The organism is Corynebacterium marambiense, assembly GCF_016342275.1.
GTDB lineage: Bacteria > Actinomycetota > Actinomycetes > Mycobacteriales > Mycobacteriaceae > Corynebacterium > Corynebacterium marambiense.
Genome location: NZ_JAEIOT010000004.1, coordinates 460690 through 518360 on the forward strand (window position 1 = coordinate 460690; position 57671 = coordinate 518360).

Consider the following 57671-nt stretch of genomic DNA (forward strand, 5'->3'; position numbering starts at 1 on the left):
CTGCCGTACAGATCCTGTGAGTGGGCGGGGCTGGTCGGAGCGAATGCCGCAAAACAACCCGCGATGCCCATCGCGAAGATCCGAAGCTCGACTACCGCTTCCTCGCCAACGAGCTCCATACCAAAAGCCTGAACGCTGCCGGCACGCTGACTCGTTCACGTGCGCTGCCGCCATTGGATACGCCGCGGGTCGGGCAGGCGTTTCGGCCAGCAAGCCCGTGACGACCTGGTGCACCAGGAGTTCCCAACCGAAGCACCGAACTCGGGTGTGGTTGAACGACACGAGCGAACATCCAACCAGCGTGGATGGCAAGCTCTAACTGCGTGTGGCCAAGGATGTGCTCACCAACTGGATCGTCGGTTACTAGATCGCCTGCAGGATGACCTCAAGCTCTCCGTCGAGGCGCTCCAAATCACGCCCGCCCGGAGAGGCGGACATGCGAACGTGGCCGACTGTCGAGTGCATGTGGACCGAGGGGCGCAATTCGGTGCCCGGCACTATGTCGAAGCCTTGCGCGCACACTGGCTAGTCGGGTCGACGGGACCGAGTCGGGGCCGCGGGAGGACAACGCAACGATAGAGTCCTCCTGTGGCCTGCCGCGGAAGAATCTGCTCGACCGGCGTCGATGGAGGTCGTTCGAGCAGCTCCGGTTGGCGATCGTGATCTGGATTGAGCGGACTTCCCACCGGGGCCGCCGATAGGACCGTCTCAAGATGCTCACCTCTGTCGAGTTCGAACTGGTCCACTCAACACAAGGGGCTGTCGCCGCCTGAAAACCCGTCTCAATCGAACTCGCGGCAGACTCCAGTTGCTGCAGCGACGAAATCTACAGGCCAACCCTGGCCCATCTCGATCTCCTTGAGATGGCTTCACCCAGATGGTTTGAGAGCCGAGCTTGAAGCTCACCGGGATTCGCCTCACCCCTCCGACTGAGCACTCGCACAGATTGCAGTGAAGGTACAGCACAGATCTTCCGCCGCCGGAATCAGAGTAAAGTGGACTCATAAGTAACAGCGGGCCGAACGGCGTGCATAGCCTCCCTCGGCCCCTTCGCGTGCAAATTTGCCCCATCGCACGATTGGGTCAGCTCCTCACCAGGACGCACTTCCGTCAGGCCTAGCTGGAGTCACAGGGAGATGAAGTAAGACTTCTCGAAAGAACACCGCGATGGGCTGCATTGGACTTCCGTTCCGTTCGCCTACAGTCGCGGCATTCACCCACCAATCTCTATCTCCAGCCGACCGATCCTGGGTGGCCTCCTAACCCTGGAATCCGGGTGGGCTGGTGGTCTAAGCACGGGTGGCGGACGCGACAACATCGAGTCATTCGTTTTAGGCAAACGTCTTGACATGGGTCTTGCGCTCTCAGACGTTGCCTTCGATTCGAGTTCGTACCAGACAGCAAAGTCCTACAAAACCTCGGTTACGCAGACTCTGGCCTAATATTTAGCGCGCCAGAGTCGTCACTGATTTTTTCATGCTGCACCTCTACAGAAGGCTGCAGAGCATAGGTACAGCTCTCGCAGTCGATATTCCGGCGTACGAGACGGCGCTCAATCGCTCGTAAATCCCAGGAGTCTAAGACCCGACCAGCGCATCCGCTCTCTGCTACAGGTCCGGCCACTCAATCACCTGAGGCATTGGCACCCAAACCAGAACTCTCCCCCGCGAGTAGCCACCCACGTAATCCGGCACCGTCTACCCCGGAAAAAACACAAAACGGAGGTCACAAACTGTTTTAAGTCTGTGACCTCCGTTTGTCGCAGTTCAATAACTGCTCATTGTGGGCGAAGGGGGACTTGAACCCCCACGTCCCTAAGGACACTGGCACCTGAAGCCAGCGCGTCTGCCATTCCGCCACTCGCCCGAGTGTTGGTCGCTGCGCAACTTCATGAAATATAGCACGCGCGCAATCCTAGTTGGCAAATTCCCTGTTCACGATCCGCTTTCCGCCGCCCGAACCGGGACAGTATCTGTTCACCGTCAACCGGGCGGCCTACTGTCCCACCCCACTCGGCACCTATACTGGGCCAAAGCACTGCGCAGACAGATCCTCCGGGCGTGGCACACAGCTCGGGAAGTATCCGGTGAATGTCACCTCGCTTCCTTCCGCGGATCTGTCGCCCAGCACCCGCTGTCCTGGCAACCGGTCAACCACCGGTTGGGGACAGTCGTCATACGGAAGAAGGTGGAAACGATGTCTGTCATGGACCGGATAGCGAAGCTGGACAGCTCGCTCCAGCGAGGTCTGGACAACGGCTTCGCTTTCGTTTTCGGCGGGAAGGTCGTTCCCGGAGAAGTGGATGATCTGCTCACCCAGCAAGCCGAGGACAATCTCACCCGGGGCGACGGTGATTGGATCGAGGCACCGAACGTCTACCTTGTTTCAGTCGGCCAGAAAGATTTCGACAATCTCAGCACTAACCACCCCGACCTCCCACAGGACGCAGCCGGGCGGATGAGCCGATGGTGCCGGAACCAGGGCTTCGTCACCGTCGGGCCGGTCACCGTCCAGGTAAGACAGGATCCGGCACTCCGGACGGGGCAGTTGGGTAGTAGCAGCCGGATCGACCCGAGTCCTCGGGAGGAAACGGGTTATGTCGGGGACACCGAAAGCTCAGATAGATCGGATCAGCACTCATCGGATGCACTTCCGGCAGACACCGAGGATCCCGGTGTTCGGACTGGGGCGGACTCCCCCGGAGCAGCCATCCCGGGCCCGATTCGCCCGGCTGCTGACCCCCACTATCCCCCTGTCCCACCGGTGCCCGCAGCGCCACAACCCCGCGCCGCAGAACCGACTGAACACATCTCCACCGGAGCACCCGTTCAGCATGCCCCGCTCGTATCGCTCCTCCTACAGGACGGCTCGTCCCGAACCTATCTCGTTCAGGAAGGGTCCAACATCGTCGGGCGCGGTGCAGATGTCGATTTCCGGCTCCCCGACATGGGAGTATCCCGTCGGCACGCGGAAATCATGTGGGATGGTCGGGACGCAGTCCTCGTCGATCTGCATTCCACCAACGGAACCACGGTCAACGACACGGACATCGATAACTGGCTCCTCGCCGACGGGGACGTGATTAAAGTGGGGCACTCCTACATTGAGGTCCGGATCACCGGCGGCTGACCGAACGGCACTGCCATCGCTCCACCACCCATCACCCACCGACGCAACACCCGCCAGGAGAAGAAGATATGGAATCAGTTGTGCTGCTCACCCTGCGGATGGGGCTGCTCGTACTCCTGTGGTTCTTCGTGTTCATGGCGCTCCGTGCGCTGCGCGGCGACGTCCGCGTCGCTGCGGGCGGCCGGGGCGGGCGCGCCGCCGTCAGCGGACGGCCTCTCACCCGTTCCGCTCCTCCTACTCGTCTGATGGCCGTCGGTGGACCGTCGGAAGGTACGTGGATCGAACTCACGGGTCTCACCGAGATCCTCATCGGCCGGGACCCCCACTGCACGTTCGTTGTCGGCGACGATTCGACGACACGACAGCACGCACGGCTGTTCCGGCATTCGGACGAGTGGTTCATCGAGGACCTCGCGTCCCGCAACGGGACCTTTGTCGGTGGAGTGCCCATCGAACAGCCTGAACGCGTCGACACCGACACAAACATCGACCTGGGAACCACCACCGTGAGGCTCATACCGTGACCTGGAGACTGAACTACGCCACCGCATCTGATCGTGGTCTCGTGCGCGGAAATAACGAAGATTCCGCCTACGCCGGCCCCCACCTGCTGGCGCTCGCGGACGGCATGGGGGGTCATGCCGCGGGTGAGATCGCCTCACAGCTGATGATCGATCACCTCCGGCCCCTGGATGCCGATCCGGGCGACAACGACATGCTCGCCCTGCTCGGGTCACTCGCGGACGACGGAAACCGCTCCATCGCGGATGAGGTCAAACGTAACCCGAACACCGAGGGCATGGGCACCACGCTGACTGCCCTCCTGTTCGCTGGTCGGCAGACGGCCCTGTGCCATGTCGGGGATTCCCGGGGCTACCAGCTCCGCGACGGTGAGCTGACCCAAATAACCACCGATGACACCTTCGTCCAGTCACTCGTCGAAGAGGGCAAGCTAGATCCCGAGGACATCTCGACTCATCCCCAGCGGTCACTGATCCTGAAGGCCTACACCGGACGCCCGGTGGAGCCCCACCTGCGGTTGATCGACACTCGCCCCGGAGACCGATTCCTGCTGTGCTCGGACGGTCTGTCCGACCCGGTCACCCACTCCACCATCGAGGAGACGCTCCGCACCGGAACCCCGACGGAGGCCGCCCGGCGACTGGTGGACCTCGCGCTCCGTTCGGGTGGTCCGGACAATGTGACGGTGATCGTCGCCGACATCGTCGACACGGAACAACTCGCCTCAGCGGAGGAAGCAAATAATCTACCGACCACGCCGGTCGTCGTCGGTGCCCTGAACACTATCGACCCGGAAAGCCCCCGGCCTGACACCGCGGCCGGCAGGGCAGCGGTGATGAGTGCCCGACAGCCGCAGGAGATCTCCCCCTCCGGACACGCCTCACCGCAACCCATGGGCGCCGTACGGGAAGAACCGTCTGACTCCACAGGCAATGGATCATGGCCGCGGCGACTGCGTTGGGTTATCCCCACTCTGGTGATCATCCTGCTGGTGGCAGGCGGCGGTTGGTGGGGATGGGGCCAGCTGAATTCCACCTACTACGTCGCTGTCGTCCCGGCCGACTCCGGCTCCGGGAACACCGGTGGGGACATCATGATCGAGCGGGGTATCGAGCTCTCCGTTCTCGGGCGACCCCTGCACCGCCCATACCAGGTGGTGTGCCTCGACGCCGGTGCCAACGTCACCGTCGTCGGCACCGGCACCACTGACGGCTGCAACGCATTCCGGCTGGATGATCTTCCCGAGTCGCGGCGGGATTCCGTGAGCTCACTGCCCGCGGGGTCCTATGATGAGGTCTTGCAACAGCTCCGGAGGCTCGCGGATGACGCACTCCCGTTGTGTGTGACGCGGGAGTCCGAGGAGACCGCCGAAGCCGGGAACACGACAACCAGCGAGGGTTCCGCTGTCCCAGGTGACTCATCCGATGCCGACACGGAAGATGAATTTACGGCCACACAGAAAACCACGGAATCGGAATCCCCGAACCCGACGGCCGCACCCCGGCACAGCCCCGGGGATCTCAGTTCACCGGGGGTCAACTGCCGGAAGGTGAATTCCTAGATGGGCATACTCGAGAAACTCAAGATGCGGCGGGCCGAGCGGTGGCTCATCCTGCTCGCCGCCCTGGTGATTCTGGTAGCACGGGCATCCCTGGCGCTCACCCAGGGGGATGACCCCGCAACCGCTCTGATCCCCGTCGCCCAGTTCGCGGTGGTGTTCCTCGTCGTGCACCTGGTGCTGTGCTGGCTCATCCCCTACGCCGACTGCGTGATGCTACCGGTGGTGGCGCTGCTGAACGGACTCGGGATCCTGATGATTTACCGACTCGATCCACTCCGGATCCCGCAGCAGGACGGTGGTGTCACGGAAGTGAACCTCGCTCCCGGTCAACTCCAGTGGACGATGGTCGCTCTCGTAATGATGATTGCGGTCCTCCTGATCGTCCGAAATCACCGCGTGTTCACCCGCTACTCGTACCTGCTGGGAGTTTTCGGACTGATCCTCCTGGCCCTGCCGATGGTGTGGCCGGGGTCCGCCGGGAGCGACGCCAAAATCTGGATTTCCCTGGGCCCCTTCTCCGTGCAACCCGGCGAATTTTCGAAGATCCTGCTCCTGCTGTTCTTTGCGCAGCTCCTGGTGAATAAGCGGGCGCGGCTGAACGTGGCCGGTGCCCGGATTCTCGGGCTGGATTTCCCCCGTCTCCGGGACCTGGGACCGATTCTGCTCGTGTGGGCCATCGCGCTCGTCATCATGGCCGGGGAAAACGACTTCGGTCCCGCGCTGCTGCTGTTCAGCACGGTTCTCGGCATGCTTTACCTCGCGACGGGGCGGACCTCCTGGCTGCTGATCGGTGGCCTGCTGGTCGCGGTCGGCGGGTACGGGGTGTACACCATCTCCGCGAAGATCCAGTCCCGCGTGCATAACTTCATTGATCCGCTGGCGAACTACGACGGTACCGGCTACCAGCTTTCCCAGGCCCTGTTCGGGATGAGCTGGGGCGGGATCATGGGAACCGGGCTCGGCCAGGGCTACCCGGACGAGGTTCCGGTCGCCCACACCGACTTCATCCTCGCCGCCATCGGTGAGGAGCTCGGGCTGGTGGGTCTCACGGCGGTCCTCATTCTCTTCGCCATCCTGGTCATCCGTGGGATGCGAACCGCCCTTCTCGTCCGGGACTCCTACGGCAAACTCGTCGCCGCGGGGCTCTCGCTAACCCTCGCCATTCAGGTCTTCGTCGTCACGGCGGGTATCTCCGCCCTCATGCCGATGACCGGACTCACCACCCCGTTCATCTCCCACGGTGGTTCCTCACTGGTGGCCAACTACATTCTCGTGGCGCTGCTGCTCCGTATCTCCGACACCGCCCGACGCCCGACGCCCCGGGCCACCGCTCCAGCGGCGACACCTGCGCCGGGACTCCGCCAGGAGGTGCAAAGCTAGATGATCAACCGGTCGATCCGCACAACCGCCATCTTCACGATGCTCCTCATCGTGATCTTGGTGGCGAACCTCACCAGGGTGCAGGTATTCAGTGAGGAGCTCTACGCGCACAACGCACTGAACAAACGCCAATACCACAAGATGCAGTCGATTCCCCGTGGCCAGATCTCCACCGGCGGACTCGTCCTTGCCCGTTCCATCAAGGATGAGCAGGGATATTACCACCGGGAGTACGTCACGGATCCCGTCGTCTATGGTCCGGTCGAGGGTTACCTCTCGGACATTTACGGAGCCGCCGGCCTCGAGCTCGGCTACAACGACATTCTCAACGGGACGGATAGCTCGCTGTTCGTGTCCCGGTGGATGGACACCCTGCTCGGTCGGACACAGGCGGGCGCGAGCCTGGAGCTCACCCTGAATCCCGAGGCACAGCAGGCTGCCTACTCGGGCCTCGCGGACCGGGGCTACGAGGGTGCGGTGGTCGCCATCCGTCCGAGTACGGGTGAGATCCTCGCCATGGCCTCCACCCCGAGCTTCAACCCGGCGACGCTGACGGATTCCTCGACCGCGGACTCCGCGTGGTCGAAGCTGACTTCCGATCCCGGCGCGCCCCTCCTCAACCACGCGACCCAGGACGCCCTTCCTCCGGGATCAACATTCAAGGTGATCACTACGGCAGCTGGTCTCGCAGGTGATGCGACCCCTGAGACACAGCTCACGGCGGCATCGCGGACAACACTGCCCGGTACTGAAACCACCCTGGAGAACTATGGTGGTCAGACGTGCGGGCAGGGGGAGACCGCCTCCCTCGCGACCGCCTTCGCCCTGTCGTGCAACACTGCCTTCGTTGAGCTCGGCGTGAAGGTCGGTGCTGACGCGCTCCGCGAGCAGGCGGAGAAATTCGGTGTCACCGACACCTATGATCTCGGCCTGCCAGCCGTTCCGGGCAAGGTCGGCGATCTGCCGGATCCGGCCGCCGTCGGCCAGTCCTCGATCGGTCAGCGCGATGTGGCCATGACTGTCCTTGAGAACGCCGTCGTCGCCGCGACCGTCGCGAACGGCGGTAAGCGGATGAACCCGTATGTGGTCTCCCGGATCCTCGGTTCGGACCTCCGGACGCTGCGCAGCACCGACGCCCGCGAGCTCAACCAGGCGATCAGCCCAGGCGTGGCGGCGCAACTCACGGAAATGATGCGGGCCAGCGAACGCAATACCGCTGGCTACACCGGCGCGGACATCGCGTCGAAGACGGGTACGGCCGAGCACGGTGAGGACTCCAGGAATTCGAATCCGCATGCCTGGTACATCGCCTTCGGCCCCTCCGGGAACGCCGATGTCGCCGTGGCCGTGCTAGTCAAGAACGGCGGCGACCGCGGTCAGGCCGCGACCGGCGGGTCCGTGGCTGCGCCGATCGGAAGGGCCGTCATAGACGCAGTTCTCCGGTCGGGACGCTAGGAAAGGAAACGGTGAGCCCCATGTCGAGCACCAATGACCCCCGGCGATCGCCCGGGGACAACCAGGGAGTCGAACGTCTCCAACAACTGATCGGTGGAGACTACCGCCTGCAGTGGATCATCGGGCACGGCGGCATGTCCACCGTGTGGCTCGCGACCGACGTCCGGAACAACCGCGATGTCGCCGTGAAAATCCTGCGTCCCGAGTTCTCGGACAACCGCGAGTTTCTCGATCGCTTCCGCAATGAGGCGGCGTCCGCCGAACGCATCAATTCCGTGAACGTCGTCCGCACCTTCGACTACCGGGAGGTGCCTGACCCCGCCGGCCACACCTTCTGTTTCATCGTCATGGAGTACGTCCGTGGAGAATCCCTGGCGGACCTCATCTCCCGCAGGGGCCATCTCGACGAGGAACTCGCACTCGACGTTCTGGAGCAGGCCGCCCACGGGTTGTCCGTGATCCACCAGATGAACCTCGTCCACCGGGACATCAAACCGGGCAACATCCTCATCACCGAGGAGGGACGCGTCAAGATCACCGATTTCGGCATAGCCAAAGCCGCTGCCGCGGTGCCGTTGACCCGCACGGGGATGGTCGTCGGTACCGCCCAGTACGTCTCCCCGGAGCAGGCCCAGGGCAAGACGGTCACGAGTGCGTCGGACATCTACTCCCTCGGCGTCGTCGGATACGAGATGCTCTCCGGTAGGCGACCGTTCTCCGGTGACTCCTCCGTGTCCGTCGCCATCGCGCACATCAACCAGGCGCCCCCGCAGATCGGGACCTTCGTGTCCGCGCGAACCCGTGAACTCATCGGTATCTCGCTTCGCAAGGACCCGGAGCGGCGGTTCGCCGACGGCAACGAGATGGCGCTGGCCGTGCACACGGTCCGGATGGGTGAGCGTCCACCACAGCCCCGTTCCGCCGCGATGGACCGGAGAGCACCGGCACCGACCCCGACGGAGTCGACCCGCATACTCGGCCAGGTCACGAACCCGACGACCGTGCAACCGGCCACCGGAGTCACGCCGCCGCCCGTACCGGTCCGGCCCGTGGTTAATCACCGTGCGCCCACCAGACAGGCGGCCACCCCGGCCGCATCACCGCGTCGCGGAGGGGGCGGACTGATCGCGTTCCTCGTGATCCTGCTCCTCGGTGCACTGGCCGCGGTAGTCTGGCTGCTGTTCTCCACGGGGACATTGACCCTCGACGGTGTCAACGGTCGGACCCCGCCGTCCAGCCCCACGGTCACCCGGTCACCCAAGCCTGAGTCTGAACCGACCGTGGTCACCGAGATCGTGACCACCGTGGTTCCGGCCCCCGAACCGGCCCCCGATCCGTCCACCGCGAAGCCAACCACCTCGAAAGCGACTCCGCCGCCGTCCGCGCAGACAACCACCCGGGAAACGGTTCCACCGGCGTCCGACGCCGCTGACGCCCCGGCACCTGCTGCGGAGAATGTAGGCGCCCGCGCGGCGACCGTCCCCAACGGGACCCCGGGTACCGTATCCGGGGTAGCTGCACAGAACAGATCCGCTACAGATACCGGAAGACCCGGAGAGGAGACCCCGTGAGTGAGCACGTGCTCGGCGAGCGCTACGAACTCGGCGAGGTCATAGGTACCGGCGGTATGTCCGACGTCTACGCCGCGAAGGACACTCTCCTCGGCCGTGAGGTGGCGGTGAAGATGATGCGCGCGGAACTGGCGCGGGACGTCAACTTCCGAGAACGTTTCCGGCGGGAGGCCCAGAACGCGGGACGCCTGAACCATCCGTCGATCGTCTCTGTGCTCGACACGGGCGAGACGGAGATGAACGGGATCAAGATCCCGTACATCGTGATGGAACGGGTACACGGGAGGACCCTGCGCGAGATCGTGCAGAACGACGGACCCCTGCGTCCAGCAGAGGCAGCACGGACACTGCTCCCCGTCTGTGAGGCGCTCCAGTTCTCCCATGACGCCGGTATCGTCCACCGAGACATCAAACCGGCGAACATCATGATCACCAACACCGGATCGGTGAAGGTGATGGATTTCGGTATCGCCCGCGCCGTTGACGACGCGACGTCGGCGATGACACAGACCTCCGCGGTCATCGGTACAGCCCAGTACCTTTCCCCGGAGCAAGCCCGGGGTAAGTCCGCCGACGCCCGCAGTGACGTCTACGCGCTGGGCTGCGTTCTCTACGAGACGGTGACCGGGCGTCCCCCGTTCGAGGGCGACTCTCCCTTCGCCGTCGCCTTCAACCATGTCCATGAGGACCCGGAACCGCCGTCGTCATACATCCCGGACCTGACCCCGACTGCGGCACTCAACGTTGACGCCGTCGTACTACTCACGATGGCGAAGCACCCAGCGGACCGGTACCAGTCGGCGGCGGAGCTCGCCGAGGACCTGACCCGGTTGGGACGTAACGCCGTGTCCAACGCAGCCCGAAGCCACATGCGGCCGATGCACACGGAGGAACCGGATGCCCGGACGCGGGTGACCCGGATGACCGACGACGCCGCGACACGTCTGACCGCCGCCGGGTCAGGTTCGACCCCGCCCCCGGTCGCACCCGTCGTCAACGGATCCCGTTTGCCGGAACCGGGGAACCACCGACGTCGCAGCGGGAAAGGCCACCGGTACGCGGACAACCGCCCGGGAAACCGTGGCGTGTGGATCGGTGCAGTGCTGGGCCTGGTGTTCGTTGCCGGGGCATTGGTCTTCGCGTACAACGTCTTCACCGGGGACAACAGCCCGGGCCGCGGTACCGGGGCACCGATCAGTGTCAACGCCGACGGTACCGTCACGATTCCCGATGTCGAGGGGAAAACCCTGGCTGCGGCGCGTAAGTCCCTCGAGCAGCTCGATCTCAGGGTCACCGTGACGATGCAGCCCTCCCCTGATGTCTCCGAGGGTATCGCCATCTCAACAAATCCCGCATCCAAATCGACCGTCCAGCCGGGATCCACGGTGACACTTCTCGTTTCCTCCGGAACCGAGCTGACGCGGGTTCCCGATCTCTCCGACATGAATACCGAGGAAGCGGAGCGGGCCCTCGTGCAAGCCGGTCTGTCACTCGATCCCGTGGTCCGGGAGGTAACCTCCGATTCCGTCAAGGAGGGCCAGGTCATCGAGCAGGACCCCGCGGCCGGCCGGAAGGTCTCGAAGGGCTCGAAGATCAAGATCACCGTGTCCACCGGTCCCGAGATGGTCGCGGTACCGAATCTCGCCGGCCAACCGGTGGAGCAGGTGCGCCGTCGTCTCGAGGAGATGGATCTCGTCCCCGTCGTACAGTCGGTTGCCTCCGATCTGCCTGCGGGACACGTGACCGCGGTTCTCCGTGGTGGTACGGAGGTTCCCCGCGGAACCCCAATCACCGTCCAGGTCTCCGACGGATCGATGTTCCGTATCCCCGATCTCACCGGTATGGATGTCAACCAGGCTCTCGCGGCGCTCCGTGCGGCCGGCTGGACGTCCCCAGACACCTCCCTGCTACAGCAGCCGGTACAGACCGGAGCATTGATTGAGTCCGGTCAGATCGAGGGTCAGACCCCACTGCCCGGTGAGCTGACGGGGAAGGACGCTCTGGTGAGCATTCGGGTCAAGCAGTTCAACCTGTTGAAGGTGATCCAGCCCTGATCCCGGTGATTCCACCGCGTCCGGGTGGAGTCACCGGTGGTACTGGTAGATTGTCACCTATGTCCGGCATCCACCGGCGCCGGTGCCGGTGACCGAAGCTGTGGCTCCGTTGGCCCGGAGCACACGGTATCGAGGGTGTCCGTCGAAAACACATCACGCCAATCTGTAGAGGTAACCATGCCGAAGTCAAGGATCAACAAGACCACCGCCCCCGTGTCCAGCGGTGGAGCGAACCGTGTGCCGGTGAAGATCAACGCCAGCGGCACTCCGCTCTGGTACAAGATCATCATGTTCGGCCTCATGCTGGCCGGGCTCGCCTGGCTCGTCGTGAACTACCTTGCGGGCACCCACATCCCGCTCATGCTGGAGCTGGGTCCGTGGAACTACCTCATCGGCTTCTCGCTCTTCATCCTGGGTCTGCTGATGACCATGGGTTGGCGCTGACCCGTCGACATCGGTTTCTTCCGCCGGATCCCGGCGCAGCATATTGACTGTTGCGCCGGGATTCGGCTTTTCCGTGCCCACCGCCCAGGCCGGTGCCGTGCTTCTCCCACCACCGGTGGATGACCAGGAGCAGATGCGGTGGGAAAGACGGTGGCTACGCCCCCGGCAGTACCGGTCCACAGGCGTCACGCCGCCAGCTCCCAACATCCGCGTCCGCAAGATGACCGGACCAGCACCCGAACATGTCCAACGTGTACGTCCACGGGGCGCACATCGATCCATGGCGACGGTCTTCCGCCTGTTATCCACCGTGTCCGGTTGATGGCTCCATCGGGCCTCGACACTATCCGGTTGGTTCAGAACACTCACGCCTGTCGCTCCGGTGGTGGGGCCTGCCCCGGTATCCGGCGTCGGCCCCACGGAAACCGAGTTATCCACAGGCTAGATGAGTTACACACAGGTAATTTGTGGATAACTCGCTCCACATCGTGTGCAGTGGTTTATCCACAGCCTGTGAAGAGAATTGTGGAGGAAACGCGCGGATCTGATTTCACAGAGAAATACACAGCCTGTGGATAAGCCTGTGCACTGTTTCCCCCATTCGCACATAATTTCGTTTCGCCGCAGATAATCTCAGTACACAGCGTATGTACCCACACGCGTACGCGGCGAATTACAAGACTGTCATTATCCACAGTGTGGATAACTCCTGTGGACGGACCACCACACGCGAGTAACACACAGGAAACCCCCGGCAACGGTGAACAAACGGCCGGGGGTTGTAAACAGGTGGGGGATCAGGGGGTCAGGATAGCGAAGCTCCTGTGGACAACATCGCGACACGAACCAGAACGGCGATGACCGCCACCGCGCAGATGGAACCGAGTCCGAACCATCTCGCCCCACGGCTCCGCACGCCGAACAACACCCCGGCAAGCAGTGCGCCCGTTGCCAGGCCGCCAAGATGCCCCCACAGGGACACACCCGGAGTCATCAGCGTGTACGCGAGATTCACGCCGATCAACACAAGTGCCCCTCCCACCTGGGAATCCTTCCTCGAGTAGGCGATTGCGACGAATACCGCCATCAGTGCGTACACGGCTCCCGAGGCCCCCACCGTCGGGCTCCCCGGGCTCTGCCAGACGACGGTCGCCGACGCTCCGAGCGCTCCAGTGACGAGTATCCCCGCGGTCAACGGGGACCCGAAGGTCCACTCCGTCTCCCGGCCGATGAGGTAGAGCAGAATCACGTTGATCAGCATGTGGCCGATTCCCAGGTGCAGCAGGCTGGACCCGAGTGCGCGGAGCGGCCCGAACGGGGAGCCGTCCATCAGGGGGAGGTACAGCACCCAGGCATCACCGAGGCCGCTGTCATTGAGGTTGCCGGTAATTGAGTGGGACTGTACCGCAGTGATCATAAACACGATGATGATCAGGGTGGCGGTCGCCGCGGAGACCGGTGCCTGACGGTAGAGGTTGCGGGCCATCTGGGCGGGTGGTGTCGGGGATGACGGGGACAAGGCGGCCTCCGGGGTCGGTGCCGGATCCCATTCTGCTCGGGCTCCGGATGCAAGGTGGTCGGGTACGGTGGGGCACGAATAAGACCCCGCACATCGACAGCCGCAACAGTCACCATGGTGGCGGCTGCAGCGGTCCGTACGATATGCGGGGTCTTCCGGTGCGTGGGATGCTCGCGCCGTGTCAGTCGGCGCGACCGCTCCAGGTCAGTCCGTGGTGATCTCGACGGTCTCGATGACCACGGGCTCCGTGGGGCGGTCCATGCGGTCGGTGGCGGTCGTGGCGATAGCGTCGACGACCTTCTTCGACGCCTCGTCGGTGACCTCGCCGAAAATGGTGTGCCGGTTGTTCAGATGCGGTGTCGGTGCCACGGTGATGAAGAACTGGGAGCCGTTCGTGCCCGGGCCGGCGTTAGCCATCGCCAGCAGGTAGGGACGGTCGAAGGACAGTTCCGGGTGGAACTCGTCGGCGAACTGGTACCCGGGGCCGCCACGTCCGGTTCCCGTGGGGTCGCCGCCCTGGATCATGAACTGGTCAATCACACGGTGGAACACGGAGCCATCGTAGAACGGGCCGGTGGTGGATCCGCTGGCGTTGTTGGTCTTGTACTCACTCGTGCCCTGCGCAAGACCGACGAAGTTGTCGACGGTCTTCGGCGCATGATTTCCGAAGAGATCAATAGTGATGTCACCACGGTTGGTGTGGAGGATCGCGGTCGCGGTCTTGTTTGTCATGCGTTCCATGCTAGTCAACCGCCGTCATCCGTGCTGGTTTCCACGCGCCGCTGTGTCGCCGAAGTCCCCACGGGCGGCCGTCCGGAGTTACGCTAGTTACACCACAGCCCGACGAGTATCTTCGGTTGTACAGTCACGGGTCACCCCCGCCTGTTCGACTGCGGTAGCTCGACTGGGGCACTACACCTCTCAACCAAGGAGAAGCGCGTGAACCCCTCGACCATCCGTATGGCGTACAAACTCGGTCGGCAGGCCTTCGGCTCCGCCCGTGACTACCGCACCCGCCACCAAGCCGACAGCTACGACGATCTCGTCGCGAAAGCGAACGACTTCGCGGAGCGTCGCAAGGCGATCAGCCAGGTCCGTGACGACCTCAGCGAGAAGGCTGGATCCTTGGCTGAGGAGTCCCAGGCCCAGGCCGGTGCCCTGCTCAGGGAGTCCCGCCACCGGCTGGAGAAGCTCCGCCAGCAAGCGGAGGAGAAGGGCGCGGATCTGACCCAGGACATCGAGAAGAAAGGTGGCCGACGGATGAAGAAGGCTCGGAAGGCCGCGGAGAAGGCCCGGAAGAAGGCGGAGAAGAAGATCAATCGCCGGAAGTGTCTGACCAGCCGCTGCGGTGGTGGGGACGGCCGTGGCCGGTTGGCCAATCTCACGCTTCTCGCGCTCCTGGTCTCGACTGTCGCGGGGATCATCTACTGGCTGCGTAGCCGGGCCGACAAGCCGGGAACGACGCCCCCGAATGTGCGGGATCACGCTGCGGAATCCGCTGACGCCGTCGCCGACAAGGCGGCGGCCACCGCATCGGAGGCGACCGCCCGTGCCGGAGAACGTCTCGCGGAGGCCCGCGCCAAGGCGGACGCACTCCTCGACAAGGCGGACGATGCCTTCGACGATGATTCCGTCACCGACGCCGTCGCCGACAAGGCGCAGGAGATCGCAGACGAGGTCCAGGGCAGTGCGGACGAAATCGCCGAAGAGGTGGCCGACAAGGCCGGGGACATCGCGGACAAGACCCGCGACGGGGTCGAAGATGCCGCTGATGCGGTCCAGACCCTCGCCGAAGACGCGGAAACCGTCACCGAGGCCGTCGCCGCCGATGCGGCCGACGCCGCGAAGGACATGGCGGATGACGTCAAGAAGGCTGCAGAAGAGAAGAAGAGCGACAGCTGACCCACGGTCACGACCGTTCCCAGGTCCCGCGGATCTCGGTTTTCCGGGTCCGCAGGACCTTTTTCATTCCCCTCGTCGCCGAGGCACGGGGCGGTGCGACGGGGTGCATGGATTCAGCGCGCGTTGATCCGCCGCAGGATTTCCGCAGCTGCATCGGCGAAGATGTCGTTCGCACCGTCGAGTGGCGCCAGTCGGATGATCGCCTCGGACAGTGCCGCCGCAGCGGAGCGGACGTCCCGGTGCACGGGGATCCCCAGGTAGCTGGCTGAGGTCACGGCGGCGGCACCGGCGAGCAGGGCGTGGTCGCGGACGCGGACGCGGTGCACTGCGGCGACCTCATCCGCGATGATGAGGAGCTGTTCCGAGGTGAGCGGGCGGACCCGTGGAGCAGGGTTCACCGGCCGTACCTGAGTCTGTGCTCGGTCGCTGCGTAGCCGCTGACCACGGTCCGCGCCAGTTCGGCGACCTCGGCATCGGCGAGCACCCGGGCCGCGGTCGCGACGATCGCCCGTGTCGCGGCCTCCTGTTTGCTGGTGCCCTGTGCCTGGGCAAGGAGTGTGAGGGCCCGGTCCTGGGCATCGGTGAGGCGGAGTGTCATGGCCATGATCCGAGACTACTCCGTTGATACCAATTTGGTACCACTCATGGGGTTTATCCTGACCTAGTGGCGTTGAGAGCCCGTTTGCGGACTTCAGCGGGTTAGAATGGTTGAGATCAAGACCTTTATCAACCTGCTAGACGGAAATTAGGTGACCCGTGAGCGACGACAACTCCGGCGGTAATGACGGCGGTGAACTCCTGTTCGACAGGATCCATCCGATCGACATCGGTGAGGAGATGCAGCGCAGCTACATCGACTACGCGATGTCGGTCATCGTCGGCCGTGCCCTGCCCGAGGTGCGCGACGGGCTAAAGCCCGTGCACCGACGACTGCTCTACGCGATGTATGACAGCGGCTTCCGGCCCGACCGCTCCTACGTGAAGTCCGCGAAACCCGTCGCGGAGACCATGGGTAACTACCACCCGCACGGCGACTCCGCGATCTACGACACCCTGGTCCGCATGGCCCAACCCTGGTCGATGCGCTACCCGCTCATCGACGGCCAGGGTAACTTCGGTTCCCGCGGCAACGACGGCGCGGCCGCCATGCGTTACACCGAGTGCCGCCTGACCCCGCTGGCGATGCAGATGGTGCGTGACATCCGTTCCAACACGGTCGACTTCCAGCCGAACTACGATGGCAAGAACCTCGAGCCCGTGATCCTGCCATCCCGGGTCCCCAACCTCCTGATGAACGGCTCCGGCGGTATCGCCGTCGGCATGGCCACCAATATCCCACCGCACAACCTCACCGAACTCGGTGAAGCGATCTTCTGGATGCTGGAGAACTACGAGGCCGACGAGGCAACCACACTCGAGGCGTGCATGAGGTACGTCAAGGGCCCTGATTTCCCCACCGCCGGTCTCATTGTCGGTGACCAGGGCATCAAAGACGCCTACACCACGGGCCGTGGCTCGATCCGCATGCGCGGTGTGACCACGATCGAGGAGGACGGTAACCGGCAGATCATCGTGATCACCGAGTTGCCGTACCAAGTCAACAAGGACAACCTGGTGCTCAACATCGCCGAACAGGCGAACCAGGGCAAGATAGCCGGTATCTCCCGGATCGACGACGAGTCCTCCGACCGCGTCGGCCTGCGCATCGTAGTCACCCTGAAGCGGGACGCGGTGCCGCGCGTCGTGCTGAACAACCTGTTCAAGCATTCCCAACTGCAGTCCAGCTTCGGCGTGAACATGCTCTCCATCGTCGACGGGGTGCCGCGCACCCTGCGCCTGGACCAGATGCTGCGCCACTACATCGCGCACCAGGTCGACGTCATCATCCGCCGCACCCAGTACCTGTTGGATGAGGCTGAAAAAGAGGCCCACATCCTGCGTGGCCTCGTCAAGGCACTCGACATGCTCGATGAGGTCATCGCCCTGATCCGGGCGTCGGCGACCGTCGACATCGCCCGGAACGGTCTCATCGATCTCCTCGACATCGACGAGATCCAGGCCGATGCGATTCTCGCGATGCAGCTTCGCAGACTCGCCGCCCTGGAACGGCAGAAGATCGTCGACCGGCTGGCCGAGATCGAGGAGATCATCGCCGACTACAAGGACATTCTCGCCCGCCCCGAACGGCAGCGCGCGATCGTCCGGGACGAGCTCGCCGAGATCGTCGAGAAGTACGGCGACGAGCGTCGCACCCAGATCATCGGCGCCACCGGCGACGTCACCGAGGAGGACCTGATCGCCCGCGAAAACGTCGTGGCCACGATCACCTCCACCGGCTACGCCAAGCGCACGAAGGTCGACGCCTACCGCAACCAGAAGCGCGGCGGCAAGGGTGTCCGCGGCGCGGAGCTGAAGAGCGATGATGTCGTTCGCCACTTCTTCGTGTGCTCCACCCACGACTGGATCCTGTTCTTCACCAACTACGGCCGCGTGTACCGGCTCAAAGCCTACGAACTGCCCGAGGCCTCCCGGACGGCCCGCGGCCAGCACGTCGCGAATCTCCTGGAGTTCCAGCCCGGTGAACAGATCGCCCAGGTAATCCAGATCCAGGGCTACGACGACGCCGAATACCTGGTACTCGCCACCGCGCACGGCCGGGTCAAGAAATCCCGGCTCGCGGACTACGACTCCGTCCGCTCCGGTGGCCTGATCGCCATTAACCTCAACGAGGGTGACTCCCTCATCGGCGCCTCGCTGTGCTCCAGTGAGGATGACCTGCTGCTCATCTCCGAGGAGGGCCAGGCCATGCGGTTCACCGCCGATGATGAGACGCTGCGCCCGATGGGCCGTGCGACCGCCGGTGTGAAGGGCATGCGGTTCCGTGGCGAGGACAAGCTGCTCGCGATGTGTGTCGTCGGCACGGGCGACTACCTGCTGGTGGCCACCTCCGGTGGTTACGGCAAGCGCACAGCGATGGAGGAGTACCCCACGAAGGGCCGCGGTGGCCTCGGTGTCGCGACGTTCAAGTACACGCCGAAGCGCGGCAAGCTCATCGGTGCCCTGTCGGTGGATGACGACGATCAGATCTTCGCCATCACCTCCGCGGGCGGGGTCATCCGCACGGAGGTCGGCCAGATCCGGCCCTCCTCCCGACAGACGATGGGCGTGCGGCTGGTCAACCTCGAGAAGGGTGTCGAGCTGCTCGCCATCGACCGCAACGTCGAACACGAGGGCGAGGAGACGGCGGAGGCCGTCGCCACCGGTGCCGCCCAGGGCCCCACCCTGGACCTCGGCAAGGAGACGGGCACGGACGACATTCCCGGCGTTCGTCGCGGTGGAAGCGCTAATCTTGACGCCAATGGTGTCCCCCTCGACGGGAACGCCACTGACGACGAGAACGGGGATGAGTGATGCACATCCAGGAAGTGACCGTCACACGGGTCTCCCCCCTGTCGGCGTTCCGAACCGCACTAGCTCTATCACTGGCGGCACTAGCCGCGTGGATCCTGTGTGTCACCCTCCTGTACTACGGGCTCGAGCAGTTCGGGTTCTGGGCGAAGCTGAACAGCATCGTGACAGGCGTCGGCGGCAGTGATGTCATCACCTTCGGCACGGTTCTGTCCGTGGCCAGTCTCCTCGGGGCTATCACCGCGATCGCGGTGACGATCCTCGCCCCGCTGACCGCCGTGATCTACAACGGGATGGTCGAACTCTTCGGCGGTGTCGTGATCACCCTCACCGAGGGCGACTACTGATCCACTGACTCTGGGGCCGCCGGGTACGGATCCGTACCCGGCAAGACCCTGAAAAATCATTTTCACCTGGTGATTTGCTTTTGATGGAGCGGGCTGGGTAAAGTTCAGTCTCGTTCCAAGGGCCTATAGCTCAGTCGGTTAGAGCGCTTCGCTGATAACGAAGAGGTCACAGGTTCGATTCCTGTTAGGCCCACCAACAGAACTTGGGGCATTAGCTCAATTGGTAGAGCACCTGCTTTGCAAGCAGGAGGTCAGGAGTTCGATTCTCCTATGCTCCACAAGGGAACGTATCGCCGGTTCAGTCACTGACTGAGCCGGTGTTTTCTCGTTTTATGGCTTTTGCGGCACCCACGACGGTAAAAGCGGCAAAGACTAGGCGAATATCGCCGATGCGTGTAACATTTGTGACTGTTGTGACTACAGTTAACTTCTGATGTTTGTTGGCTGTGGCGGAAGAGTCGCAACACCAGGGACAGGCGCTCCCGGGTTCATCTTTCGAAGGGACGATGAACCCGGGAGCGCCTGCGTCGTCTTCAGGCCCGCAGCCGCAGACGACGCAGCATCCGGGGCGAGACAGACACCGGGACACGGTAAGGTGAACACAGAAACCCTGATACACCCGACGAACACCAGAGGATGACGAACCACCGATGACCGATCTCAAGTCCACACTCACAGGAGCCAACCGGGACGCCGTCGTCAGCGACATGGCGGCCTTCATCGAATCCTCTGTCGCCGGCCTGTCCGGGTTCACGGGTATGGCCATCAAGGGGGCCGTCAAAGCGGCCCGCAAGGCGGACCAGAACGTCATCTCCAAGGGCGTCAACCGCCTCCTCCCCGAGTTCAGCGACGCCCTCGACCCGCACTGGCGGAACTACCGCGAGAACGGCACACACTCCGGATTCGGCGACTACCTCGAGGCGCACCGTGCGGAAGTAACCGACTCGATTCTCGCCGTCGCGGACCGCAACGCGGACAACATCGACCAGCCCGCCGTGGCCAAGGTCTACTCCTCGGTAAGGGGAAAACTGACCGGCATCATCAACGATCACCTCGGTGGTCTCGGCGCCGTCATCGAGAAGCACGCCGCCTGACATCTCCCGCTGAAGCCCCCGATCCCGCCTCCGGACCGGGGGCTTTCTCTGATTCATCGGTGCTGAACAGGGCATGTGCGCGTCCGTTCATTCCCGGATCCTCCGACATCCAGAGGCCGCCACATGGACGGGTCCTGCGTCATACACCAAACCTGCAGCGCCACACACAACCCAGACATGTGTTCCACCCGATACGCTGGTGCCACATATTTCCCATCCAGGGGATCATATGGCCCAGCGCCCGCCCGGACGGGAGTTGGACGACCGGCGTGGATCACGTCGCGATACCCGCCCCACATCCCACGGCCACTCAGCACTGAAAACCCGAGCCACAAATACCACCGGATACACCGCCGACGGACGGCACAAGGTCATCGTGATCGGCGCCGGCTTCGCCGGGCTCTCCGCAGCCCGTGAACTCGAGCCAGCCGGTATTGAGGTCGTCATCCACGAAGCGCGCGGCCGGATCGGTGTTCGCACCTAGGCCGATGGCGGAGATCTTCGAAAACTCACGAGACTTCTTCCCCCAGCCCTACCGCCCGCTTGTGATCCTCGCCGGCGGATTCCCCACGCGCGAGGAGCCGAAGGAGAAGTTCCGCCGAGCCGATGAAGCCAGCGTCATGGACGCGGTGTACACAGACGAATTCACTCGTGAGGAGCGGGGCCCTGCGACGGATACTGGTCGGGCGGGTGTATCGGCAATCCCTACGAGGGATCCGCGCAAATGGCGAAGCAGAGGGCTGCACTCTACGACAACCGCCTCTCCCTCGTCAACGAGCAAACCTTGCGCTTCAAGCTCGTCGACGGCACGCAACAGCCCTGTCTACCGGAGTCATCCCGGCGCGCTGACACAACTCATTCGACTCTCGGACAATACCATACTAGTGTTGTAGATCACACTATAGTGACAGTATGACATCAACCATAAGGAGAGCGAGCCCATGAGCGACGCTGATCTGTTGTCCACCATCTCCGCCGACTCAGGCACGCCCGTCCACGACCCCGCCACGGGAGAGCTCATCGCCCATGCACCGGCGGGAGACGTCGCAATCCTGGAGGAAGCGGTCTCCGCGGCACGCGCCGCACAGCCGGCCTGGGCCGCTCTCGGGGATGAGAAGCGGTGTGAACTGCTCAACGCCGCCGCGGACGCGATCGAGCGCCACGCCGAGGAACTCGCGGTGCTGCTCTCCCGGGAACAGGGCAAACCGTTGAACGGACCCAACGCCCGTTTCGAGGTGGGTGGATGTGTCGCATGGCTCCGCACCACTGCAGCGCTACCCCTGGAACCCGAGGTGATCGTCGATGACGGCGAGAAGCACGCCGTACTGGAGTACCGTCCCATCGGCGTCGTCGGCGCCATCGGACCGTGGAACTGGCCCATGATGATCGCCGTCTGGCAGTTCACCCCAGCCCTCCGGATGGGGAACACCGTCGTCATGAAACCCTCCGAGAACACCCCCCTGTCAGTCCTTGCACTGGCTCACGTCGTGAACTCCGTCCTCCCGGACGATGTCTTCCGCATCGTCACCGGTGGCGGTGAGGTCGGCGCCGCACTGAGCGCGCACCCGGACATCGACAAGATCATGTTCACCGGCTCCACCCCCACCGGCAAGGCGATCATGCGGTCCGCTGCGGACAACCTCACGCGTCTGACTCTTGAGCTCGGCGGCAACGACGCCGGTATCGTGCTCCCCGACGCGGACCCCGAGGCGATCGCCGAGGGCCTGTTCTGGGGCGCATTCATCAACACGGGTCAGACCTGTGCCGCCCTCAAGCGACTCTACGTCCACGAGGACATCTACGACGCCGTGGTGGAAAACCTGGTCGCCGTTGCACGACAGATGCCAATGGGTGTCGGGCTCGATGAGAACAACGTGCTGGGCCCGCTGCAGAACCGGGCGCAATACGACATCGTCGCCGGACTCGTCGAGGCCGCCCGCGACAGTGGAGCCCGGATCGTCCTCGGGGGGAACCCCAAACCGGAGCAGCCCGGGAACTTCTACCCCACCACGATCGTCGCCGACATCGATCCGGACAACGAGCTGGTCACCACCGAGCAGTTCGGTCCCGCGCTACCTATCGTGCGCTACTCGGATGTCGACGAGGCCGTGCGCATGGCCAACGACTCACCCGTCGGTCTCGGCGGTTCCGTGTGGTCCTCCGATCTGAATGCCGCCCGTGAGGTCGCACGGAGGATTCAGGCTGGAACGGTGTGGATCAACAACCACGGCGCCATCGATCCGCGAGTCCCCTTCGGTGGCATCAAGGAATCGGGTTTCGGTATCGAGTTCGGTATCCAGGGATTGAAGGGCCTCAGTGTCCCGCAGGTCATCATGAACTGATCCGTGCACCGGACACGAACAAGAGCACCGCACCCGGAAGATTCCGGGTGCGGTGCTCTTGTCTCTACCTGTCAACCCACGGACCGTCAGGTCCACAACAGGCCCTAGACGTCCAGGAAGCGGACATCCTTGGCGTTACGAGTGATGAAGGACCGGCGTGCGACGACGTCGTCACCCATGAGGATGGAGAACAGCTCATCGGCCGCCTGAGCATCATCCATGGTCACCTTGCGCAGGGTCCGGACGGAGGGGTCCATGGTGGTTTCCCACAGCTCCTTGGCGTCCATCTCACCGAGACCCTTGTACCGCTGGATGCCATCATCCTTGTTGATCTTCTTGCCCGTCGCGAGTCCCTCCTCGAGCTGGCGGTCACGCTGTTCGTCGGTGTACGCGAACGTCGGGCCACCCTTCGACCACTTCAGTTTGTACAGCGGCGGCTGCGCGAGGAATACGTACCCATCCCGGATCAGATCCGGCATGAAACGGAACAGTAGGGTCAGCAGCAGAGTCGAGATGTGCTGACCGTCGACGTCGGCGTCGGCCATAAGCACAATTTTGTGGTAGCGGAGCTTCGAGATGTCGAACTCGTCGTGGATGCCGGTACCAAGCGCCGTAATGATCGCCTGTACCTCATTGTTCTTCAGGACCTTGTCGAGGCGGGCCTTCTCCACGTTGAGGATCTTGCCGCGCAGCGGCAGGATAGCCTGGAACATCGACTCGCGACCGCTCTTCGCGGAACCACCTGCGGAGTCACCCTCCACGATGTAGAGCTCGGACTTGCGCGGGTCCTTGGAGCGGCAGTCGGCGAGCTTCCCGGGGAGACCGCCCATGTCGGAGCTGGACTTCCGGCGCACCAGTTCACGGGCCTTGCGGGCCGCGAGGCGGGCATGCGCGGAAGATACCGCCTTGTTGACGATAGCCTTGGCCTCGGCGGGGTTCGCCTCCAGCCAGTGGGTGACATTCTCGTTGACCATGCGCTGCACGAAGCCCTTGACCTCGGTGTTACCGAGCTTGGTCTTCGTCTGGCCCTCGAACTGAGGATCGGCGACGCGGACGGAGACCACGGCCGCGAGACCCTCCCGGCAGTCTTCGCCGGCGAGGTTGGGTTCCTTCTCTTTGAGCAGCTTGTGCTCGCGCGCGTACCGGTTGAGCAGGGTCGTCAGCGCCGCACGGAAGCCCTCCTCGTGGGAACCACCCTCGATGGTGTTGATCGTGTTGGCGAAGGTGTGCACGTTCTGCTGATACCCGCTGTTCCACTGCATCGCGATCTCGACCTCGTGCTCATCCGCCTTAGCTTCGAAAGCGACGATGGTCGGGTGGATCGGGGTCTTCGACTTGTTCAGTGCGTTGACGTAGTCCTTCAGACCCTCGGGATAGTGGTACGTCCGGGTCTTGACCTTCTTCTTCACCTTCTTCCCGGCGGCTACGGCTTCCGCTGCTTCTGCCGCCTCCGCTTCCTTGGCGGCAATCTCGGCCTCGTCGAAGGAATCGCCGGTCAGCGGTTCAGCCTCGTCCACGCCCTTCTCGGCGATCTCGTCGAGCTCGGCCTGCTCTTCGGTAACGCGCTGGTCGGTGAGGGTGATGGTGAGTCCCTTGTTCAGGAACGCCATCTCCTGCAGGCGGCGGGCGATGGTCTCGAACTTGAACTCGGTGGTCTCGAAAATCTCGGCGTCCGGCCAGAACCGTACCGTGGTACCTGTTCCTCGGGCACGGCCACCCTGCTGAAGTTCCTCGGGCACGGCCTGGTTGAAATTCTGGAACCAGTGGTGTCCCTCCCGCTTGATGTCGGCCTCGACACGGGTTGACAGGGCGTTGACGACGGAGATGCCGACGCCGTGGAGACCACCGGAGACCGCATAGGACTCGGAGTCGAACTTGCCGCCGGCGTGGAGCTGGGTCATGACGACCTGGACCGTGGGCATACCGGAGGGATGCATCTCGACGGGGATACCGCGGCCGTTGTCGACGACCTGGACACCGCCATCCGCGAGAAGAGTGACATCGACCCGGGTGGCGTAACCGGCCATCGCCTCGTCGACGGAGTTATCGACAACCTCCCACACGAGGTGGTGCAGCCCGCGTTCACCGGTAGAACCGATGTACATGCCGGGCCGCTTACGAACCGCTTCCAGACCCTCGAGGATCGTGATAGATGAAGCGTCGTAGTGGTGTTCGGTTGCTGCCACGGTGTCTGCCACGGTGTCCTGGGCTCCTCGCTGAAGTTGTATCTGGACCTTTTTATCCTACACGGTCAGGGGTACCTACCGAACAAGGCTTTACAGGCGTCAGACGGCCTCACACCCCAGGAAAAACACGAATCCCCAGGTCGCCATCCAATATGACTCAACTCACTTTTTGACTAGCCGTAGGTGTCCCGGGGACCACGGCCCTTCACGTGCAGCGGCCCCTTTCGCCAGCTCGGTTGGGAGGGTCCGAATACCTTCAATTCGGCGATCACGTCGGGCCCGACCTTCTCGGAGATGACCTGCAGGATCTTCCGCTGCATCAAGCGAAGATTCGTGGCCCAGGCCGTCGAATCACACGTGATGAACAACTGCTTGTCCTTCAACATCTGGACCTGACTGTGCTGGGCGATCTGCTCCCCAACGAGGATGTCCCAATTGGCCTTCACCCAGCCGCCAGCCATGGGGCGACCCCAGCCCCGACGTCTGATCTCGTCGCCGAGCACGGATCCGATGGATTCGGTGTTGTCAGTGCGGACCACGGCCCGCCCGTCCGGGCCGGACGGGCGGCCGATCCGCCGTGATGGAGATACCCCGCCCGCCGGTCGGCGGGCGGATCCGCGGGTTCCGATGCCCGCCTCAGGTAGTCTGCTCCCCCGTTTCCGCGCGACTGCCCGGATGTGTTCATAAGCCGCGGTGACGGAATCTGCCCGTTCCTCAGGAGCCGTCATTGCCGTCCTCCCCGGAGACCCCCGACCCGGGCTCCGGGACGCCGAGAACCGAATATCGTCCGGATTCGTCAGTGATCATCGAGACACGGTGGATACGGGCACCCGAAGTATTCAGTTTGGCCGGCAAATCGCCGTCGACGGCAGCCGTGATGAGCACCTGTTCCGCCGTCAGGGCGATCTGGATGAGCGCCTCCCTCCGGGCGGCATCGAGTTCCGCGAAGACATCGTCCAGGATCAGTATGGGATCCGTTCCGTCTTCCCTGAACAACGAGAAGACACCGAGCCGTAGAGCCAAGGCATACGACCAGGTTTCCCCGTGGCTCGCGAATCCGCGGGCCGGTTCATCACCGAGCATGAGATCCAGATCATCGCGGTGGGGACCGACGAGTGACAGTCCCCGTTCAATCTCCCTCGTCCGGTTGTGCGCCAGGTCGGACAGCATCGCGGCCTCCAGGACATCGGCATCACAACAGTTATCCGGTGCCGTCGTGATACTGCTTCGGTAACTGAGACGGGGCGGTCTCGACTCCGGTGCGATGATCGCGTACGCGGTGGTCACGTGCTCGGACAACTCAGTGACCAGCGCGGTTCTGGCGGCGGTCAGTTGACCGCCGAATGCCGCCAGCTGACCGTCCCAGATATCGAGCGTGGAGAGCGCCGCCGCCCCGTCCTCGCTGTCGTAACCCCGCCGCAAGGCCCCCGATGCAGACCGGAGGAGTGCGTTACGTTGTCGGAGAACCTTGTCGTAATCGGCCTTGACTCCAGCGATCCTGGGGTATCTTGTCGCGAGCACCTCATCGAGATACCGGCGCCGTTCCGCCGGCTCGCCTCGCACCAGGGAGATGTCCTCAGGCGCGAAGAGCACGGTCTTGACCACCCCGAGAAGACCCCGTGGGGATTCGAGACGGGTCCGGTTCAGCTGCGCGAGATTTCCACCCTTCGGTTTGATGAGCAAATGGGCGGCGAGTTCACGACCACCGTTGACGGCCACAGTGGAGATTCTTGCGTCGTGGGCCCCGGATCTTACTAATGGAGCATCGTTGGCGACCCGGTGGGACCCAAGATGTGCGAGGTATCCAACAGCCTCGACGATATTTGTCTTGCCGTGTCCATTACGCCCGACGAGAACGGTGACGCCGGGGTGCAGGTCCAGGGAGAGAGTCGGCCAGGAGCGGAAATCACGCAGGGTGAGGGTACGGATGTGCACTCTTCGCCTTTCACCCCTTCACCCGCTAGTTCCCGATGATTCCGGTGGATCTTAACCCGGGAGACGGACCGGCATCAGGAGATACGTGAAATCGGTGTCCGGGGTGGAGAAGGTCCCCTCCTCGTCGGCCTCGGGCAGGTCATCGGGTTCCGGGATCAGAATCGCCGGACGGGACGGATCGGTGAAGCCAAAGACGACCCGCTCGGTCCGGATCACCGCGAGACCATCCTTCAGGTAACCGGCGTTGAAGGCGGTCAACAGGGGGGCCCCGGTGAAGGCGCACGGGAGGGTCTCCTCAGCGTGTCCTGCGTCTGAACCTCCCGCCGAGAGAATCACTTGGCCTTCCGAAAATTCCATCCGGATCTGGGCGTTGCGGTCGGCGACCAGCGCGACACGGCGAATCGCATCTATCAGGGGCGAGATCTCGACGCTCGCGAGTGCCTTGTGTGTCTTCGGCAGGAGTGGCCGGAAGTTCGGGAACTGGGCATCCAGAAGCCGCGTCGTGGTGCGACGTGCGTCGGCATGGACGCCGAACAGGCCCTCGTGGCCGATTGCTGCGCCGGAACCGACTGCAATTTCGATGTCCTCGTTTGCGCCGTCCAGGGTGCGCGCGTTGTCGAGCAGGGTCTTCGCTGGGATGAGGAGCTTCGCCTCCGTATCAGTGTTCGTGGGGTTCCATTCAAGGGTCCGCACAGCCATCCGGAAGCGGTCGGTGGCGACGAGAAGGAGCTCTGGGCCGTTGATCTCCATGTGTACGCCCGTGAGCATCGGCAGTGTGTCATCTTTGCCTGCTGCGGTCGCGACCTGGGTCACGGCTTCGGTGAATAGTCTGGGGTTGATGGTCCCTGTGGTCTCCGGGAGGTTCGGCAGCTGCGGGTAGTCGTCGAGTGGGATGCTGGGCAGCTCGAAGCGGGAGGATCCGCATTTCACCTGGACCGTCGAACCACTTAACTCGATCTCGACAGGTTTGTTGGGGAGTGTGGCGGTGATGTCGGCGATCAATTTGCCGGCGACCGCCACCCGTCCGGTCTCCGCCACCTCGGCGGGGATGCGGACCTGGGTAGAAACCTCGTAGTCGTACCCGGCGAGCTCGAGTCCCTCATCATCGGCCGTGATGAGCATGCCGCGGAGGACCGGCTGAGTGGGTTTGCTCGGGAGGCTCCGTGCCACCCAGGCTACTGCTCCCGCCAGGTCATCCTTGGACACCCGGAATGACACTGATTGTGACTCCATGCTCGTTGAAGCTCCTCAAAACGTGGTCGAACACTGCGATGCGACAGACGGACATGTTCCGGTGGACGACCGGAACGGTATTCGCTAAGGCCGGAGCGCTGTCACCGACCGGGTTCGGCCGGACCCGGGACATCGCTTCATGTGATTACAAACCAACGTACCCGGCGAGCCGTTCACGGGAAACCTGGAATGACAATGATCCCGCCCTGCGCTCCGGTTTTCTCTGCTGCTCCAGCACCGGAGGAAACCGGCGGCGTGTTGTTTTCCCACACCCCCTCTTTCTTCTTTAGATCTACCAAGGGAAAAGATGGGAGTAACAGTAAGTCCTGTGCAAACTGTGGATTCAGGGGTATCAGGCATGGTCCGCCCGGCGATTCGGGGTGTGGGCACATTTGTGGGACTCCTGTGGATAACGTGACCTTCCTGTGGATGATTTTGCCCCTCTGCTATTCATCCACAGGTCATCCACTGTCAAGGGGCCGTTGATCAACAGGTTCCGGTGAGTTATCCACCCGGTCGGGAAAGGGGTTCGGGTCCGTCATGATGTGTCGAGCATCACTAAATTACATTAATAGAATTACACAGCTGTGGACAATGCTTGTGAACAACTTCCGGACCGGGACCTCACCCGGACAGACGAAACGGGAGGCACCCCTCGGCTCAGCAGGGTGCCTCCCGGGTACCGGGTGGGCGGGATCTTATGACCGTCCGCGGGTCTTGACTATCCGGGTAAGTTCCTGAATCTGGTCGTAGGTGTCGTGTTTCTCGGTCATTTCTTTCCGGATCTTCCGGTCCGCGTACATCACTGTCGTGTGGTCCTTGCCGCCGAAGCTTGCGCCGATCTTCGGGAGTGACAGGTCCGTGAGCTCCCGGCAGAGATACATGGCCAGCTGTCGGGCCCGGGCAATCGGCCGAGCCTTTCCGGTGCCACACAGTTCCTTGACGCTGATGTTGAAGTACTCCGCTGTGACCTCAATGATCGTGCTCGCCGTTATCTCGATGTCTGCGGCCTCGGGCATGATGTCCGACAACGCGGACATCGCCGTGGCCATGTCGATGCTCGTCCCATTCAACGAGGAAAAGGCAGTGACACGGATGAGTGCACCCTCCAGTTCTCGGATTGATGACTCGTAGCGCGATGCGATGAGCTCCAGGACGTCCCTTGAGACCACAGTGCCCTCGAGACCGGCCTTTTTCTCGAGGATGGCGATGCGGGTTTCGAGGTCGGGTGGCTGAACATCGGTGATCAGTCCACCCTCGAACCGGGTCCGAAGTCGGTCGGTCAGGGTTGTCAGCTGCCGGGGTGGCCGGTCGGAGGAAAGGATGATCTGTTTATCGGCCTGATGGAGGGCGTTGAATGTGTGGAAGAACTCCTCCTGGGTTCCTTCCTTCCCTTCCAGGAACTGGATGTCATCGACCATGAGGATGTCGAGATTCCGGTAGCGACGCTTGAACGATTCCTGGCGGTCGTCGCGGACCGAGTTGATGTAGTCGTTGGTGAACTCCTCGCTCGACACGTAGAGGACGCGGAGATCCGGTTGGAGCTCCTGCGAGTAGTGTCCCGCGGCGTGGAGGAGATGGGTCTTGCCCAATCCTGAGCCACCCCAGATGAAGAGGGGGTTGAATGCCTGTGCCGGGGATTCGGCGACGGCGATGGCGGCGGCTTGGGCGAAACGGTTCGAGGAACCTGTGACGAATGTGTCGAAGGTGTAACGCTCGTTCAGTGAGGCCGCCCGGTTCGGGTTCCTCGCCGCCTTCTCCCGGACTATCCGTTGACCGCTGTCGCGCTGGGGCTGATTCCGGGAGTGCTCTGTCGCCCGGGCCACCGTGGCCCGCCAACCCTCGCTGGGAGGGTAGCCGGTGTCCTTCGGTGAGCCGACTCCGGCCAGAAGATGGTCATCAGGGTGGTTGCCGTTGTTCCGGGGCCACCCGGTCGAGAAAAGCGTCGGTGTATCGGAATTCTCCGGCAGGATGTGCGGCGCTTCGTGCTGTTCGGAGAAACCACGTCCGTCGGAGTGTCCCGTGGAACCTTGCCCCAGCCCTGGATCGACGGGATCTACGAATCGGTGATTCTCCCGATGAAAAGGATCTTGGTGTGGGGTCTCGCGCGGTGGGTTGGTTCCGGGGGCTTCGGGCGCGACGGAGACGGCGATGCCGTGTGGACTACCGAGGATATCGGAGAGAATTCGCTTAATCGGTTCGCCGAAATCCTTCTCGATCATGTTCTTCGCGATGAGGTGAGGGGTTGTGAGCACGGCGAAACCCGGTACCAGCGCGACTATCCGTACGAGATGCAGGTTCGCGGTTTGCATCGGGCCGAGGGGAGGAATTCCGGTTCCGGGTTTTCCGGCGAGGTCAGTGAGCTTGGTCACTACCTTTTCCCAGATCTGCTGGGGTGAAGTATCCGTCACGGTCATCCTTCTGTACGTCATCTGTGATCTGAGCCGAACGTCGCCCGAACCTCTGTAGCCTGCAGTCCCCGGGGAAACAAAGACGGTGAACCCGGAAACAACGGTGATGACTCCGTGTCCGGAGTCCTGTGCTGGTCACAGGGCCGTGGATGGTGAATTGTCATTGTCCACCGACCCGTCCACACCTTGATGTGGCCGGTGTCCAGCATGTTCCACAGAGTTATCCACACCTGTGGACAACATTTCATGGTTCTCGTTCTCCACAGGGTACCGGATTGCCTGTGGACAGTTTCATCGGGCTACTCCGACACTTTTACCTGCAGATTTGTCGAAAATAGAGAATATCTTCAAGTTCTGGTTGAGAGTTATTCACAGTTCGATTCATCCACAGACTGTGTTTTATCGCTGTGTCATTGGTACCTGTCCCCGTGGATCAGTGTCCAGACGGTCCACCGAATGCCGTTGCCCCCGAGGCAACGGTGCACCGTGCTTCCGGTGGTGCCTGCCCGCGAAAACGTGCCAGAGAGGAGGGATGGAATGGGGGATAACTACATAAATGTCATTTCACCTTCCGCTTTCTCCGGCGGCGTGTCGATTTGTCGAACCATCAACCTGCACGTAATCTGGCCTAGTCTCAACGCATCACGCAGAGTGGACACTTGTGTCCGGTCTGTCCTGGTGCGTATCACGCAGCACCGGCCGGTCAGCCGGACGGCCGCAGGACCGACGTCCCGGGTTTCCCGGTTGGTCGCGTTCAGGCCGATCCAACCGCCGCGCCACCGCTGCGTTGTGCTTCGGGATTCGCCTGGTCGGTCGTCGCTGTCTGCGACACCGTCGATTGCGTCCCGGGCAGCAGAAAAATCATCCACCGTAGGGTGAGATGCACAACCGGCGCCTGTATCTCGGTGCCCGGCGAAGAGGGCGACCGCCCGTGTTCCGTATGTTTCGGTGCACGGTCACGGATGCCCTCTGGTGTCCGGGTGTCCCGTATCGGCCGATGTGCTGATCACCCGTTAATTTGAGGAGTGTTCACCGTGGCCAAGGGCAAGCGGACGTTCCAGCCGAACAACCGTCGTCGCGCACGCGTGCACGGCTTCCGTACTCGTATGCGCACCCGTGCGGGTCGCGCCATCGTGACGGCTCGCCGTCGCAAGGGCCGTGCTTCCCTGACCGCTTAATCAGCGGTTGGGTTCGCAGGTTCACGGTTGTTACCTAAAGAGCATCGACTCTCCACCCCGTCCGACTTCAGTCGGACGATCCGTGGTGGACGCCGAGCAAGCTCGAGAACGGTCGTCGTGCACCTGCGGCACACGCAGGCCGAACCCGGAGAAGCCCGTTGCGGTGGACCCCGGTTTGGCCTCATCGTTTCCAAGGCCGTCGGGAATGCGGTGGTTCGTCACCGCACCTCTCGACGGCTTCGGCATGTTTGCGGTGCGTTGGCCCAGGAGCTCGGCGATGACTGCGATATCGTCATCCGGGCACTACCGCGTGCCGGGGACGCTTCCTGGAATGAGCTCGAGCGTGATGTGCGTAAAACACTGAGGAAGCTCCGGGGCAGTAACCGTGAGTGAGCGCACCGGGCGATGTCCGCGTTGTGGTTCGCTCGCAGAACGGGCGACGTCCCGGGGCACTCCGTCCATCGGTTCCCGGGTACTTCGGTCCGGGGTGCGTTTCTACCAAAACTACATATCACCCCTTAAGATGGGTTCCACCTGCCGTTTCGAGCCGACCTGCAGCGCCTATGCTCTTCAGGTCATCTCAGCGCGGGGTGCGGTCACCGGTATCGTGCTCACGCTCGTGCGGTTGTCCAAGTGCGGACCCTGGCATCCGGGCGGTTATGATCCGGCGCCGCGGTCGCGGCGACCGAAGGGTCATGTCGGCTGCCCGTACTGCACACCCACCACCACCAAGGAGTCCTGACTCAAAAGTGCTTGATTTTGTCTACTGGCCCATTTCGGCCATTCTCTGGTTCTGGCACAAGGTCTTCAGTGTCCCCTTCGGGTCCGGATCCGGTGTCTCCTGGGTCCTGGCGATCGTGTTCCTGACTTTCACTATCCGTGTTCTCCTGGTCAAGCCGATGCTCAACCAGATGCGGTCCTCGATGAAGATGCAGGCACTGCAGCCCCAGCTCGCCGAGGTGAAGGAACGCTGGAAGGGCGACCAGACCAAGATCATGGAGGAGACCCGGCGCATCAACAAGGAGGCCGGCGTCAATCCGATCGCCGGTTGCCTGCCGATTCTCGTTCAGATGCCGGTGTTCTTCGGTCTGTTCCACGTGCTCCGGTCGTTCAACCGGACAGGTTCCGGTCCCGGTCAGCTCGGACTTTCCATCGAACAGAACCGTGAATTAGCGAACTACATCTTCGCCCCCACCGATGTCCAGTCCTTCCTGGACGCGCGGCTTTTCGGTGTTCCGATCTCGTCCTACATCAGCATGCCCGAGGACATGTACCAGGCATTCCAGCCGATCGACTTCACGCGGGTGAACATCATCCTCGTCGCGGTTCCGTTGATCATCCTGACCGCGGTCGCAACGCACTTCAACGCGAAGATGTCGATTACCCGGCAGCGGGAGCGGATCGCGAGCGGTAAGCAGAAGGCGATGGGCAATGCCCAGATGCAGTCGCAGATGGAAATGATGAATAAGATGATGGTCTGGTTCTTCCCGGCCATGATCATCTTCACGGGTGTCTTTTGGCACATCGGATTGCTCTGCTACATGGGTGCCAACAACATTTGGACCTTCTTCCAGCAGCGCTGGATCTTCGCGAAATTGGATCGCGAGGAGGCCGCTGAGGAAGAGGCGAAGAAGGAAGCGAAGCGGGCCACCGCCCCGAAGCCGGGTGTGCGTCCCGAGAACCCGAAAAAGGCGCCGAAGAAGAAGCGCCGGAGCTCCGGTGAACGGGGAAACCTGAGCATCGACAAAGTGGTCGGTGACCCCTCCACCCCGGAGGACGTTGAATCTGCCGACACCACTGAATTGGGTACCGTCGCGGAACCGGAGTCTCCCGGTAAGCGGCCTGCGGCAACTCCGAAGAAGAATAAGAACCGGAGGAAGCGGAAGTAAAAACCCCGTTTCTCCCCGTGGCGAGAACGCCCCGCAGGATCCCCTGTGGGGCGTTTTCCTTCGCTTCCGGGTTAGGTGGTCACCGTCGAACTGTCCTGCGGGACTACCACATGGAAAGATGTTTCACGTGAAACCACCAGAGATTGATCCGGAAGACCTGGCCGCTCCCCCGTCTGTAGCCGGAGAGATTTTCGGCGCCAACCTGGACAGGGCCGTCGCCTACCACCGCTCACTGGCCACTGACGGCGCAGTCCGGGGCTTCATCGGGCCCCGTGAGATGCCGAGACTATGGGACCGCCACATCCTGAACTGTGCCGTTCTCGGGGACGTGATTCCCCGGAATGAGGGTCTCCGGGTGGCGGACATCGGTTCTGGTGCCGGACTTCCCGGGATCCCTCTGGCCCTCGCGCGACCGGATCTCGACATCACCCTCATTGAGCCGCTGCTCAAACGGTCGACCTATCTCTCGGAGATCGTCGATGACCTCAGGTTGGACAACGTCACCGTGGTCCGGGGGCGGGCTGAGGAGAAAGCGGTCCGCGAACGGGTCGGTCAATTCCGTGTCGTCACGTCTCGTGCGGTGGCACCGCTCGGAAAACTCGCCGGCTGGTCACTGCCCCTGGTGGCTCGCGGCGGGGAGATGATGGCCCTCAAGGGAACGTCCGTGAAGGAGGAGCTCGACCGGGACTTCCGGGAGATCACGCGGGCCGGTGGCGGTCGGGCTCGAATCATCACCGCAGGTGAGGGTCTCATCGATGAGCCGGCTACGGTCATCGTGATCCCCAGGCGGAAATAGTCGTTCTTCCACCGTCCAGATCGCCTTGCTCCGGTGGATGAGTTATTCGTGAGACACTAGTGTTGAACTGATGGCGGTGCGGACCGACGGTCCACGGTCTGGACCTGGTCGGCCGGGCCGGCCGGCCGGAGATCCGACGGCTGTGCGCATCACCTGCGACTTCTGGCAATGAAAAGGGGAAACGACGTCCATGGACGACAATTTCTGGGACGACACACCGATCGCGGCGGCGGCCAAACGCGCCGCCAAGGTGAAGACCCCGAACGCCTTTTCCCTCCCTCGACCGGAACGGCCCAGAATTTTCACGGTCGCGAACCAGAAGGGCGGGGTGGGAAAGACGACGACATCGGTGAATCTCGCCGCCGGGCTCGCGATCTGCGGCCTGAAGGTTCTTGTCGTCGATCTCGATCCCCAGGGGAACGCCTCGACGGCTCTTGGCGTCGAGCACCGTGGTGAGGGTGTGCTGTCGAGCTACGAGGTCCTCCTCGGGGACTGCACACCACTCGAGGCCATGCAGACGTCGACCGCCCACGAGAACCTCAAATGCATCCCCGCGACGATCGACCTGGCCGGATCCGAGATCGAGCTGGTTTCGATGGTCCGGCGGGAGTATCGGCTCGCCGATGCGCTGAATGAGGAGTTCATCGTCGAGCAGGGCTTCGACTACGTGTTCATCGACTGTCCCCCGTCGCTCGGACTGCTGACAATCAACGCCATGACAGCTGCACGTGAGGTGCTCATCCCCATCCAGTGCGAGTACTACGCTCTCGAGGGCGTGGGACAGCTGCTCAACAACATCACGATGATCCGGGACTACCTGAACCGTGATCTGCACATCTCGACGATCATGCTCACCATGTTTGATGCTCGGACGAAGCTCGCTGAACAGGTGACAGAGGAGGTCCGCTCCCACTTTGGCGAGGTGGTGCTGCGCTCGGTGATACCCCGCTCCGTGAAGGTCTCCGAGGCCCCGGGGTACGGGCAGACCGTACTCGCCTACGACCCGGGTTCCCGCGGGGCGATGGCCTATCTCGACGCTGCCAAGGAGATAGCCACCCGGGGTGATTACCCCGTCACCACTGAGTCCGGGGCGGTGGGGGTCGCTCCCACTGACGGTGGAGACGCTCCGCGTCGCGACGGTGGAGGTGGACGGTGAGCGACCGACGCACAGAACGCAATCCCCTTCTCCAGCAGAAAGGTTCCGATCACACCATGACACAGCAATCCCGTAAGGGTGACAGCCGTCGCGGCGGCCTCGGGCGTGGCCTCGCCGCGCTCATCCCGGATGGCGCATCTCCAGCACGACCCCGTCTCGGTGACGGTGCTGCCAGTATCCTCATGGGTGAGCGGACTCTGGGGGCGGAAGCTACCACCGCACAAAACCCGCTGGGTGATGCGCGGACCGGGGCCCCGTCAGCCAAGTCCAGCAAAGGTCCGACCGCTGCCTCGGGAACACCCGACACCGGGACTTCCGTCGGTGCCGTCTACCGCGAGCTGCCCGTCACGCAGATCATGCCGAACCCGCATCAGCCACGGACGGTGTTCGAGGAGGGGGCACTTGAGGAGCTCGTTCACTCTATCCGCGAGTTCGGTCTCATGCAGCCGATCGTGGTCCGCCGGGCACCTGATGACGGTGGCTGGGAGATCATCATGGGTGAACGCCGCTGGCGGGCAGCAACCCGGGCCGGGCTCACCGAAATCCCGGCCATCGTCCGGGACACAGACGACAGTTCCATGCTCCGAGACGCACTCCTGGAGAACATCCACCGCGTCCAGCTGAACCCGCTGGAGGAGGCTGCCGCCTACCAACAGCTGCTGGAGGAGTTCGGGGTGACCCAAGCTCAGCTCGCCGACCGGATCGGTCGATCCCGTCCCGTGATCACCAACATGATCAGGTTGCTGGCGCTCCCCGTTCCGGTCCAACGCAAGGTCGCGGCTGGGGTCCTCTCCGCCGGACACGCACGTGCTCTCCTGGGCTTGAAGACGGGAGCTGACGCGCAGGTGGCACTCGCCGACCGGATCGTCGCCGAGGGACTGTCCGTTCGCGCCACCGAAGAGGCCGTCACCCTGCTGAACCGTGGCGACAACGTCCCGGAGCGGAAAGCGAAGGAAAAGCCCGCTCCGCCGGAGTTCGCGATGCACGCCGCCGACCGTCTCGCGGATCGCCTGGATACCCGCGTGACCGTGAGCGTGGGTAAACGCAAGGGGAAGATCACGGTTGAGTTCGGGGACCGTGAAGATCTCGAGCGGATCATGGGTCTCCTGCAGACCGGGTCCGAGTAACACACTCCGGAATCGGACTCCGGCGATGATCCCCTCGCTGTACGCGGTGACCCCGGACACCGTCTGTCTCATGCACCCCCGGGCGCGGGCGAGCGTGTTCTGGGAGCTTGACCCCGCAACCGCGGCGGAGGTTACCGCCACTGGTTCTGCCAACTTGGAGAAGGAGGCGTGGATACACCGGGTTCTGGTCGAACAAGGCGGATGCGGTTACAACATCGGCACGGTCGAGGAAACCGGGGCTATCGCGAGCGTTCTGTTCTGTGACCCGGAGGAGGCGTCAGGGGTGGTCCAACTGCCGACGGCACCCGTTTCCCCGGACGCGATGTTGCTGAGCTCCCTCTTCATTGATGACCGGTTCGGGGGAACCGGCCTCGAGGCCGTCCTCGTCACGGCCGTAATCCTGGAACTGACCCGACGGGGCGTGCGGGCTGTGGAAGCGTTCGCCGTGCGCGGTGTCGAGGGAATAGCCGGCAACTCCGTCCTTGAGGGGAGTGCCCGGGATGACACCGTTCCGCCCGACCGGGACGATGGTGCGGCAGAGGTCGTTGCGCGGGCGGCCGACATAGGTCTGTTGAGGATTGAGGTTCTGGAGGCAGCGGGTTTCGAGGTTGTTGCTGACCACGATCTGCTCCCCCGCCTCAGGTTGTCGTTGCCCCCGGAAAATGCCGCGTGGAAAGTGGGCGCCGCAGAGCTTCCCCTGGTAGCGGTTCCCGGATAGTCTGGTCTCTCCGCACATTCGGGGTCGCCCGTGGGACAGCGAAGCGGGCTGGAGAACCGTTCAGAGTAACTCTGATTTGAGGATCTCGCTGAACTTGTAGGTTCCGGTCGGCTGATCATCCCGGTCCATGAGGTACAGACGCTTGACCGCGACGACGATGGATTCCGCGATGGCGTCACGCTGGGTGGAATCCGTGAGGACGGCGACGTCGTGCGGGTTGGAGAGATAGCCCGCGACGAACTCGACGCACGTCATCTCGCTCAGCCGCAGAAGATCCCACGTCCGGGCGTGATTCCCGCAGTTGATGAGATCGGTACGTGTGCTGACCTCGCGTTGGATCAGCCCCGACAGCTTCTCCCCCATCAGCGACGACGAACCGTGCTGCGATCCGAAGTAGAACGACGCACAGCCGGAGGCCTTCTCATTCGGGTAGTGGTCGAGCTGCAGGCAGAGCATGAGATCCGCACCGAACGCGTTGGCGATGTTCGCCCGCTGATCGTGGCTCGGATCATCCATCCGGGGCCGGGAGATGATCGTCTCCATACCCGTCGCGACCATCCTCCCCTCGAGCCGGGTGGCGAGATCCCAGAGGATCTCCTCCTCGGAGATGTCGCCGAATCGTCCCCGTACGGTCCGGCCCTTGTTGGCTCCACCGAGACCCGGGTCGATGACGACGCGTTTACCGGTGAGCTGCGGCCCGGCGAGGCGTACCTGCTCGCGCTCGAGGATGGCGTTCGGTGAACCCCCGGTGATGCGGCGGCCGAGGTAATTCAGCGCCCGGATCGTTTTCGGACCGCAGATTCCGTCGCTCTCGAGCCCGTAGTTCAACTGGTAGTTGGCGACGGCATTGTATGTCGCCTGCCCGTAGTGCCCGTCAATCCGATCCGTGTAGAACCCCAGTTCAAGCAGTTGCTGCTGGAGTTGGTTGACGTCATCGCCGACGAGGACGTTGTTCGGATAGAAAGAGAGCACCCTAGCCCCGAGCGTGTACGTGGCTTCACGGAGTTCGCGAAGTGTCGATTCACCGATCTCACCGGAGGCGATGATGCCCCGAGTCTGCTGAAACTCCTGGACAGCCAGTGCTAGCTCCGCGTCGTAGAGCGTGTCCTTCTCCTCGAAACGCTCGGAGTCCTTTCCTCCGACATCTCCTGCGTAGCCCTGAATCAGGCCGAGTCGGGCCAGGGTGGATCGCACCTCTGCGACACGGGGGCTACTGTCGCCCACCCGCAGTTTGTCTGCCACGATATCTTCGTCCTTCGTCCTACGGTTTCAGATCTGCAGTGGGCATATCCGGGATCTCCCGTGCCCTCAGGTCCGACTTTTGGTGCTGTCGGTGACGTTCAGGTCAGATTACCAGTTAGATCATGCCCTCCAGCTGGGACACGATCGCGCTCCTGGAACGGGGCCTGTTGAACTCCGCAATTTTGTTTCCCCTGCTGAAAAACATCAGGGTGGGGATCGACATGATCTGATACCTGGCCCCGAGGCCACGTTCGGCGTCGACGTCGACCTTGGCGATGACAGCCCTGTCCCCCATCTCTTCAGCCACCTGATCGATGATCGGAGACAGCTTCCGGCATGGTCCGCACCATTCGGCCCAGAAGTCGACCAGGACGGGTTTGTCTGCGCCGAGTACCAGCTCCTCGAAGGTACTCTCGGTGACGCTAACTGGGGTGCTCATATCTATCCTCCGATGTGGTGGCGATGGCTGGAATAGGTCGTGAGAATGTGATTCCCAGGGGCGGCTACCTCGAGAATACGCGGTTCGTCCGGTGATCGGTCCGGCGCGGACCTCACAGTGTGGGAGCCGTGGTGAGGAAGTGCTCGGTGTCGATTGCGGCACGGCACCCGGAACCGGCTGCCGTGACCGCCTGCTGGTAGTGACTGTCGACAAGGTCGCCGCAGGCGAAGACCCCGGGGATACTGGTCCTGCTCGACGGCTGCTCGACGGTGACGTATCCGGCTGGATCGCAGTCGATCTGACCGCTGACCATCTCGGAGCGCGGGTCGAGGCCGATGGCGACGAACATGGCCGCCACATCGAGACGGGAGTTTTCTCCGCTCACCGTGTCGGCGAGCTCGAGGCCGGTGACCTTCTGCTCGCCCTCGACCCGGGTGACCACCTTATTGATCAGGAACCGGATCTTGTCGTTGGCCCGTGCGCGCTCCTCCATGATGGCCGATGCGCGGAACTCCTCCCTACGGTGCACGATGGTCACCGAGCTGGCGAAGCGGGTGAGGAAGAGCGCCTCCTCCATGGCGGAGTCGCCGCCGCCGATGACGGCAATGTCCTGGTCGCGGAAGAAGAAGCCGTCGCAGGTGGCGCAGGAGCTAACGCCGCGCCCGAGAAGCTGCTGTTCACCGGGGACCCCGAGATAGCGGGGGGCGGCACCCATCGCCAGGATCACCGTGCGGGCAGCGAACTCTTCATCACCGACCCACACCTTCTTGATATCGCCACCGAGTTCCATCTTGTCCACGAGCTCCTGGCGCAGATCGGCGCCGAAGCGTTCCGCCTGGGTCCGCATCTGCTCCATCAGCTCCGGCCCCATGATCCCCTCGGCGAACCCGGGGTAGTTTTCCACCTCAGTCGTGGTCATCAGGGACCCGCCGTACTCGATGCCCTCGAAGACCAGTGGCTTGAGTTCGGCACGGGCGGCGTAGATCGCCGCAGTGTAGCCGGCGGGGCCGGAGCCGACGATGATGACGTCATGGACTGGTGGGGTGTTCGTCATGGAGATCCTCGAGGGGTTGATGAGTAGTACGGCGTCGATTGTAGGCGTGTCCCGCCCGATCGTGCGCCGCCCCCGTCCGGCTCAGTGATCCGGTTCCGTGAGCAGTGCCTTCAGGGCGGCGCGGGCGCGGGCGCGACGGGATTTCACGGTTCCCGGGCGAATATTCATGATCGTCGCGACCTCGTCGACCGGTAGATCCGCCAGGTCGACGAGAAGGATGGCCTGTCGCTGATCTTCGGGGAGTTTTCCGATCGCCTCACGGAGAGTCAGTTCCAGATCGATCTGGCCGAAGGGTTCCTCGGTGCCGAGGAGCCGGTACGCGACCTCGGAGGCATCGAGTGTCGTGAACTCATTTCGCCGGAAACTAACCCCGAGGTGGTCGTAACCGGAGTTGACCACGAGCCGGTGGAGCCACGTTGTGAGGGCCGAATCCCCACGGAGCTTCGATAGGTGGCGGCTGGCGCGGAGCAGTGCATCCTGCACAATGTCGTCTGCTTCGTCGTCAGAACGGGCGTAACGGCGGGCCACCCGCCAGAGCCGGGCACGGTGTCTCCGGACAATCTCCGAAAACGCCGTGTCATCGCCGTCGATGTACGCGTCAACGAGGCTGCCGTCATCTGCGGTTTGATGGGTGCGGACACCCGGTCTGGTGCGCCGCCGCTGCAGGGGGCGCCGGGGCGAACCCGATATCGACCCGGGACCGGGTGCCCGCCCACCCTTCGCGGGGTCGTCGTCCCCGGCAACGGTGTTCCCCATGTGGCCACTCCCCTGCTGATCTGCGAGACACCGCGGGGCGGTACAAGAAGTGGTGCAGTGGATCCGTCGTTCCATGTACCGGCGGTGGAGGACCATTATCCACCGGGTACTGCAAATGCGATAGGTTCGGGCCGGAAATTGCCCCTCCGGGGGTAGCGGAACTGCGTATTTAACTCCGGGATGCGGTGCCCGATCAGCGGGGACCGGCACCCCCGCCGACGGAAACCGGGAGACCCCGTACCGAAATCTCCGCCACATCTGCGGGCTCCGGCATGGGTAGTTCCCACACCCAGACCAGAATCCGGGTGAATCCGGGATCGTCGGCCGACTGCATGCCGGTGCCGATGGTGTTCGTGCCCGCGGACAATCGGGCCTCGCCCAGTTCCACAGCCTGGTCGAGAGAGACAAAGGGGCCCTCCGGAACGCCGTAGACCCGAATGCCGGTACCGGGACGGTCCGTTGTGATGATGACTTCCCTGACCTTCGTGAGGCTGGCGAGATCCACAACGAGACCAACGCCGGTCTTCAATCCTGCCGGGGGTGCGGCGAACTGCTGGAGGTAGCGGTCCGTCCGCCACCCGGTGGCCGGATCCCCGTCCACCGCGAGCGGGGCGAGGTCCGGATTATCCTCGGTGCCGGGAACCACGTCGCCCGGTTCCCATTCGACGGCCGCCGTGACCGGGATATCGCTCATCCGTGCCGGTTTGTCCGCACCCCGCGCCGCGGAAGGCGCGACCGATGCGATGGAATCACTGTTGACGGGGGACTCCTCCCGCCCACCACCGAAGACGCTGGCGAGATAGAGGGCCGCGACCGCGATGATTACCACGATAGCGACGGATGACGCCGCGATCACCGCGATCATTCGCCCTGAGTACTCTGCGCTACCGAATCCCGAGGTAATGGCCGGCTTTGGAGTCTGTTCATCCTTCACCATGACCCGTGGGGCCGGGTCATCGTCGTCCTCATCGGACAAGCCGACGTCTCGGAGGCGGAAGGCCAGGTTTGCGGCGGTCGGCTGCTGGACATCACTTGAGCCCGAGCGCCCCGCGATCCGTGCTGCCTCGGACAAGTCGGTGATGGCCTCAGGACCATCCTTCCCGACGAGAAGGGCGAGTCCCGCGCCGATGCTGTCGAGGTCCTCCGCGACCGTCGCGTTCGGCAGGACAGCCGGGAATGCGAGGATCGCCCGACCCGAGGTGTCGATCCGGATCCGGGATCGGTGCTCCACACCGAGGGGTTGATGCTCGGCGTGTGCTGCGGCAGCCGCGTCCGCGAGGTAACTCATGGCGAGCGCCGCTGCGCGGGGGTCTACCTGCCCCTCGGCGACGGTGACGAGTGAGGAACCAGGGACCCAATCGGCGACGACGAGGCAACCCGACCGGTAGGACGACACGGAGATCCCCCGGGCGATACCCGTATTACCCAGGCGGCCGAGCAACCGTGTTTTCCGGGCGACGTCTCGGGCGGTGGCAGCAGCCTCGATCGGGCTCACCGGGGCCGCGGGAACCTGCCCGGTGGTGTCCACGAAGACCAGGGCGACCTCGCGGCCGGTCGCGATCTCACGGGCCTGCCAGAACTGTGCTCCTGGAACGCTGCCGTGGTCGGCGAGCAGGCGGAAGCGACCGTCGGACACCGGGGCCCCGGGTACCAGGCGGGGGCCCCGTACGACGCCGGCTGACATTGGGGGCGGAACCGGGGATGCGTTGAACGGCTCGACCGTGATGATCTGGGAGGAGATTTCCTCGGGGGTGACCTTGTCCACGCCCTCTCCGGTCGGCGGGTTGGCGGTGATGAACCGACGCAGTACCGGGATGCGGCGCAGCAGACCGCCCATCGAACGAACTTCTGGCAGACCCGATCGGGACAGTGCGAGTCCGGTGACGATGAGGAACACGACGCCAGCTATACCGCACCGGAGGAAGAAACCGATGCTCCCCAGGGCATCGAAAATCCCGGACGCGAGATGGACGAGAGCGGTGTCCAGAGCCACCGCCACGAGGGCACCGACGAGGGAGGAACCCAGAGCCCAGGTGCTCGACCGCAGGATGGACAATCCGTTGAGGGAACCAAGTTTGCGGTGCAGCAGGAACGCGCCGATGACCGCACCGGCCGCGAACCCGAACCCGTTCGCCGCCCCGAGGAGGATGACCACCCGCGACGGTGAGGTGGCGACCACCGGTGCCAGAAGACTCAGCAGAACCTTCGTGCCCGTGATGCCGGCGATGATGAAGGTGGGGGTCCACGCCTGCTCCCGGGCGTAGAACACGCGAAGATGCAGCAAGACGAGAGCGTACGGGAGCAACGTGAACGCGGAGAAGCTCAGCGTCCACCCGAGGATGTTCGCCGAATCCCGGCTGAACAGACCGTACGCGAACAGCGCGTTGGCTATCTGCGTACCGAACGCGGTAAAGAAGATGATTACGGGAATCATCGCCACGAACGTGAGCTTCGTTGCGAGCGTCAGGTCTCGGACGACCGCGGCGTCATCACCGTCAGCGGCGTTGCGGCTGAGCCGAGGCATGATCGCGGTGAGGAGGGTGACCCCGATGATGCCGTAGGGAACCTGGAGTAGCAGCCACGCCTGCTGGTAGATCAGGGGGGCGGATTCGCTCGACGCGGACGCGATCCTGGTGACGATGATGTAGCCGGCCTGGGAGATGGCGACGTACACGATGATGGCCATTGCCATCCCGCCGAACTGCTTGAGCCGGTCGTCGATGCCCCATAGCGGCCGGAGATCGATGCCTGCGTTCCGCAGCGGCTTCACCATGATGAGAGCCTGAACCACCACGCCGAGGGTCGTGCCGAGACCGAGTAGGAGCACGTGCGGGTCGGTCAGGGACACCTGCTGATCGGGCGCCAGTCCGCCGGGGAGCATCCAGTAGAGGGCCAGAACGACCAGAACGACGACATTGTTCGCGACCGGCGCCCACGCCCCGGGTTTGAATACCCCCTTCGTGTTGAGGATAGCCATGAAGAGGGAGAACACCCCGTAGAAGAAGATCTGGGGCAGAAGGAGGTAGGCGAAGGCTGATGCCTGAGAGAGGTTGACCTCGCCATCCCTGCCGAGTGTCAGTGTCGCCAACAGGCCCGCTGTACCGACCGAGAGCACCGTCACCACGGTCAGGAGGGTTGCCGACAGGGTGAATAGTCTCCGGATGAAGGCTGCGCCGTTGTCCGGATCCTCTTTCTCGGCGCGGACGAGAACCGGAACCACGAGGGAAGTAAGAACCGCACCGAGCACGATCTCGGTGATCAGGTTCGGGAGCGTGTTCGCCGTGTTGAACGCTGAACCGACTGCGGTTCCCATCGTCGCACCGATCGCCGCGTTACGGAGGAAACCCGTGATGCGGCTGATAAGCGTTGCAACTGCCATGGAGCCGGTGGAGCGCACGACCTCTGAATCGGTGGCCTTGCGTCCCGGTCGCGGGACGGGGTCACTGTCCCGGTCGGGGTGACTCGTTGCCACCGCCGGCGCGTCGGTCGCGTGCACCCTGGTGGTCCTCCCGCTGGTCACGGCTGTGGGGGCCAGGGTGAGACGGGACAGATCCACAACAGGTTGCCGGATACTGGTGACCGGTCGACTGGCGGGTACCGGCGCCGGTGGGGACGGCGGGATGATCCGGCCACGCTGGCCAATGGAGGCGCCGCGGTCGGACCCGTGTCTGGGTGCGTCTCGGTCGGGTTGGTCGGGCTCAGCTGAGTTCACAATTCCCATTGTCTAACAGGATCGTGTGGAAGGAGGTAAAAGGTCATTACCCGGGCGCGGCGGACCGCGTCCACCGCGCCTCGATATCCGGGATCCGGTGGTGCCACGGATATCCCCCGGGGTTTCACGTGAAACACAACGCGAGGCACCGGTTGGCTGGTGTGTCCGTGTGTTTCGTCTCTAGCCGGAATGTGTCTCGGTGTTCCTTGCGCCCCGGATCCGGCGCATGATCTTCGTCTGAATGAGCCGGAGTATCAGGGCGAGGACTAGAAGACCGACGATCAGTCGACCGAGAAGACCGATGAGCGGGCCCTGGGTTTGGACGGTGATCTCCACCGGATCGCTGACCACGGATCCTTGTGAACCGGAGAGTCGCAGAACCAGCGTCACCTTGTCCGGTTCGTTCGGTAGATCCGCGGTCATCTGGGTCATGATCGACCCCTTAGCCGGGATCCAGAGCTGATCGGGCACGTGCACGACACTGCCGGGAGGTCCCAAGTAACTGATCCGACCGTCAACGGGCAACGGTAGACCGTTGCGTGCGACGATGAGTAGCGGAGAGGACTGGGACACCCTGGTGTAGACGTAACCGGGTGGAAGAAGAGCCACTGACGACTGCAGCTTCTCGAGCATCTCCCGGTTCAGTGTGAAGATGTGGTCCGCGTGTGCCGTCGAGGCGGCATACTCCTCCGCGTTCCGACGGCCAATCACCGTGAGACCCCGCAGCAGGTCGAGCATCAGGGGCCGCATGAACGCGTAGCGTGTTAGCGCGATCCCCGGATCGTTGACCATCAGTTGGGTCAGGTCGTTCATGTAGTTCGATTGCTGGGTTGCGGCGAGCACCTCGTCATCCGACGGCGCTGAGGGGTCCGGGAAGGGGGGCCCGAACCTGTCCATTCGGCGATTCGGGTCGGCGGGACCTGCGGACCGGCTGAGGGTCGTCTCGGTGGCGGCATCCGGCGTCGTCGCCTCATGCAGGGTCAGTGGGCGCGCCTGACCAGTTTCCAGCAGCCGGGCAACGGTGCCGAGTAGTTCGGCGCTAGCAGCCGGTGCCGCGGGTGCGGCCGGGGGAACGATGATGACCGGTTCCGGTGCTGCCGTTCCCTGATCATCGACGGGAACAGATTGGCGTGCGGCATCGACCGCCAGCCGCACGGCGCTGTTACCGGTGGTGAGCCGCGCCCGCTCGGAGTCGAGGTTCGGGTCGTGTCTTGTCTCCGGGTTGCTGTACCCGACCGTCAACGGTTCCGGACCGGTGGCCGCGAGCGTGGCCGCCAGTGAACCCTCGTAGCTTACTCCGGTCACCCCCGGACCGAGGCCAGTAAAGCGACCTCGTGCGGGAGCTCCCCACACGCTGTTGTCCGTCACGAGAACCCGGACACCGGTGGCGGGCGCGGGAAACGCTGCCCTGGGATACGGTTCCGGCATGGCCGGATCCTCGAGGGCGGCGGTGTCGGCCGGGTGGTGGACGGTGGGTAGCCCCTGCTGCTGCAGCAGTTCCCACGCGGATTCGGGATTGACGGTATCTGCGGGTCCGGTGGTGTCCGCGAGGGGCAGCCAGGCTGCGGTTGATTCGGTGACGTAGCCGGACAACGGGATCACGAGGTTGCGTTCCGGCTCGGTGTCCAGGACATCGGCGATGATCGACGTACCGCGGGACAGTGCCTCACGGACCAGCCACTGGTTGCCTGTCCGGCTGACCGCATTGATGTCCGTCCCCGCCCACGGCAGTGCCACTGTGCAGCCTTGTCCCGCGGCGGTCCGGAGTCGAGCCAGCCAGGCATCCGCTGCGACCGCTCCCCCACCTGGCTGCTCCGCGCGGGGCGCAGCCGAGTCCGCGCGCCAGCTGTCCCGAAGCCGCGGTGTGTCGGACACGGGACTCAGACGCTCGGTGGCCACGGTGTACCCGGCACGCATCCGGTCGACGACCTCGATCAGCTGGGGATCGACCGCCAGGCATGTCGCCTCTCGGAGAGCGGAGCCTGATTCTCCGTCGGTGGCTTCGAGGTATATGTCGAGGAGCCGGTCGAGCCGGCCGCCCTCCTGTAGTTGGGCGGCTAGGTCATCATTTTCGAGGAGCAGCGGTGCCGACATCGGCGCCTCGCCCGTTTCCCCGGCGACGAGTCCGGTAGGGGCGGTGAGGGGCCACAACATGGTGATCCCGGGTACCTCGGCCGCCGGGTTCTCCTGGGAGGTACGGGTGTGGAGAGAACCCGTGGTCCGATCGGTGACCGCGAGGAGGAACCGCTCCGACGTGAGGTACCTGATGATGCCCTCTCCTGTTCGACCATTCAGGTTGATCATCACGGGATACACCCCGGGTGCTCCGATACCCAGGCCGTCCGGTGAGCCGGGTGCGGTGTCCAGCGGTAGAGCAACCGTCACCGAGTCTCCTGGGCGGAGCGGGCCGGCGACATCGGTGAATGGGCCGGTATAACCGTAGGTCGATTGGTGGTCGGTCAGGCTCAGCCTGGCAGCAGCCGTATCTTCGACGGCATCAGCCCGCTGAAACCGAAGTGATAGATTATCTACTACTTGTTCAGAACGGTTCTCGATGGTGAGATTGACCAGCTGTTTTGTCCCTAGATCGATGTTTTCTAGTGGAGTATCCAGCCTGATCTCGATACCGCTCGCAGCGTCATCTTCACGGACGGAGGGGTTCCTCCACTGGGACATCGGCCCGTCCGGAGCGCCGAGCAGCTCGTGGCCCTGTGCAGCCGCAGTACCGACGGGTCCGGCCTGCCCGACCGGGATCGCGGCAATCAGTCCGGCGGCGAGAATGCTGCCGGTGAGAGCACGAACCCGGCGGGCACGGTCCTGCCGCCGGACACCTACCGCGCGGTAGGTGTCCGTGGAGCGGAAGAAATCGGACGGATTCACCGGGGTGTCCTTCTCCCCTCCGACTTTTCCCGTCGGGCGAGTTCGGGAAGCATGTCGTGGGCGCAGCGCGCCAATTTACGTTCATCCGCGTACGCGAGACGTTCGATGAGTTCGCTGGCCGGGACCCAGGTGACCTCGGTGACCTCCGGGTCTTCGTCGTTGAGGTCCCCGTCCAAGTAGCGGAGCAGGTGGTGGTGTACCGTCTTGTGGATCCGGACCCCCTCGGAGACGAACCAGTAGTCGATGACACCGAGTTCCGCGAAGACCTCACCGGAGATCCCGGTCTCCTCCCAGACCTCCCGTTCGGCGGTCGCCGCGCGCCCCTCACCGGGCTCGACGTGGCCTTTGGGCATCGACCAGAGGAGACGGCCACGGCGATCCAGTCGACCGATCAACGCGACGTAGATCCGTCCGAGGTCAACGGATCCATCCTCCCGCACCGATTCAGCCAGCCCGGAGACAACGAGACCACCAGCCGATGTCTCATCATTCGTCTGCATCCGGGGTCGCTGAACGTGGGCCCGGGGTGGTCCACCCGGACGGGTGCGACGGCCGCTCTTGCGGTTCCGGGCACCCGGATCACGACGTCTGCCGCTTGCTCGCTCTGCGGTGTCCCCCGTCCGAGTGGATGGTTTCTCCGGTTGCGTCTTCTGCCTGCCGACGCTCGAGCTCTCTGATGTAGACGGCGGGTTCTGCACCGCCTTCGTGGCGTTCGTCTTCTTGCCGTGTCCCCGGCGGCGGCGCCGGGAACGCCGTCGGCCAGAACCGGCGGGCGGACGGCCATCGCGGGTTCCGGAGTTTCCGTCTCCCGGAGCGCCGGATGATCCGGCGGAGCCGGCCGCCACCGGCGTCGTGGGATCGGATGCTCCGGTGGCTGCAGCGGAGTTCGCTTCGGGGCCCGCGCTCTGCTGATCGGTCTGGCGCGAACGATCATGCGAGCGACGTCGCCGACGACCACGTCGGCGACGTCCTGGCTGCTTCTCGGCATGCTGCCGCTCGCTGTCGCTCATATCCCATGATCGTAACCCGCCGGGCATCCGGGTGGTACTCCGACCCGCAGCGAGCTGCGGTGAAGCCGTCGTGGGCCGGGTTGGGTCAGCCCTGCCGCCGCGCCCCTCCAACCCGGCCCCGAGGGTGCGGTACGGCGGGTAAACTCAATCAGGTGAAAAACGAGGAAGTAACTGGACACCCCGGCCCGCATCCCGTGACCAATGCCGGCGTGGTCTCCGCTCTCGCCAGCGCGGAGAAGGCCATTGATGCGCTGGCGCCCGTGCTGCAGCCTCTGGCACAACGGTTCGCGGAGCACTCCGTCCCGCTCTACCTCGTCGGTGGATCGGTTCGGGATGCGCTGCTGGGCCGACTCGGCACCGATCTCGACTTCACCACGCCCGCCCGTCCCGATCTCGTCCGGACGATCCTCGACAGCTACGCAGACATCGTCTGGGACACGGGAATCGACTTCGGAACCCTCTCCGCGGAGAAGGACGGCCAGCAGATCGAGATCACGACCTTCCGGTCCGATACCTATGACGGCCAGAGCCGAAATCCCGAGGTCATCTACGGTGACACCCTCGCCGGTGACCTAATCCGGCGCGACTTCAAGGTCAATGCGATGGCCGTCGAGCTGCTCCCCGACGGATCCTTCCTGTTCCACGACCCGGTCGGTGGTCTCGCGGACCTAGCGGCCGGAGTCCTGGACACCCCCGCAACCCCGGAACAGAGTTTCACCGATGATCCCCTGAGGATGCTGCGGGCGGCCCGGTTCGTCTCGCAGCTGAATTTCCATCCCTCTGAGCGGGTGCTCGCCGCGATGACCGCGATGTCCGGGCAGATCAGGCGGATCACGGTGGAACGGGTTCAGGCGGAACTGGACAAGATGATGCTCGGTGTCGTCCCGTGGCTCGGCATCGATCTGATGGTCGACACAGGAATCGCCGACGTCATCTTCCCCGAGATCCCCGCCCTGCGCCTCACCCAGGATGAGCACCGCCAGCACAAGGACGTCTACGCCCACTCGCTGCAGGTTCTTCGCCAGGTCATGGAGAAGGAGGAGGGCGGCCCCGACCTCGTCCTCCGCTGGGCCGCGCTACTCCACGACATCGGTAAGCCCGACACCCGTGCCTTCAGCGCGGACGGAGCCGTGACCTTCCACCAGCATGAGGTCGTGGGGGCTAAACTAGCGCGGCGTCGACTACGGGCCCTCAAATATCCGAAGCATGTGATCAACGAGGTCAACCAGCTCGTCTTCCTACACATGCGGTTCCACGGATACGGAGAGAGCCGGTGGACTGACTCTGCTGTTCGCCGCTATGTCACCGACGCCGGTGACCAGCTCCCGCGCCTGCACAAACTCGTGCGCGCGGACGTGACCACCCGGAACCGTCGAAAGGCGGAGCGGCTCGCCCGGACGTACGACCACCTTGAGGAGCGGATCGCGGAGATCGAGGAGAAGGAGGATCTCGCCCGGGTCCGCCCGGACCTGGACGGCAACGAGATCATGCGGCTGCTCGACATCTCTCCCGGTCCCGAGGTCGGTCAGGCCTGGTCGTTCCTGAAGGAACTGCGCCTGGAGCGTGGCCCCCTTGAGCATGATCAAGCGGTGGAGGCGCTACTCGCCTGGTGGCGCACCGAAAGGGACAATTCCGCGGCGCCGAGGACAACGGAGGGCGAGAACAATGAGTGATCTTTTTGGTGACCGGCTCTTCAATGCGTTGGAACGGACGGATCCCGCACCCGGCATGCTGCTCGTTGCGGCACCGGGACTCGCGGCCGGAGAATTCACCCGGAGCGTGGTGTTCATCATCGAGCACGGTGCGACAGGTACTTTCGGCGTCAATCTCGTCGCACGCAGTGACGTGGCGATCGATGAGGTCATGCCCGAATGGCTCTCGATCACCGCGAACCCGAAGGCGCTCTACATAGGTGGTCCACTCTCGCGGGACACGGTGCTCTGCGTCGGGGTGACGAAGAATGGGGTCGACCCCTCCGAGGAGCCGAGGTTGACCCGTTGCGCCAACCGCATTGTCTACGTCAACGGTGCGACCGACCCGGCGGAACTCGCGACGAAGGTTGACGGAGTCAGGCTTTTCGCCGGCTATGCGGAATGGGCACGGGGCCAACTCGATGCTGAGATCGCGCGGGGCGACTGGTACATTGCGCCCGCTCTCCCGGGTGACATTCTTGCCCCCGGCCCGGCGGATCTCTGGAGCGATGTCATGCGCCGGCAGCCGGCACCGTTGCCCGCCTTCGCCACCTTCCCCGTCGACCCGAGAGACAACTGAAGCGCCGGACACCGCTCCGACCCGTCGTTGTTTCACGTGAAACAACCCATCTGCACGCTGTCGCGGCGGATTGAGGTTCAGGGGTGTGACGCTGTGCCCCGGGACGTTTCGTGGTCCGGTTCGTCGTCCGCGTAATGTGACGCCAGGGCGGCGCACATCATCAGCTGGACCTGGTGGAAGATCATCAACGGTAGAATGAGCAGACCGAGTTCCCCGGTACCGAAGATGACGGCCGCCATCGGCAATCCGGTGGCGAGAGACTTCTTCGTTCCACAGAACTGGATGGCGAGAGTATCCGCCCGATTGAACCCCAGACGTTGTGCGCCGAAGCGCGTGAGCCACAGCATGAATGCGACGAGGGCGACGGAGAACAGCACCAGCCCCATCAGGTCCAGGGGTGTCACCCGAGACCAGATGCCCTCCACCATTCCCGCCGAGAACGCCGAATAGACCACCATGGTGATGGAGCCCCGGTCGATGATCTTCGTCGCAGAATGGGACACGATCGATCTGATCCACGGCCGCACGAGCTGTCCCAGGAAGAAAGGCAGGAGGAGCTGAATTGCGATGTCGAGGAAGACCTGACCGCTGACTTGGACGTGACCCCCCTGACTCATCAACAGCATCACCAGCAGCGGTGTGAGGACCACGCCGAGCAGATTCGACGCAGAGGCACTGATGATCGCCCCCGCGACGTTCCCCCGCGCGATCGAGGTGAAGGCCACCGAGGATTGAACGGTTGACGGAACCAGGGTCAGGTACACGATCCCCAGGAACAGTCCCGTGGGGAACAGTCGCTCGAAGGGCATGAGTGCGACACCGATGAGCGGGAAGACCACGTAGGTGAAAGCGAGGATGGCGAGGTGCAATCTCCAGTGCCGGAGACCCGCCAGCGCCTCGGGCGTCGAGAGGCGTGCCCCATAGACGAAGAAGAGCAGCGCGATCGCCATCTTCGTCGCCGCGGAGAATACGGTCGCCGTCTCATCCCGGACAGGCAGCACGACGGCGAGGAGAACAGCGAGTAGAATGAGGACGATCAAAGGATCGGTTCGCGGGCGTCTGATACGACTGGGCATGGAGACAGTCTAAGGGGTCCCCTGAACCGGATCGACCTCCCAGAGATCGGGCGGAGCTTCAGGGTCGGCCCGACACTGTGGCTTTCCTGTGGGAGCATGGGGTCATGACCTCCAATCATCCCGAGTCCCTGGTACCCGCAGACCGAACGATAGAGGATCGGGGCACACCCGTCTCGACAGGCCCACCGCATGTTGTGAGGAAAGCCGTGGGATGGGCCACGATCGTGGCTTTTGTGCTGCTCTTCGCGGCGCTGCAGTTTCTGGCCGCCGGCGCCGGAGATTCCGATCGGGCTCCCCAGGGGCTTCCGGATACCGCTGAGTCCGCCCGGGCCGGGCGACTCCAGGAACGTTTCCCAGGCGGTGACAACCTGCCCGCTGTGCTGGTGTACTCCACCGACGACACGCTGAGCGTCGACCAGTTGGAGGCGATCAACGGATCGGTAGCGCGGCTCGCGGGAACGGAGCTGCCCGATGGGCAGACGCTGCAAGGTGTGGGGCCGACGGTGCCGCTGTCGGAGCGTGCCGCGCAGGCGACGGTCCTGCTGCCGGCGGACCTGGACGGCTTCGGGCTCAGCGACGCAGTGACCGAGCTCCGGGTATCCTCCCGCGAGAACCTGCCCCTCGGAGTCCGTGTTGAGGTGACCGGCCCGGCGGGCTTCGCGGCGGACACCGCGGCGGCGTTCTCGGGTGCCAATGTCACACTGCTTGCCGTCACTGCCGCGGTTGTCGCGGTGCTGCTTATTCTCACCTACCGCTCCCCCATACTCTGGCTCGTCCCTCTGGTCGTCGTCGCTCTCTCGGATCGGGCCGCCGCTGCGGTTACCGCCTGGCTCTCCTCGACCACGGGATGGTTCGCCAACGACGGATCCACCGCAGGAATCACCTCGGTGCTGGTGTTCGGTGCCGGGACCAACTACGCGTTGCTGCTGGTAAGCAGGTATCGGGAAGAGCTGAGGATGCGGTCGTGCCACCGGCAGGCCCTGGGCAGCGCCCTGCGGGGTGCGACCCCGGCCATTCTGTCGTCGAACCTGACCGTCGTGCTCGCGCTGCTCACTCTCACCGCGGCGACGGTTCCGGCATTCCGGAGCCTCGGTATATCGAGTGCGATCGGACTGCTGCTTGCCCTTCTCTTCGCACTCGTTCTCCTGCCCGCACTGCTCGCGATCTGTGGCCGGGGGCTGTTCTGGCCGAGGATTCCCCGCGCTGACGGACACCCGCAGACAGACGATGGCGGAGTTTTCGGTCGGGTCGCTGCCGCGGTCGCCCGACGCCCGGGCGCCGTACTCGCCGTGATGGTCCTCGTCCTCCTCTGCATGACCGCCGGGCTCTCCGGTACGCGATTCGGATTGTCCACGACCGAACAGTTCCGGACCGACTCCGAGGCCGTCGCAGGGCAACGCACCCTCGCCGAGAACGCACCCGCCGGGGCATCCGCTCCACTGGTTGTCATCGCGGATGCGGACGCGGCACCTGGGATCAGGGATGAGATCAGCGCACACCCGGACCTCACCGTTCTCGGTCCACCGGTGGAGAGCACCGACGGGGGACTCGCCCGGCTCACGGTTCTACCGGACGCGGAACCCGCCTCGCCCCGGTCCTTCGAGCTGATCCACGATACCCGGAACATCGCACGCGCGGCAGACCCGGATGCCGTCGTCGGTGGTGCGGCAGCCCGGGATCTGGACAGCCGTGACGCCACCCTGAGGGATCTACGGGTCTGCGTACCCCTGATTCTGCTGGTGGTGTTCCTGGTTCTCGTGGTGGTGCTGCGTGCCGTTCTGGCTCCGTTCCTGCTGCTCGCGGCCGCGGCACTGTCCACCACCGCCGCCCTCGGTGTGGGCGCCTGGATATCCGATCACATCTTCGGGTTCCCGGGCCTGGACACTGCCGCTCCCCTCTACTCCATCCTGTTCCTGGTTGCGCTCGGGATCGACTACACCGTTTTCCTTGTGCTCCGTGCCAAGGAAGAGAGCGAGGGAAGAGATGTCCGACGGGGGATGGTGCGCGCGGTGGGGCTCACCGGCGGGGTGATCACCTCGGCCGGGATCGTTCTGGCGGCGGTATTCGCGGTACTCGGGGTGCTTCCCCTCATCACCCTCACCCAGGTCGGCATCATCGTCGGCTTCGGCATCCTGCTCGACACCTTCCTGGTCCGCACGCTCGTCGTGCCGGCACTCTTCGAGCTCATCGGCGAGCGGATCTGGTGGCCTGCCCGGTCAGCGGAACCCGCAGCCGCGTGCACCGCGGAGTAGGTGGCGGACGACAGAAGACCCCGGGCCACGGCCCGGGGTCTTCTGCGTTGTGCGGATGGCCAATACCGGCGTCGATGTTCCACGTGAAACATCGACCACGGCGGGACCGGGTGGCTGCGGTCACGAAGCGGTGAGTGTGGTCCCGGCGGCGCTGAGCTTGGCCGGATCCAGCGGCGCCCGTGCGGGCCCCTCGACGACGCTCCCGTCCTCGATGCTGAACACGGAGTTGTGCTTCGGACAGCGGACGGTGTCGCCCTCGACGACCTCCACCTTCGCGCCCTGATGGGGGCAGATGGTCGAATAGGCGTGGAAGACACCCGATGTCGGCTGTGCGATGATGAAGTTTCCCACGACGACCGCACTCCCCACTGGTACGTCCTCCGCCTCCACTGATGCGGGAGTTTGCTTCCCGCCGCATGCGGCGAGGACGGCGCCGGCGAAGGTCGTGGCGGTCCCGACCAGGAACAGGCGACGGCTGCAGGACGGTGAGTGGGCTTTCCGGGAGTCATCTTGGCAGCTCATAGGCCCAGTATCTCCCATCCGGACAGTCGTGTCACAAACGGTGAGGCTGACCTATCCTCCCCGGATGGCGCCGGGGTGCTCCCCGGTGGTTGACAACGTCATGGGGTGATCATCCACCATCCGGATCACCTGATCTCCCGCCGGGATGCAGCCCTGGTGCCGGTGAGGGTACACGCGACGCCGATGGCGACCAGCAGAGCGGTCTTCCACCCGGTTTCGGAGACATCGGTGCTGGTCGGGGTGTGGCTGAATACCGAGGCATCGATGATCCAGTCCGGTGCGTTGAACACGGGCCCGAAGATCCAGATCAGTGCGCAGACGATGAGCGGAAGCCAGGCGAGTGTCGCGAACCGGGGACTTGCTCCAACCAGCAGTAGCGCGATTCCGGTCAACGCTGCCGCGGGGCCGATCTGGGTGAGGAAACTCACGGTGATCGCCGTCGCCGTCTCCCCGGCGTCGTCGGCACCTGGGATCCCCCCGATGAGACCTCCAACTGTTCCGAGTACCACGAGGAGGATAACCGTCACCCAGCTTGACCGGGCGATGGACCGGTGCGGGGCTCCACGGGAGACACCACATGATCGGATCAGGTCCACTGTGCGGTGGTTCTCCTCCGACCTGAGGTGGAGCGATGTCTGGATACCCGCGGCCCCGATCAGAATTCCGATCTGGGCCGCGCAGTAGGCGAAGAACGAAGGCACGATATCGCCGTTGCCGAAGATCGTCCCGACCCGTTCGGCCAGCGCCGTCTGGTGCCCGTCGATGGTGAGAGAATCGATCACGGTCTGGAGGAGTGAACACAGCACCACCGCGAACACCACGACCGGGATCAGCCAACCGATCCTGGTGCCACGGTCGAGTACTCGGCGGAGTGCAACCAGGCTGTTCAGGCGGCGGGGCGCCTTCGGCTTGGGGTCTCCGAACGCGATCAGAGGCCTTCCGAACTCGCGGTGTTTCTCCACCGCCACGAGTCCGAGGCTACAGCCGAGACACAGGATCGCGAGGCCACCGAGGGCCGCCCAGTTGTTCGAGTCGTAGGGCGACGCAATCGCGCGCCAACCCAGTGGGCTGACCCAGTTGAGGTGCGGAACATCCCGACTGTCCGCCACCGCGCGGATGACGAATTGAACAGCGAGAGCTCCGAAGGCCGCACGGCGGAGGTTCGCGGGATCCCGGACGAAGAGTGTGCACGCGGCGGTCAGGAAAGCTGTTCCGAGGACGGACAGGAGGACGGTTGCGCCGAGAACCAGGGAGCCCTCCGGGGGAAGATCCCCGACAGCCGAGTTCGCGACGATCATCACGGCGCTGGTGCCCGCGCCGAGGAGCAGACCGCTGATTGCTGCCGTGGTCAGGGCAGCTGCGGGTACGGATCCGGGGCGAAGGCCCGCCGCACGGATCAACTCACCGGCCCCGGCCTGTTCCGGTCCCCTGAAGAGGCCGGTCACGAGCAGTACCGTCATTACTCCGGCGAGCAGCGTGAGGAGCGCTCCACCCTCGAGTGACACCAGCTGCCCGAGTGAACCACTCTCGGGTGCCCGACCGTACATCGCCTCGATGACGGCATTGCCCCGGAAGGCATCGGCGGCGAGCTTCCTGGACGCCGGATCCGGGTACTGGTTGTCGTATCCGGGAGGCAGCGCGCCGATCAATCCCAGGAGCGGGACGATCCACAGCAGCAGAAAGCGGCGACGCAGCCGGAGATTGAATCTCGTCAGGGACAGTGTTTCGGTGATCATCGTTCCTCCGCGTAGTGGCTGAGGAAGATGTCCTCCAGTGATGCAGGCGTGCTCGTGATGTCGTGACCGCCGCTCTCGATGATCCGGTGGAGGAGTGCGGTGCTCTCCTCCCGGTCGACGGTCGCGGTCAAACGGGATCCCTCGGCGGTCACCGCCGCGAGAGAACGGAAGGTATCGGGTACTCCCCCGTCGAACTGTGCGGAGACATGGTGGGCCGAAATCTGTTTCAGGTCGTCGACCCGGCCCCTCAGTACCACCCTGCCGGATTTAATCACTGTGACGGAATCGCAGAGCTTCTCCACCTCACTCATAATGTGACTGCTGAGCAGTACGGTCGCTCCCCTCTGCGCCTCCTTGGTGAGTTGTTCCCCGAAAACCTGTTCCATCAGTGGATCGAGCCCGGATGTGGGCTCGTCGAGAATCAGGAGATCGGCGCCCGCTGACAGAGCGGCGACGAGGAGGATCTTACGCCGGTTGCCCGTGGAGTAGTCCCGGTTCCGGCGGTTGACATCGAGCTGGAAGGCCTCGATCAGCTCCTCCCGTCGCGCCTCATCCACACCTCCGCCCCGCAGCTTGGCCAGAAAGTGGATCGTCTCCGCTCCGGTGAGCTGCGGCCACAGGGTCACCTCGGCGGGGACGTACGCCACGCGGCGGAGTACCCCCGGGTCTGATCGTGGATCGCTCCCGAGGACCTGGATTCTCCCGGAATCGGGGTGCAGCAGTCCGAGCAGGATTCTGATCGTGGTTGATTTTCCGGCGCCGTTGGGCCCGAGGAAACCGTGGACGCTCCCCTCCCCCACCTCCAGGGTGAGTCCGTCGAGGGCGCGGACGGTGCCGAACGTTTTGGAGAGGCTCTCACAGAGCAGTGGTTTCACGTGAAACTCCCTTGTTTATCGAGCGGTTCTGGAGTGTGTGGGGTGTCATCGGGTTCGGGGCGGGAAGGGGCGATTTCCGCGATCCGGGTACACAGGCGGCGGATTCTCGCATCCACGTACCGTGCCTCTACCGGGTCCGGGAAAGCGAGGAGTACGAGCTGCCGTGCGGGCTCCCGTTCAAGAGATCGGAGGTGCCGGGAAATGGCCTCTATGGTTCGCCGGTCACCGATTGTCCGCAAAACGTCAATGAAGTGGTCGGCGGTTGCTTCGGCTGTTTCGGTGACCGCTTCGGGATCCAGCTGATGGATGCGGGCGAAACAGTTGATGTCGTCCCGGAATCCCTTCAACGCGGATTCGTCGAGTTCGGACACCGATTTGAACACGTCACCGGGTATCAGGCCGCGGTGGAGAAACAGCTGAATGAGTTGTTTCTCTCTTCGGATGAGTGCCATGGAACGCTCATCGTCCACCCCTGCGGTCAAACGAGCA

48 protein-coding genes and 3 tRNA genes (2 of these 51 only partly in view) are annotated in these 57671 nt (G+C 63.8%); 27 read left to right on the plus strand and 24 right to left on the minus strand.

Annotated elements, in window-relative coordinates; all coding sequences use genetic code 11:
• The 3 genes from JDV76_RS02200 to JDV76_RS02205 all read right to left on the minus strand — a co-directional run.
• Window positions 1-119: the 5' portion of a hypothetical protein gene (locus tag JDV76_RS02200; RefSeq protein ID WP_198735213.1), read on the minus strand. It extends 40 nt beyond the left edge of the window; the window shows 119 of its 159 coding nt (coding positions 1-119); it begins with the start codon at window positions 117-119; the stop codon falls past the left edge of the window.
• A 244-nt stretch (window positions 120-363) separates the two neighbouring features.
• Window positions 364-498 (minus strand): hypothetical protein, encoded by a 135-nt coding sequence (locus JDV76_RS12770; protein ID WP_255520405.1) that lies wholly within the window; start codon window positions 496-498, stop codon window positions 364-366.
• A gap of 1285 nt (window positions 499-1783) precedes the next feature.
• A tRNA-Leu gene (locus tag JDV76_RS02205) sits at window positions 1784-1866 on the minus strand.
• 330 nt (window positions 1867-2196) lie between these two features.
• Between JDV76_RS02205 and JDV76_RS02210 the strand changes: the two genes are divergently transcribed.
• The 8 genes from JDV76_RS02210 to crgA all read left to right on the plus strand — a co-directional run bounded on the left by JDV76_RS02210 (window position 2197) and on the right by crgA (window position 12116).
• Window positions 2197-3129 (plus strand): DUF3662 and FHA domain-containing protein, encoded by a 933-nt coding sequence (locus JDV76_RS02210; RefSeq protein ID WP_198735214.1) that lies wholly within the window; start codon window positions 2197-2199, stop codon window positions 3127-3129.
• 68 nt (window positions 3130-3197) lie between these two features.
• Window positions 3198-3653 carry an FHA domain-containing protein FhaB/FipA gene (locus JDV76_RS02215; protein WP_198735215.1) on the plus strand — a complete coding sequence of 152 codons (456 nt, stop codon included), beginning with the start codon at window positions 3198-3200 and terminating at the stop codon, window positions 3651-3653.
• Window positions 3650-5212, plus strand: a complete 1563-nt coding sequence (locus JDV76_RS02220) for a protein phosphatase 2C domain-containing protein (RefSeq protein WP_198735216.1) — start codon at window positions 3650-3652, stop codon at window positions 5210-5212. The genes JDV76_RS02215 and JDV76_RS02220 overlap by 4 nt, the downstream gene beginning before the upstream one ends.
• Window positions 5213-6592 carry an FtsW/RodA/SpoVE family cell cycle protein gene (locus tag JDV76_RS02225; RefSeq protein ID WP_198735217.1) on the plus strand — a complete coding sequence of 460 codons (1380 nt, stop codon included), beginning with the start codon at window positions 5213-5215 and terminating at the stop codon, window positions 6590-6592.
• Window positions 6593-6595: 3 nt separating this feature from the next.
• A complete protein-coding gene (locus JDV76_RS02230; protein ID WP_198735345.1) occupies window positions 6596-8047 on the plus strand; it encodes a penicillin-binding transpeptidase domain-containing protein in 1452 nt (483 codons plus the stop codon).
• 20 nt (window positions 8048-8067) lie between these two features.
• Window positions 8068-9618, plus strand: coding sequence for a protein kinase domain-containing protein (locus JDV76_RS02235; RefSeq protein ID WP_198735218.1), 1551 nt, complete (start codon window positions 8068-8070; stop codon window positions 9616-9618).
• Entirely contained in the window at window positions 9615-11672 is a 2058-nt protein-coding gene (pknB, locus tag JDV76_RS02240; protein ID WP_198735219.1) for a Stk1 family PASTA domain-containing Ser/Thr kinase, read from the plus strand. Before JDV76_RS02235 ends, pknB begins: the two co-directional genes overlap by 4 nt.
• 177 nt (window positions 11673-11849) lie before the next feature.
• Window positions 11850-12116: a cell division protein CrgA gene (crgA, locus tag JDV76_RS02245; RefSeq protein WP_198735220.1), complete on the plus strand. Its 267-nt coding sequence runs from the start codon at window positions 11850-11852 to the stop codon at window positions 12114-12116.
• Window positions 12117-12921: 805 nt separating this feature from the next.
• Here crgA and JDV76_RS02250 read toward each other — a convergent pair.
• Both JDV76_RS02250 and JDV76_RS02255 read right to left on the minus strand, forming a co-directional pair.
• Complete coding sequence (locus JDV76_RS02250; protein ID WP_198735221.1) at window positions 12922-13635, minus strand: rhomboid family intramembrane serine protease; 714 nt, start codon at window positions 13633-13635, stop codon at window positions 12922-12924.
• 204 nt (window positions 13636-13839) lie between these two features.
• Window positions 13840-14367 carry a peptidylprolyl isomerase gene (locus JDV76_RS02255; RefSeq protein WP_198735222.1) on the minus strand — a complete coding sequence of 176 codons (528 nt, stop codon included), beginning with the start codon at window positions 14365-14367 and terminating at the stop codon, window positions 13840-13842.
• Between the two features lie 207 nt (window positions 14368-14574).
• Between JDV76_RS02255 and JDV76_RS02260 the strand changes: the two genes are divergently transcribed.
• Window positions 14575-15537, plus strand: coding sequence for a hypothetical protein (locus tag JDV76_RS02260; protein ID WP_198735223.1), 963 nt, complete (start codon window positions 14575-14577; stop codon window positions 15535-15537).
• A 113-nt stretch (window positions 15538-15650) separates the two neighbouring features.
• Here JDV76_RS02260 and JDV76_RS02265 read toward each other — a convergent pair whose 3' ends face one another.
• Both JDV76_RS02265 and JDV76_RS02270 read right to left on the minus strand, forming a co-directional pair.
• Window positions 15651-15935 (minus strand): TetR family transcriptional regulator, encoded by a 285-nt coding sequence (locus tag JDV76_RS02265; protein ID WP_232958721.1) that lies wholly within the window; start codon window positions 15933-15935, stop codon window positions 15651-15653.
• On the minus strand, window positions 15932-16141 hold the full coding sequence (locus tag JDV76_RS02270) for a CopG family transcriptional regulator (RefSeq protein WP_198735224.1): 210 nt from the start codon (window positions 16139-16141) through the stop codon (window positions 15932-15934). Before JDV76_RS02270 ends, JDV76_RS02265 begins: the two co-directional genes overlap by 4 nt.
• Before the next feature lie 152 nt (window positions 16142-16293).
• On the opposite strand from JDV76_RS02270, the gene gyrA reads away from it, so the two are divergent.
• The 7 genes from gyrA to JDV76_RS02305 all read left to right on the plus strand — a co-directional run bounded on the left by gyrA (window position 16294) and on the right by JDV76_RS02305 (window position 22728).
• Window positions 16294-18948, plus strand: a complete 2655-nt coding sequence (gyrA, locus tag JDV76_RS02275) for a DNA gyrase subunit A (RefSeq protein WP_198735225.1) — start codon at window positions 16294-16296, stop codon at window positions 18946-18948.
• Window positions 18948-19292: a DUF3566 domain-containing protein gene (locus tag JDV76_RS02280; protein WP_198735226.1), complete on the plus strand. Its 345-nt coding sequence runs from the start codon at window positions 18948-18950 to the stop codon at window positions 19290-19292. The genes gyrA and JDV76_RS02280 overlap by 1 nt, the downstream gene beginning before the upstream one ends.
• Before the next feature lie 119 nt (window positions 19293-19411).
• Window positions 19412-19488 (plus strand) — tRNA-Ile (locus JDV76_RS02285).
• Between the two features lie 9 nt (window positions 19489-19497).
• Window positions 19498-19570 (plus strand) — tRNA-Ala (locus JDV76_RS02290).
• 372 nt (window positions 19571-19942) lie between these two features.
• Window positions 19943-20386 carry a DUF6918 family protein gene (locus tag JDV76_RS02295; RefSeq protein ID WP_198735227.1) on the plus strand — a complete coding sequence of 148 codons (444 nt, stop codon included), beginning with the start codon at window positions 19943-19945 and terminating at the stop codon, window positions 20384-20386.
• A 229-nt stretch (window positions 20387-20615) separates the two neighbouring features.
• Complete coding sequence (locus JDV76_RS02300) at window positions 20616-20870, plus strand: FAD-dependent oxidoreductase (RefSeq protein ID WP_198735228.1); 255 nt, start codon at window positions 20616-20618, stop codon at window positions 20868-20870.
• 457 nt (window positions 20871-21327) lie between these two features.
• Window positions 21328-22728 carry an aldehyde dehydrogenase family protein gene (locus JDV76_RS02305; protein ID WP_198735229.1) on the plus strand — a complete coding sequence of 467 codons (1401 nt, stop codon included), beginning with the start codon at window positions 21328-21330 and terminating at the stop codon, window positions 22726-22728.
• Between the two features lie 104 nt (window positions 22729-22832).
• Here JDV76_RS02305 and gyrB read toward each other — a convergent pair whose 3' ends face one another.
• The 5 genes from gyrB to dnaA all read right to left on the minus strand — a co-directional run bounded on the left by gyrB (window position 22833) and on the right by dnaA (window position 30499).
• The gene (gene gyrB, locus JDV76_RS02310) at window positions 22833-24914 is read right to left on the minus strand and encodes a DNA topoisomerase (ATP-hydrolyzing) subunit B (protein WP_198735347.1); all 2082 of its coding nucleotides are present in this window, start codon (window positions 24912-24914) and stop codon (window positions 22833-22835) included.
• A gap of 173 nt (window positions 24915-25087) precedes the next feature.
• Window positions 25088-25642 (minus strand): DciA family protein, encoded by a 555-nt coding sequence (locus JDV76_RS02315; RefSeq protein ID WP_198735230.1) that lies wholly within the window; start codon window positions 25640-25642, stop codon window positions 25088-25090.
• The gene (gene recF / locus JDV76_RS02320; protein ID WP_198735231.1) at window positions 25629-26849 is read right to left on the minus strand and encodes a DNA replication/repair protein RecF; all 1221 of its coding nucleotides are present in this window, start codon (window positions 26847-26849) and stop codon (window positions 25629-25631) included. Before recF ends, JDV76_RS02315 begins: the two co-directional genes overlap by 14 nt.
• Window positions 26850-26900: 51 nt before the next feature.
• On the minus strand, window positions 26901-28082 hold the full coding sequence (gene dnaN / locus JDV76_RS02325; RefSeq protein WP_198735232.1) for a DNA polymerase III subunit beta: 1182 nt from the start codon (window positions 28080-28082) through the stop codon (window positions 26901-26903).
• Between the two features lie 698 nt (window positions 28083-28780).
• Window positions 28781-30499 (minus strand): chromosomal replication initiator protein DnaA, encoded by a 1719-nt coding sequence (gene dnaA / locus JDV76_RS02330; RefSeq protein ID WP_198735348.1) that lies wholly within the window; start codon window positions 30497-30499, stop codon window positions 28781-28783.
• Between the two features lie 1028 nt (window positions 30500-31527).
• Here dnaA and rpmH point away from each other — a divergent pair.
• The 8 genes from rpmH (at window position 31528) to JDV76_RS02370 (ending at window position 37357) form a co-directional block, all read left to right on the plus strand.
• A complete protein-coding gene (gene rpmH, locus JDV76_RS02335) occupies window positions 31528-31671 on the plus strand; it encodes a 50S ribosomal protein L34 (RefSeq protein ID WP_198735233.1) in 144 nt (47 codons plus the stop codon).
• A gap of 27 nt (window positions 31672-31698) precedes the next feature.
• On the plus strand, window positions 31699-32064 hold the full coding sequence (gene rnpA, locus JDV76_RS02340; protein ID WP_198735234.1) for a ribonuclease P protein component: 366 nt from the start codon (window positions 31699-31701) through the stop codon (window positions 32062-32064).
• A 67-nt stretch (window positions 32065-32131) separates the two neighbouring features.
• Entirely contained in the window at window positions 32132-32413 is a 282-nt protein-coding gene (yidD, locus tag JDV76_RS12460; RefSeq protein WP_248140757.1) for a membrane protein insertion efficiency factor YidD, read from the plus strand.
• A 7-nt stretch (window positions 32414-32420) separates the two neighbouring features.
• On the plus strand, window positions 32421-33560 hold the full coding sequence (gene yidC / locus JDV76_RS02350) for a membrane protein insertase YidC (protein ID WP_198735236.1): 1140 nt from the start codon (window positions 32421-32423) through the stop codon (window positions 33558-33560).
• Between the two features lie 118 nt (window positions 33561-33678).
• Window positions 33679-34356: a 16S rRNA (guanine(527)-N(7))-methyltransferase RsmG gene (rsmG, locus tag JDV76_RS02355; protein ID WP_198735237.1), complete on the plus strand. Its 678-nt coding sequence runs from the start codon at window positions 33679-33681 to the stop codon at window positions 34354-34356.
• Between the two features lie 190 nt (window positions 34357-34546).
• Complete coding sequence (locus JDV76_RS02360) at window positions 34547-35512, plus strand: ParA family protein (RefSeq protein ID WP_198735238.1); 966 nt, start codon at window positions 34547-34549, stop codon at window positions 35510-35512.
• A 56-nt stretch (window positions 35513-35568) separates the two neighbouring features.
• Window positions 35569-36639, plus strand: coding sequence for a ParB/RepB/Spo0J family partition protein (locus JDV76_RS02365; RefSeq protein ID WP_198735239.1), 1071 nt, complete (start codon window positions 35569-35571; stop codon window positions 36637-36639).
• 25 nt (window positions 36640-36664) lie between these two features.
• Window positions 36665-37357, plus strand: a complete 693-nt coding sequence (locus JDV76_RS02370) for a hypothetical protein (RefSeq protein WP_198735240.1) — start codon at window positions 36665-36667, stop codon at window positions 37355-37357.
• Between the two features lie 60 nt (window positions 37358-37417).
• Here JDV76_RS02370 and JDV76_RS02375 read toward each other — a convergent pair whose 3' ends face one another.
• The 7 genes from JDV76_RS02375 to JDV76_RS02405 all read right to left on the minus strand — a co-directional run bounded on the left by JDV76_RS02375 (window position 37418) and on the right by JDV76_RS02405 (window position 48450).
• Complete coding sequence (locus JDV76_RS02375; protein WP_198735241.1) at window positions 37418-38599, minus strand: N-acetylmuramoyl-L-alanine amidase; 1182 nt, start codon at window positions 38597-38599, stop codon at window positions 37418-37420.
• Window positions 38600-38714: 115 nt separating this feature from the next.
• Window positions 38715-39038, minus strand: a complete 324-nt coding sequence (gene trxA / locus JDV76_RS02380) for a thioredoxin (RefSeq protein ID WP_198735242.1) — start codon at window positions 39036-39038, stop codon at window positions 38715-38717.
• Window positions 39039-39150: 112 nt separating this feature from the next.
• Window positions 39151-40092: a thioredoxin-disulfide reductase gene (gene trxB / locus JDV76_RS02385; protein WP_198735243.1), complete on the minus strand. Its 942-nt coding sequence runs from the start codon at window positions 40090-40092 to the stop codon at window positions 39151-39153.
• Between the two features lie 81 nt (window positions 40093-40173).
• A complete protein-coding gene (locus JDV76_RS02390; RefSeq protein WP_198735244.1) occupies window positions 40174-40848 on the minus strand; it encodes an RNA polymerase sigma factor in 675 nt (224 codons plus the stop codon).
• Between the two features lie 193 nt (window positions 40849-41041).
• On the minus strand, window positions 41042-44491 hold the full coding sequence (locus JDV76_RS02395) for a murein biosynthesis integral membrane protein MurJ (RefSeq protein ID WP_248140759.1): 3450 nt from the start codon (window positions 44489-44491) through the stop codon (window positions 41042-41044).
• Window positions 44492-44740: 249 nt separating this feature from the next.
• Window positions 44741-47440: a hypothetical protein gene (locus JDV76_RS02400; protein ID WP_198735246.1), complete on the minus strand. Its 2700-nt coding sequence runs from the start codon at window positions 47438-47440 to the stop codon at window positions 44741-44743.
• Complete coding sequence (locus tag JDV76_RS02405; RefSeq protein WP_198735247.1) at window positions 47437-48450, minus strand: NUDIX hydrolase; 1014 nt, start codon at window positions 48448-48450, stop codon at window positions 47437-47439. The genes JDV76_RS02400 and JDV76_RS02405 overlap by 4 nt, the downstream gene beginning before the upstream one ends.
• Window positions 48451-48455: 5 nt before the next feature.
• Between JDV76_RS02405 and JDV76_RS02410 the strand changes: the two genes are divergently transcribed.
• Both JDV76_RS02410 and JDV76_RS02415 read left to right on the plus strand, forming a co-directional pair.
• Window positions 48456-50123 (plus strand): CCA tRNA nucleotidyltransferase, encoded by a 1668-nt coding sequence (locus JDV76_RS02410; RefSeq protein ID WP_198735248.1) that lies wholly within the window; start codon window positions 48456-48458, stop codon window positions 50121-50123.
• Window positions 50116-50721 carry a YqgE/AlgH family protein gene (locus JDV76_RS02415; protein ID WP_198735249.1) on the plus strand — a complete coding sequence of 202 codons (606 nt, stop codon included), beginning with the start codon at window positions 50116-50118 and terminating at the stop codon, window positions 50719-50721. The genes JDV76_RS02410 and JDV76_RS02415 overlap by 8 nt, the downstream gene beginning before the upstream one ends.
• A gap of 77 nt (window positions 50722-50798) precedes the next feature.
• Here JDV76_RS02415 and JDV76_RS02420 read toward each other — a convergent pair whose 3' ends face one another.
• On the minus strand, window positions 50799-51797 hold the full coding sequence (locus JDV76_RS02420; protein WP_198735250.1) for a bile acid:sodium symporter family protein: 999 nt from the start codon (window positions 51795-51797) through the stop codon (window positions 50799-50801).
• A gap of 206 nt (window positions 51798-52003) precedes the next feature.
• On the opposite strand from JDV76_RS02420, the gene JDV76_RS02425 reads away from it, so the two are divergent.
• The gene (locus tag JDV76_RS02425) at window positions 52004-54049 is read left to right on the plus strand and encodes an MMPL family transporter (RefSeq protein ID WP_248140740.1); all 2046 of its coding nucleotides are present in this window, start codon (window positions 52004-52006) and stop codon (window positions 54047-54049) included.
• 120 nt (window positions 54050-54169) lie between these two features.
• Here the strand turns inward: JDV76_RS02425 and JDV76_RS02430 are convergent, their stop codons facing one another.
• From JDV76_RS02430 to JDV76_RS02445, 4 genes are all read right to left on the minus strand, one after another.
• Window positions 54170-54517, minus strand: a complete 348-nt coding sequence (locus JDV76_RS02430; RefSeq protein ID WP_198735350.1) for a Rieske (2Fe-2S) protein — start codon at window positions 54515-54517, stop codon at window positions 54170-54172.
• Between the two features lie 179 nt (window positions 54518-54696).
• Window positions 54697-56307, minus strand: a complete 1611-nt coding sequence (locus JDV76_RS02435) for a hypothetical protein (protein WP_198735251.1) — start codon at window positions 56305-56307, stop codon at window positions 54697-54699.
• A complete protein-coding gene (locus JDV76_RS02440; protein ID WP_248140741.1) occupies window positions 56304-57182 on the minus strand; it encodes an ABC transporter ATP-binding protein in 879 nt (292 codons plus the stop codon). The genes JDV76_RS02435 and JDV76_RS02440 overlap by 4 nt, the downstream gene beginning before the upstream one ends.
• Window positions 57179-57671: the 3' portion of a MerR family transcriptional regulator gene (locus JDV76_RS02445; protein ID WP_198735252.1), read on the minus strand. Its footprint extends 392 nt past the window's final position; the window shows 493 of its 885 coding nt (coding positions 393-885); its start codon lies beyond the right edge, outside the window; it ends in the stop codon at window positions 57179-57181. The genes JDV76_RS02440 and JDV76_RS02445 overlap by 4 nt, the downstream gene beginning before the upstream one ends.

Coding starts and splice junctions, on each gene's coding strand:
- JDV76_RS02305 (WP_198735229.1), top strand. CDS start 21,328: ATGAGCGACGCTGATCTGTTGTCCACCATCTCCGCCGACTCAGGCACG.
- JDV76_RS02215 (WP_198735215.1), top strand. CDS start 3,198: ATGGAATCAGTTGTGCTGCTCACCCTGCGGATGGGGCTGCTCGTACTC.
- crgA (WP_198735220.1), top strand. CDS start 11,850: ATGCCGAAGTCAAGGATCAACAAGACCACCGCCCCCGTGTCCAGCGGT.
- JDV76_RS02280 (WP_198735226.1), top strand. CDS start 18,948: ATGCACATCCAGGAAGTGACCGTCACACGGGTCTCCCCCCTGTCGGCG.
- JDV76_RS02315 (WP_198735230.1), bottom strand. CDS start 25,642: ATGACGGCTCCTGAGGAACGGGCAGATTCCGTCACCGCGGCTTATGAA.
- JDV76_RS02210 (WP_198735214.1), top strand. CDS start 2,197: ATGTCTGTCATGGACCGGATAGCGAAGCTGGACAGCTCGCTCCAGCGA.
- JDV76_RS02365 (WP_198735239.1), top strand. CDS start 35,569: ATGACACAGCAATCCCGTAAGGGTGACAGCCGTCGCGGCGGCCTCGGG.
- trxB (WP_198735243.1), bottom strand. CDS start 40,092: ATGACGAACACCCCACCAGTCCATGACGTCATCATCGTCGGCTCCGGC.
- JDV76_RS02295 (WP_198735227.1), top strand. CDS start 19,943: ATGACCGATCTCAAGTCCACACTCACAGGAGCCAACCGGGACGCCGTC.
- JDV76_RS02370 (WP_198735240.1), top strand. CDS start 36,665: ATGATCCCCTCGCTGTACGCGGTGACCCCGGACACCGTCTGTCTCATG.
- JDV76_RS02420 (WP_198735250.1), bottom strand. CDS start 51,797: ATGCCCAGTCGTATCAGACGCCCGCGAACCGATCCTTTGATCGTCCTC.
- JDV76_RS02270 (WP_198735224.1), bottom strand. CDS start 16,141: ATGGCCATGACACTCCGCCTCACCGATGCCCAGGACCGGGCCCTCACA.
- JDV76_RS02405 (WP_198735247.1), bottom strand. CDS start 48,450: ATGAGCGACAGCGAGCGGCAGCATGCCGAGAAGCAGCCAGGACGTCGC.
- JDV76_RS02235 (WP_198735218.1), top strand. CDS start 8,068: ATGTCGAGCACCAATGACCCCCGGCGATCGCCCGGGGACAACCAGGGA.
- JDV76_RS02435 (WP_198735251.1), bottom strand. CDS start 56,307: ATGATCACCGAAACACTGTCCCTGACGAGATTCAATCTCCGGCTGCGT.
- JDV76_RS02415 (WP_198735249.1), top strand. CDS start 50,116: ATGAGTGATCTTTTTGGTGACCGGCTCTTCAATGCGTTGGAACGGACG.
- trxA (WP_198735242.1), bottom strand. CDS start 39,038: ATGAGCACCCCAGTTAGCGTCACCGAGAGTACCTTCGAGGAGCTGGTA.
- JDV76_RS02300 (WP_198735228.1), top strand. CDS start 20,616: ATGGCCCAGCGCCCGCCCGGACGGGAGTTGGACGACCGGCGTGGATCA.
- JDV76_RS02410 (WP_198735248.1), top strand. CDS start 48,456: ATGATCGTAACCCGCCGGGCATCCGGGTGGTACTCCGACCCGCAGCGA.
- dnaA (WP_198735348.1), bottom strand. CDS start 30,499: ATGACCGTGACGGATACTTCACCCCAGCAGATCTGGGAAAAGGTAGTG.
- dnaN (WP_198735232.1), bottom strand. CDS start 28,082: ATGGAGTCACAATCAGTGTCATTCCGGGTGTCCAAGGATGACCTGGCG.
- JDV76_RS02255 (WP_198735222.1), bottom strand. CDS start 14,367: ATGACAAACAAGACCGCGACCGCGATCCTCCACACCAACCGTGGTGAC.
- JDV76_RS02390 (WP_198735244.1), bottom strand. CDS start 40,848: ATGGGGAACACCGTTGCCGGGGACGACGACCCCGCGAAGGGTGGGCGG.
- JDV76_RS02225 (WP_198735217.1), top strand. CDS start 5,213: ATGGGCATACTCGAGAAACTCAAGATGCGGCGGGCCGAGCGGTGGCTC.
- rsmG (WP_198735237.1), top strand. CDS start 33,679: ATGTTTCACGTGAAACCACCAGAGATTGATCCGGAAGACCTGGCCGCT.
- JDV76_RS02360 (WP_198735238.1), top strand. CDS start 34,547: ATGGACGACAATTTCTGGGACGACACACCGATCGCGGCGGCGGCCAAA.